This is a genomic window from Micromonospora sp. NPDC057141 (assembly GCF_042670805.1).
Taxonomy (GTDB): Bacteria; Actinomycetota; Actinomycetes; order Mycobacteriales; family Micromonosporaceae; genus Micromonospora.
Map to the genome: position 1 here is coordinate 1 of NZ_JBHUVA010000026.1, position 57,671 is coordinate 57,671.

43 protein-coding genes (1 of these 43 running past the window's edge) are annotated in these 57,671 nt (G+C 72.9%); 20 read left to right on the top strand and 23 right to left on the bottom strand.

Going from position 1 to position 57,671, the window contains the following annotated elements:
- Positions 1-1,164, top strand: a 1,164-nt coding sequence (locus tag ACFT41_RS15915; protein WP_377613898.1) for a S8 family peptidase, incomplete at its 5' end; no start/stop codon positions are given.
- 65 nt (positions 1,165-1,229) lie between these two features.
- Positions 1,230-2,444, top strand: a complete 1,215-nt coding sequence (locus tag ACFT41_RS15920; protein ID WP_377587742.1) for a S8 family serine peptidase — start codon at positions 1,230-1,232, stop codon at positions 2,442-2,444.
- Between the two features lie 86 nt (positions 2,445-2,530).
- On the opposite strand, the gene ACFT41_RS15925 is transcribed toward ACFT41_RS15920, so the two are convergent.
- Positions 2,531-3,514: a hypothetical protein gene (locus tag ACFT41_RS15925; protein WP_377587741.1), complete on the bottom strand. Its 984-nt coding sequence runs from the start codon at positions 3,512-3,514 to the stop codon at positions 2,531-2,533.
- Positions 3,515-3,681: 167 nt separating this feature from the next.
- A complete protein-coding gene (locus ACFT41_RS15930; protein ID WP_377587740.1) occupies positions 3,682-4,938 on the bottom strand; it encodes a family 16 glycosylhydrolase in 1,257 nt (418 codons plus the stop codon).
- Positions 4,939-5,325: 387 nt separating this feature from the next.
- On the opposite strand from ACFT41_RS15930, the gene ACFT41_RS15935 reads away from it, so the two are divergent.
- Positions 5,326-6,225: a hypothetical protein gene (locus ACFT41_RS15935; protein WP_377587739.1), complete on the top strand. Its 900-nt coding sequence runs from the start codon at positions 5,326-5,328 to the stop codon at positions 6,223-6,225.
- 52 nt (positions 6,226-6,277) lie between these two features.
- Here ACFT41_RS15935 and ACFT41_RS15940 read toward each other — a convergent pair whose 3' ends face one another.
- Positions 6,278-7,702: a trypsin-like serine protease gene (locus ACFT41_RS15940; protein ID WP_377587738.1), complete on the bottom strand. Its 1,425-nt coding sequence runs from the start codon at positions 7,700-7,702 to the stop codon at positions 6,278-6,280.
- Between the two features lie 89 nt (positions 7,703-7,791).
- Between ACFT41_RS15940 and ACFT41_RS15945 the strand changes: the two genes are divergently transcribed.
- Entirely contained in the window at positions 7,792-7,923 is a 132-nt protein-coding gene (locus ACFT41_RS15945; protein WP_377587737.1) for a hypothetical protein, read from the top strand.
- Positions 7,924-7,953: 30 nt separating this feature from the next.
- On the opposite strand, the gene rpsD is transcribed toward ACFT41_RS15945, so the two are convergent.
- A complete protein-coding gene (gene rpsD / locus ACFT41_RS15950; protein WP_377587743.1) occupies positions 7,954-8,562 on the bottom strand; it encodes a 30S ribosomal protein S4 in 609 nt (202 codons plus the stop codon).
- A 284-nt stretch (positions 8,563-8,846) separates the two neighbouring features.
- On the opposite strand from rpsD, the gene ACFT41_RS15955 reads away from it, so the two are divergent.
- Together ACFT41_RS15955 and ACFT41_RS15960 are read left to right on the top strand one after the other, a co-directional pair.
- A complete protein-coding gene (locus tag ACFT41_RS15955; protein ID WP_377587736.1) occupies positions 8,847-9,344 on the top strand; it encodes a DUF2470 domain-containing protein in 498 nt (165 codons plus the stop codon).
- Positions 9,345-9,400: 56 nt separating this feature from the next.
- On the top strand, positions 9,401-9,781 hold the full coding sequence (locus tag ACFT41_RS15960) for a YccF domain-containing protein (RefSeq protein ID WP_377587735.1): 381 nt from the start codon (positions 9,401-9,403) through the stop codon (positions 9,779-9,781).
- Positions 9,782-9,805: 24 nt separating this feature from the next.
- Here ACFT41_RS15960 and ACFT41_RS15965 read toward each other — a convergent pair whose 3' ends face one another.
- The 6 genes from ACFT41_RS15965 to kdpF all read right to left on the bottom strand — a co-directional run bounded on the left by ACFT41_RS15965 (position 9,806) and on the right by kdpF (position 18,046).
- The gene (locus tag ACFT41_RS15965) at positions 9,806-10,492 is read right to left on the bottom strand and encodes a response regulator (protein WP_377587734.1); all 687 of its coding nucleotides are present in this window, start codon (positions 10,490-10,492) and stop codon (positions 9,806-9,808) included.
- Positions 10,489-13,095: a DUF4118 domain-containing protein gene (locus tag ACFT41_RS15970; RefSeq protein WP_377587733.1), complete on the bottom strand. Its 2,607-nt coding sequence runs from the start codon at positions 13,093-13,095 to the stop codon at positions 10,489-10,491. Before ACFT41_RS15970 ends, ACFT41_RS15965 begins: the two co-directional genes overlap by 4 nt.
- Positions 13,096-13,201: 106 nt before the next feature.
- Entirely contained in the window at positions 13,202-14,083 is an 882-nt protein-coding gene (locus ACFT41_RS15975) for a potassium-transporting ATPase subunit C (protein WP_377587732.1), read from the bottom strand.
- Positions 14,083-16,281, bottom strand: a complete 2,199-nt coding sequence (gene kdpB / locus ACFT41_RS15980) for a potassium-transporting ATPase subunit KdpB (protein ID WP_377613899.1) — start codon at positions 16,279-16,281, stop codon at positions 14,083-14,085. Before kdpB ends, ACFT41_RS15975 begins: the two co-directional genes overlap by 1 nt.
- A 20-nt stretch (positions 16,282-16,301) precedes the next feature.
- A complete protein-coding gene (gene kdpA / locus ACFT41_RS15985; RefSeq protein ID WP_377587730.1) occupies positions 16,302-17,957 on the bottom strand; it encodes a potassium-transporting ATPase subunit KdpA in 1,656 nt (551 codons plus the stop codon).
- Positions 17,957-18,046, bottom strand: a complete 90-nt coding sequence (gene kdpF, locus ACFT41_RS15990) for a K(+)-transporting ATPase subunit F (RefSeq protein ID WP_377587729.1) — start codon at positions 18,044-18,046, stop codon at positions 17,957-17,959. The genes kdpA and kdpF overlap by 1 nt, the downstream gene beginning before the upstream one ends.
- Before the next feature lie 449 nt (positions 18,047-18,495).
- Between kdpF and ACFT41_RS15995 the strand changes: the two genes are divergently transcribed.
- Positions 18,496-21,033 (top strand): alpha-L-arabinofuranosidase C-terminal domain-containing protein, encoded by a 2,538-nt coding sequence (locus ACFT41_RS15995; RefSeq protein WP_377587728.1) that lies wholly within the window; start codon positions 18,496-18,498, stop codon positions 21,031-21,033.
- A gap of 22 nt (positions 21,034-21,055) precedes the next feature.
- On the top strand, positions 21,056-22,510 hold the full coding sequence (locus ACFT41_RS16000) for a family 43 glycosylhydrolase (RefSeq protein WP_377587727.1): 1,455 nt from the start codon (positions 21,056-21,058) through the stop codon (positions 22,508-22,510).
- Between the two features lie 74 nt (positions 22,511-22,584).
- Here the strand turns inward: ACFT41_RS16000 and ACFT41_RS16005 are convergent, their stop codons facing one another.
- From ACFT41_RS16005 to ACFT41_RS16020, 4 genes are read right to left on the bottom strand one after another with little or no spacing between them, the layout of a single operon-like run.
- A complete protein-coding gene (locus ACFT41_RS16005; protein ID WP_377587726.1) occupies positions 22,585-22,947 on the bottom strand; it encodes a hypothetical protein in 363 nt (120 codons plus the stop codon).
- Positions 22,944-23,807, bottom strand: coding sequence for an extradiol ring-cleavage dioxygenase (locus ACFT41_RS16010; protein WP_377587725.1), 864 nt, complete (start codon positions 23,805-23,807; stop codon positions 22,944-22,946). Before ACFT41_RS16010 ends, ACFT41_RS16005 begins: the two co-directional genes overlap by 4 nt.
- Positions 23,808-23,823: 16 nt before the next feature.
- Entirely contained in the window at positions 23,824-24,624 is an 801-nt protein-coding gene (locus tag ACFT41_RS16015; protein ID WP_377587724.1) for a citryl-CoA lyase, read from the bottom strand.
- Positions 24,609-25,745 (bottom strand): CaiB/BaiF CoA transferase family protein, encoded by a 1,137-nt coding sequence (locus ACFT41_RS16020; protein WP_377587723.1) that lies wholly within the window; start codon positions 25,743-25,745, stop codon positions 24,609-24,611. The genes ACFT41_RS16015 and ACFT41_RS16020 overlap by 16 nt, the downstream gene beginning before the upstream one ends.
- Positions 25,746-26,025: 280 nt before the next feature.
- Here ACFT41_RS16020 and ACFT41_RS16025 point away from each other — a divergent pair, with 280 nt between their 5' ends.
- Complete coding sequence (locus tag ACFT41_RS16025) at positions 26,026-27,474, top strand: amidohydrolase family protein (protein WP_377587722.1); 1,449 nt, start codon at positions 26,026-26,028, stop codon at positions 27,472-27,474.
- Between the two features lie 55 nt (positions 27,475-27,529).
- On the top strand, positions 27,530-28,333 hold the full coding sequence (locus ACFT41_RS16030; RefSeq protein ID WP_377587721.1) for an IclR family transcriptional regulator C-terminal domain-containing protein: 804 nt from the start codon (positions 27,530-27,532) through the stop codon (positions 28,331-28,333).
- Between the two features lie 364 nt (positions 28,334-28,697).
- On the opposite strand, the gene ACFT41_RS16035 is transcribed toward ACFT41_RS16030, so the two are convergent.
- Together ACFT41_RS16035 and ACFT41_RS16040 are read right to left on the bottom strand one after the other, a co-directional pair.
- Positions 28,698-31,997, bottom strand: coding sequence for a discoidin domain-containing protein (locus ACFT41_RS16035; protein ID WP_377587720.1), 3,300 nt, complete (start codon positions 31,995-31,997; stop codon positions 28,698-28,700).
- A 36-nt stretch (positions 31,998-32,033) separates the two neighbouring features.
- Positions 32,034-33,485, bottom strand: a complete 1,452-nt coding sequence (locus ACFT41_RS16040) for a glycoside hydrolase family 43 protein (RefSeq protein ID WP_377587719.1) — start codon at positions 33,483-33,485, stop codon at positions 32,034-32,036.
- A gap of 308 nt (positions 33,486-33,793) precedes the next feature.
- Between ACFT41_RS16040 and ACFT41_RS16045 the strand changes: the two genes are divergently transcribed.
- Positions 33,794-34,822, top strand: a complete 1,029-nt coding sequence (locus ACFT41_RS16045; RefSeq protein WP_377587718.1) for a LacI family DNA-binding transcriptional regulator — start codon at positions 33,794-33,796, stop codon at positions 34,820-34,822.
- Positions 34,823-34,850: 28 nt separating this feature from the next.
- On the opposite strand, the gene manD is transcribed toward ACFT41_RS16045, so the two are convergent.
- Both manD and ACFT41_RS16055 read right to left on the bottom strand, forming a co-directional pair.
- Complete coding sequence (gene manD / locus ACFT41_RS16050) at positions 34,851-36,059, bottom strand: D-mannonate dehydratase ManD (RefSeq protein ID WP_377587717.1); 1,209 nt, start codon at positions 36,057-36,059, stop codon at positions 34,851-34,853.
- Positions 36,056-37,108, bottom strand: coding sequence for an acetylxylan esterase (locus tag ACFT41_RS16055; protein WP_377587716.1), 1,053 nt, complete (start codon positions 37,106-37,108; stop codon positions 36,056-36,058). Before ACFT41_RS16055 ends, manD begins: the two co-directional genes overlap by 4 nt.
- A gap of 226 nt (positions 37,109-37,334) precedes the next feature.
- Between ACFT41_RS16055 and ACFT41_RS16060 the strand changes: the two genes are divergently transcribed.
- The 9 genes from ACFT41_RS16060 to ACFT41_RS16100 all read left to right on the top strand — a co-directional run bounded on the left by ACFT41_RS16060 (position 37,335) and on the right by ACFT41_RS16100 (position 51,531).
- Positions 37,335-39,731: a glycoside hydrolase family 3 N-terminal domain-containing protein gene (locus tag ACFT41_RS16060; protein WP_377613900.1), complete on the top strand. Its 2,397-nt coding sequence runs from the start codon at positions 37,335-37,337 to the stop codon at positions 39,729-39,731.
- Between the two features lie 29 nt (positions 39,732-39,760).
- Positions 39,761-40,756, top strand: coding sequence for an ABC transporter permease (locus ACFT41_RS16065; RefSeq protein WP_377588961.1), 996 nt, complete (start codon positions 39,761-39,763; stop codon positions 40,754-40,756).
- Positions 40,753-41,685 (top strand): carbohydrate ABC transporter permease, encoded by a 933-nt coding sequence (locus tag ACFT41_RS16070; protein WP_377588963.1) that lies wholly within the window; start codon positions 40,753-40,755, stop codon positions 41,683-41,685. Before ACFT41_RS16065 ends, ACFT41_RS16070 begins: the two co-directional genes overlap by 4 nt.
- Before the next feature lie 49 nt (positions 41,686-41,734).
- The gene (locus ACFT41_RS16075) at positions 41,735-43,369 is read left to right on the top strand and encodes an extracellular solute-binding protein (protein WP_377588964.1); all 1,635 of its coding nucleotides are present in this window, start codon (positions 41,735-41,737) and stop codon (positions 43,367-43,369) included.
- 61 nt (positions 43,370-43,430) lie between these two features.
- Positions 43,431-45,017, top strand: coding sequence for a xylan 1,4-beta-xylosidase (locus tag ACFT41_RS16080; protein ID WP_377588966.1), 1,587 nt, complete (start codon positions 43,431-43,433; stop codon positions 45,015-45,017).
- The gene (locus tag ACFT41_RS16085; protein WP_377588968.1) at positions 45,014-45,706 is read left to right on the top strand and encodes a hypothetical protein; all 693 of its coding nucleotides are present in this window, start codon (positions 45,014-45,016) and stop codon (positions 45,704-45,706) included. The genes ACFT41_RS16080 and ACFT41_RS16085 overlap by 4 nt, the downstream gene beginning before the upstream one ends.
- Complete coding sequence (locus ACFT41_RS16090; protein WP_377588970.1) at positions 45,703-47,736, top strand: beta-galactosidase; 2,034 nt, start codon at positions 45,703-45,705, stop codon at positions 47,734-47,736. Before ACFT41_RS16085 ends, ACFT41_RS16090 begins: the two co-directional genes overlap by 4 nt.
- Complete coding sequence (locus tag ACFT41_RS16095) at positions 47,733-49,802, top strand: alpha-glucuronidase (RefSeq protein ID WP_377613901.1); 2,070 nt, start codon at positions 47,733-47,735, stop codon at positions 49,800-49,802. The genes ACFT41_RS16090 and ACFT41_RS16095 overlap by 4 nt, the downstream gene beginning before the upstream one ends.
- 154 nt (positions 49,803-49,956) lie before the next feature.
- Positions 49,957-51,531 (top strand): DHA2 family efflux MFS transporter permease subunit, encoded by a 1,575-nt coding sequence (locus ACFT41_RS16100; RefSeq protein WP_377588974.1) that lies wholly within the window; start codon positions 49,957-49,959, stop codon positions 51,529-51,531.
- Positions 51,532-51,574: 43 nt separating this feature from the next.
- Here ACFT41_RS16100 and ACFT41_RS16105 read toward each other — a convergent pair whose 3' ends face one another.
- The 5 genes from ACFT41_RS16105 to ACFT41_RS16125 form a co-directional block, all read right to left on the bottom strand.
- Positions 51,575-52,948: a glycoside hydrolase family 43 protein gene (locus tag ACFT41_RS16105; RefSeq protein WP_377588975.1), complete on the bottom strand. Its 1,374-nt coding sequence runs from the start codon at positions 52,946-52,948 to the stop codon at positions 51,575-51,577.
- Positions 52,949-53,028: 80 nt separating this feature from the next.
- Entirely contained in the window at positions 53,029-54,252 is a 1,224-nt protein-coding gene (locus ACFT41_RS16110) for a multidrug effflux MFS transporter (protein WP_377588980.1), read from the bottom strand.
- Positions 54,253-54,474: 222 nt separating this feature from the next.
- The gene (locus ACFT41_RS16115; protein ID WP_377588977.1) at positions 54,475-55,581 is read right to left on the bottom strand and encodes a cellulose binding domain-containing protein; all 1,107 of its coding nucleotides are present in this window, start codon (positions 55,579-55,581) and stop codon (positions 54,475-54,477) included.
- Positions 55,582-56,026: 445 nt separating this feature from the next.
- Complete coding sequence (locus tag ACFT41_RS16120) at positions 56,027-57,196, bottom strand: hypothetical protein (protein ID WP_377588978.1); 1,170 nt, start codon at positions 57,194-57,196, stop codon at positions 56,027-56,029.
- 50 nt (positions 57,197-57,246) lie between these two features.
- Positions 57,247-57,671 carry the 3' portion of a PQQ-dependent sugar dehydrogenase gene (locus ACFT41_RS16125; protein ID WP_377588979.1) on the bottom strand. Its footprint extends 1,084 nt past the window's final position, so the window shows 425 of its 1,509 coding nt (coding positions 1,085-1,509); the start codon falls outside the window, past its right edge; its stop codon occupies positions 57,247-57,249.

Here is a 57,671-nt window from a genome sequence, read left to right on the forward strand (position 1 = left end):
GCCACGGTCGGTGCGCCGGCCAGCGCGGCGCCCGCCACCGGCGACATCCTGTCCGCCGGCAGCGCCACGGCCGTCAAGGACAGCTACATCGTGGTGCTGAAGGACAGCGCCGTCGGCGGCCGGGCCGGCACCCGGGCCGCCGCCGTCGCGAACTCGGCCGGCACGCTCGCCAGCCGGTACGGCGCCACCGTCGGCCACGTCTACGGCGAGGCGCTCAACGGCTTCGAGGTCCGGCTGTCAGAGCGGGCCGCCAAGCGGCTGGCCGCCGACCCGGCCGTGGCGTACGTCGAGCAGAACCAGACGATGACGACCACCGCGACCCAGACCAACCCGCCGTGGGGCCTGGACCGGATCGACCAGGCCGCCCTCCCGCTGTCGGGCACCTACAGCTACACCAGCACCGGCTCGGGCATCACCGTGTACATCATCGACACGGGCATCCGGACCACCCACAGCCAGTTCGGCGGGCGGGCCGTCGACGGCTACGACGCGGTCGACAACGCCCTGCCGGCCGCCGACTGCAACGGCCACGGCACGCACGTCGCCGGCACCGTCGGCGGTTCGACCTACGGCGTGGCCAAGAACGCCCGGCTGGTGGCCGTGCGGGTGCTCAACTGCGCCGGCAGCGGCACCACCGCGGGCGTCATCGCCGGCATCAACTGGGTGACCTCCAACCACCAGGCCGGCCAGCCGGCGGTGGCGAACATGAGCCTCGGCGGCGGCCTCAACACCTCCCTGAACTCCGCCGTGGCCGCCTCGATCGCCGACGGCGTCACCTACGCGGTGGCCGCCGGCAACTCCAACGCCAACGCCTGCAACTACTCCCCGGCCGCCGTGCCCACGGCGATCACCGTCGGCGCGACCCAGAGCAACGGCGCCCGGGCGTCCTACTCGAACTACGGCACCTGCGTGGACATCTTCGCGCCGGGCTCGAGCGTGCTGTCGGCCTGGTACACCAGCGACACGGCCACCAACACCATCAGCGGCACCTCGATGGCCTCCCCGCACGTGGCCGGCGCCGCCGCCCGCGTGCTGCAGAACAACCCGTCGTGGACCCCGGCCCAGGTCGCGTCGTACCTGGTCTCCACCGCCACCACCGGCACGGTGACCAGCCCCGGCACCGGCTCGCCGAACCGCCTGCTCTACCTCTCCCCCACCAGCTGACCTGACGACCAGCCGCCGGCCCCGGGGTCACCGCCCCGGGGCCGGCGCGTCGGAAAGGACCGCACATGATCGTTCCTGGCACCCGACGCCGGCGGTCGCTGGCGGCCGCCCTCGGCGTCGGCCTCGCCCTGGGCGCGGGCCTGGTCGCCGCGTCGCCGGCCGCCGCGGCCACCGGACAGATCCGGCACGCCGGCGGCGGCACCGCCGTGCCGGACAGCTACCTCGTGCTGCTGGACGACCGGGCCACCGCCGGGTCGGCCGCGTCGGTCGCCGCCACCGCCGACCGCCTCGCCGGCAGGTTCGGCGGCGTACGCGGCCACGTCTACCACGCCGCCGTACGCGGCTTCGAGATCCGCCTGCCCGAGCGGGCCGCCCGCCGGCTGGCCGCCGACCCGGCCGTGGCGTACGTCGAGCAGAACCACGTGACGGCGCTGGCGGCCGGCGTCCAGCTCAACCCGCCGTCGTGGGGGCTGGACCGCATCGACCAGCGCACGCTGCCGCTCGACGGCCGGTACGCCTACCCGAACACCGCGCCGAACGTGCACGCCTACGTCCTCGACACCGGCATCCGCGCCACCCACGCCGACTTCGGCGGCTCCGTCACCGGCGGGTACGACGCCGTCGACGGGGCGCTGCCGGCCGACGACTGCAACGGCCACGGCACCCACCTCGCCGGCACCGTCGGCGGCCAGCTGCACGGGGTGGCCAAGGACGTCCGGCTGGTGCCGGTGCGGGTGCTCAACTGCACCGGCAGCGGCACCTGGTCCCAGGTCATCGCCGGCATCGAGTGGGTCACCCGGTACGCGGTGAAGCCCGCCGTGGCCGTCATGGGCCTCGGCGGCAGCGCCAGCAGTGCCGTGGACGCCGCGCTGACGGCCTCCATCAACTCCGGCGTCACGTACACGGTGCCCTCGGGCAGCTCGGCCAGCAGCGCCTGCAACTACTCGCCCGCGCGGGTGCCCGCGGCGCTCACCGTCTCCGGCACCGTCTCCACCGACGCGAGGATGAGCTCGGCCAACTACGGCACCTGCGTGGACATCTTCGCCCCCGGCGGCGGCATCACCTCGACCTGGCACACCGGCGACACCGCCACCGCCACGGTCAGCGGCAGCCCGATGGCCGCCGCGCACGTCGCCGGCTGCGCCGCCCTCGTGCTCTCCGACCATCCCACCTGGACCCCGGCGCAGGTGGCGGCGCACCTCGCCGCCACCGCCACCGCCGGTGTCGTCGGCAACCCCGGCACCGGCTCGCCGAACCGGCTCCTCTACTGCGGGCCCTGATCCACTACCGCCCCTGACGCCCCGGCGACCGGGACGGACCGCCTGCCGCCCGCCCCGGCGACCGGGACGGGCGGCGGCCACCCGGGTCAGCGCCGCAGCACGGTGACCGCGTCGGCGCCGCCGACCAGGTCCAGGTCCAGCCGGTCGGTGGCGGTCTCCCAGCCCGGGGTGGTGATGACCGCGCCGCCGGCCACGCCGACGCGGCGGTCGGCGTGCACCGTGACCGAGCCGGCGCCCCGGACCGCCCGCACCCGCACCGGCCGCAGGTCCGGCACGGAGACCGTGAGCTGGTTGACCCCGGCGGTCAGCCGCACGGCCAGGCTGCCGTCCCCGGCGGGCAGCCGCAGCTCCGTGCGGTCGGTGCCCCCGGCCAGGTCCACGCCGAGCAGCCGGCCGGCGCGCAGGTCGAGCAGCTGGGTGCTCGCGCCGCCACCCATCACCAGCCGCCAGGCCACCCGCGAACTGAGCCGGATCTGCACCGCCCCGGGCCCCGCCCGGCCGGTCGGCGCCAGGTGCAGCGCGACGCCCTCGGCGGTGCGCACCGGGCGCGGGACGCTGTCGCCGTCCGCCGGGGTGCTGATCCGGTAGAGGTCCGCGCCGAGGTCGGCGATGCGCAGCTCGACGGCGGTGGTGCCGGTGACCAGCTCGAACGCGGCCCGGGCCCGCCCGCCCAGGGGCGCGGTGACGGTGTGGGGGACGCCGCCGCCTGCCGCCGGATCGCCTGCCGCCGGGCCGCCGCCGCCCACCGCCGGCGCCGGCCCGGTCCCGGCCGCGCGCAGGCCGGGGGGACCCGAGGCGAGTGCGAGCGCGCCGGCCGCGAGCAGGGCCAGGATCACCCCGACTCCGACGATGCCGACGACGGGCCGACGACGGGGGGCCACCCGGCGGTCGGGTTCGACGTCGATCACCGGGCCGGCGAAGAAGCCCGGCCCACCGTACGCGTCGGCCCGGTGCGTGTCACCGATGTCGACGCCGACGTGGGGATCGGGCTCCACGACGACGCCGGTGACGACGCGCGGCCGGTGACCGTCGATGTCGGACGGTGCGGGACGCGTCTCGGGTACGGACATGCGCTGACCTCTCTCCCCAGTAAACGGCACGGGGGAGTACGGATCCGAGGCCCGGATCGATCGACGCTCGGCGCCGCGTCCTGATCCTCGCCACCGGACGGCCGCTTCTCGCCACCGGACGGCCGGGCCGCCGCCGGCGTACCGGCGGCGGCCCGGGTCGGGTCGGGTCAGTAGCGCGACCACTTCTGGTTGGCCGCGCCCGTGCAGTCCCAGAGCTGGAGCTTGCCGCCGTTGGCCGGGTTCTGGTCGCGGACGTCGACGCAGCGGCTGGCGCTGAGGTTCACCAGGTCGCCGCCGGCGTTGAGGGTGAACCGCTGGACCGGGTTGCCGTTGCAGGTGACGAGGTTGACCTCGGTGCCGTTCGCGGTGCCGGCCCAGGCCGGGTCCATGCACTTGCCCATCGCCCGCACCGTGCCGTCGGAGGCGAACGTCCAGGCCTGGGCGGCGGTGCTGTTGCAGTCCCAGATCTGCAGCTTGGCCCCGTCGACCGGGTCGGCGCCGGGGATGTCGATGCACCGCCCGCTCTGCGCGCCGCGCAGCCGGGTGGTGCCGGCCGGCGGGTTGCCGCCGGAGGTGTAGCCGGAGACCCGGACGTAGTCGACCAGCATCTGCTGGGGGAACTGGGTGGTGGCGTCGGGGTAGCCCGGCCAGGTGCCGCCCACCGCCACATTGAGGATCATGAAGAACGGGTGGTCGAACACCCAGCGGTTGCCGCCGAGCCGGCTCGGGTCGACGCGGTGGTACTCGACGCCGTCGAGGTACCACACGATCGAGTTGGGCTCCCAGTCCACCCGGTAGGTGTGGAAGGCGTCGGCGAGCGGGGAGCCGATGGTGCGACTGTTGGTGATGCCGCCGCCACCGGAGTAGCCCGGGCCGTGGATGGTGCCGTACACGGTGTTCGGCTCGCGGCCGATGTTCTCCATGATGTCGATCTCGCCCGCGTTCGGCCAGCCGACACTGCCCATGTCGTTGCCGAGCATCCAGAACGCCGGCCAGATGCCCTGGCCCCGGGGGATCTTGATCCGGGCCTCGAACCGGCCGTACGCCTGGGTGAACGTCGCGGCGGTCAGCAGCCGGGCGGAGGTGTACTCGCACCGGCCGTAGTGGCACTGGTAGTTGGCCGGGTTCTCCTTGCGGGCGGTGATCACCAGGTTGCCCTGGCCGTCGTGCACGGCGTTGCTCGTGCTGTTCGTGTAGTACTGCCGCTCGTTGTTGCCCCAGCCGCTGCCGCCGATGTCGAACCGCCACCGGTTCTGGTCGACGGGCGTGCCGGCCGGCGCGTTGAACTCGTCCTGCCAGGTGATCGGGCCGATGGCCGCCGCGGCGGGTTCGGCGTGGCCGGGCAGGACGAGGGCCACGGTGGAGGCGACGAGCGCGGCGGCGGCGAGGGCGAGCGCCCGGGGGACGGATCGGAGTCTGGTCACTGGGTCTCCTCGGTGGACGGTCCGGACGACCACGCCGGGTGCGGCGGGCCGGTCGGCGACGGCATGCAGAGAGCGCCCTCTCTAGCGAAGTCTGTCGATGCGCACCCTTTCCGTCAAGGCTGTTGCCGGTTCCGGAGGGTCACCGGGGAAACCCGAGGCGTCGCCCCGGCGGACCGGCTGCCGGCGGGACCCGTAGAGTCTCGCCGTGATCGAGATCGGCGCGCGGATCGACCTGTCCCACCCCACCGACCGGGTCTGGCGCGCGTTGACGGACCCGGCGCTGCTGGCCCGCTGGTACACCGAGGTCGAGCCCGCCCCGGCCAGCCGGGACGACTGCTGCTCTACACGGCGGGGCTGCCCGGCTTCGACGCCGCTGTCGACGCGGAGGTGGCCGAGCAACGGGAGCCGGAAGCGATCGTCCTGCGCTGCCAGGAGGCCGGCCGGCGCACCCTGCTGAGCTGCGACGTCACCCCCACCGCCGAGGGCTGCCGGCTGGCGGTCCGGGAAAGCCTCGAACACGGCGGCTGGCCCGTCGAGCAACGCGTGCGCCGCGAGCAGTTCTACCAGCAGGCGCTGACCGGGCGGCTGCCCGCCATCCTCGACTGGCTCGCCTTCCAACAGGTCGACCTGCTCCGCGACCAGGGCCCGCCGACGGCCGAGATGCCGATCGTCGGGGCGCTCGGCGGCACGCCGCCGCCGGCCCGCCGCCGACGCACCGCGCTGGTCGTGGCGCTCGGCGGTGGCGTGCTGGTCACCGGGCTGACGGCCTGGGTCCTGCTGCCGTCGAGCCCGGACCACGCCGCCGCCCCCGACCCGGCGACCGTCCCGCCCGTCGCGACCACCGCCGCCACCAGCGGTCCACCCCGGGCCACCCCGTCCGCGCGGCCCACCCGCGGCGCCACCCGCAGCAGCGCCCGCCCGAGCCGCTCCGCCTCGCCCACGCCGTCGCGGACGCTCACCCCGTCCCCGTCACGGGCACCCCTGACCGCCCGGTACGCGACCGTGGCGACCCGGCTCTTCGGCTACACCGGCGAGGTGGTGATCGACAACCCGGCCGGCGCGGCGGCCCGCGACTGGACGGTGGTGCTCACCCTGCCCTCCGGCAGCACGATCGGCGACGTCGACGGCGGCGACTGGCGGCAGGACGGCCGCTCCGTCACGATCACCGGCCCGGCGGTGCCGGCGGGCGGATCGCAGACGGTCCGGTTCGACGTCCGCGACGCCGACCCGTTCGTCAAGGCGCCCGAGGCGTGCGCGGTGGCCGACACCCCGTGCGCCGGCCTGTGAACACGGCGGGGCGCCCGTTCCCCGTGGAGACGGACGCCCGGCTCGTCGCGGGTCAGTACTTGTAGATGATGCCCGGCAGGATCTTCTCCGCCAGGCGGATGTCGGTGAACCACTCCCGGCACGGTGACTCCAGCGAACCGGTGTAGTGGTCGCCACCGCCCCCGCCGCCGCCGCTGTGGATGCCCTTGGCCACGATCTTGCCCGCCGAGTTGATCGTGAAGATCGGGCCGCCGGAGTCACCGGGAGCCGTGCAGTGGCCGTGTTTGGTGCCCTTGGTCATGTTCCGGGCGACCGTACCGTCGTCGTACCGGACGGTGGTCCCGGTCGCGACGACCTTCCAGTTGCAGATGGAGCCCTTGGTGCTGCCACCGGTGCAGTACTTGTCGCCGATCTTCGGCGAACGCGAGGCCGGACCGGCCACGGGGCGGTTGGTGCTGGAGGTCGGCCCGCCGGTCCACATGTGCGCCGCCATCCCGAAGCCACTGTTCATCTTCACCAACGACAGGTCGCCGCTGTAGTAACCCGCACCGTTGATCTTCACGGAGCCGGTGGAGTTGTTCCAGTTGTCGTCGATCACCTTGCCGACGGCCGAGGAGTACCGGTCCATGTAGACGTTCTGGCTGGCGGTGGTGCAGTGGCCCGCGGTGACGAAGTACCGCTCGCCCTGGTGGGTCCAGCCGAACCCGATGGTGCAGCCGTCCGGGCCCATCTTCGCCCCGCCGTAGAACGGGCTCGTGTCGTTGTGCCGGGCCTGCGACGCGCCGGCGGTCTCCCCCGGCGTGAGTCGCAGCGCCACCATGTCGGCGGCGTACCGGGTGGCGAGGGCGGCCCGCATCCCCTCGGTCACGGCGGACGCCTCGACCACGACCCGGTTACGGGGCGCGTCGACGTACGCGGAGTACATCGACGCCTGGCCGACCAGCCCGGCCGTGAGCACCTCGTCGCGGACGGCGGAGAGTCGGCTGAGGCTGTACTTCGCCGCCGGCGTCGCCGGGTAGTAGAGCGTGGGAATGGCCTGCGCGGCGACCGCCCCGCCGCGCGTGGCGGCGGAGGTGGCCGTCGCCTCCTTGTCGGCGGCCTCCCCGGGCACCGTCTCGTCGACGCCCGACTCGTCGGGCAGGTCCGGGATCGGGATGGCCGCGGCAGCGTACGGCACGGCTGTGACGTCGCCGGTGGACACCACCGGCGCGCTCACCCGGGCGGTGCCGGGGTCGTAGAACGGCGGCGCGAGCGCGTCGGGCCTGCCCTCCGCCCGAGCCTCGGCCGTCTCCAGGGCGGCAGCCTCCCGCGCCGGCAACTCGATGGCCGTGTCGGCGGGTTCCCCGGTGAAGACGGCGACCGCCGTCGCCGTCGCCGGGACGTCGCCGGTGACCGCCGTGTCGGCGGACGCCGGCGTCGGCGCGACCACCACCGCGCCGGTGACCAGCAGCCCCAGCGCGACGATCCGGGCCCCACCGGTGGTCAGACGTGACCTCATGCAGTTCCTTCCGCAGACGGGTCCACCGCGGACCCGAAGGCGGTCAGACTGCGGGGCGGCGCCTGCCACCGGCCAGCCATTCTCCTGCCATGCCCGGCTGCCGGCCCGCCGGACGGATCACCGGAAGGGGCGGCCCCGGCCCAGGGCGTCGGCGTACCCAGCTCGAGGTGCCGGCCCAGGTCGACGCGATGATCGACCTGCACCTGGAGCTCACCGGCTGACCACGCACCGGCCGGGCCGGCACGCCCGGGTCAGCGGGAGTAGTGCTCGACGACGAGTTGTTCGTCGCAGATCACCGGCACCTCGACCCGCCGGGGCGGCCGGGTGAGCCGGGCGGCGAGGCCGGCCAGGTCGACGTCGAGATACGGCGCGGGCCGTTGCGGGGCGTGCGCTCCCCCGGCCGCGAGCAGGAACGGCGCCTTGCCCCGGCTGCGTTCGGCCACCGCGATCTCGTCGCCGGGGCGCAGCCGCGCCGACGGGCGGTCCACCCGCCGGCCGTTGACCGTCAGGTGCTGGTGGGTGACGAGCTGCCGAGCCTGGTAGATGGTGCGGGCGAACCCCGCGCGCAGCACGAGCGCGTCGAGCCGGGTCTCCAGGTCGACCACGAGTTCCTCACCGGTCTTGCCCGGCCGGCGCACCGCCCGGTCGAACGCCCGCCGCAGCTGCCCCTCCCGCAGGTCGTACTGCGCCTTGAGGCGCTGCTTCTCCAGTAGACGGACCTTGTAGTCGCTGTCCCTGGTCCGGGCCCGGCCGTGGTCTCCGGGCGGGAACGGGCGGCGCTCCAGGTACCGCACGCACTTGGGGGTCAGGGCGATGCCGAGCCGACGCGACCGCTTGGCCTTGGGGCGGGACTGATTCATCATCTGCCTCTCAGATAAGGTAAGGCTAACCTAATAGGAGGTGCAGATGTCGGGCAACATCCCCCCGGCCGCCGTCGCGGTGGCTGTCGGCACACCGGCAGAGCGGCTGCGTACCCTGCTCGTGGCCGCCGACTCGGTGACACTGCTGACCTCGACGCACCGGGCCGACCTCACCGGCCGGCACCGCGTGGGCCCCGACGGCCGGGTACGCGTCGAGCTGCCGGCCGACTCCGGCGCGGCCCACCACCTGGCCCGGGAGGGGGGACGTCCCCGCCGTCGTCCACGTGGTGGACCTCGCCCCGATCCCGATGCCCGACCGGGTACGCGGCCAGGCGACCCTCACCGGCTGGCTGACCGTCGAGGGCCTGCGGGGCCGGCGGACCGACCTCGTCGCGGCGCTGCACCTCGCCACGGCCGGGATCACCGACACCGGCGGCACCACCCCGATCGACCCGGACGCCTTCGCCACGGCCCGCCCCGATCCGCTCGCCCCGGCCGAGGCGGAGCTGCTGCGCCGCCTCGACGCCGATCCACGCACCATGGAGCAGCTCGCCGGGCTGGTCCCCACGCGGCTGCGGCAGGACGGTACCCGCGTCCGCCTGCTGCGGCTGGACCGCGCCGGCATCGTCCTGCGGGTGCAGGCCCCCGCGATGGCCACCGCGCGCGCTCGCGACGTACGGCTGTCCTTCGCCCGGCCGCTGCGCGACCCGGACCAGCTCGGCGCGCGCCTCGACGCACTGCTCGGCCGGCCCCCGCGAAGCAGGTCCCGCACCGGGCGCTGACCCGACACCGGGCCCAGCCCGGCCGGCCGGTGGCGGGCGTCGGTCATGCTCGAAGGGTGATTCGCTTTCTGCTGAACGTGTTGTGGCTCGTCTTCGGCGGCGGGATCGTGCTGGCTGTCGGGTACGGGATCGCGGCGCTGATCTGCTTCGTGCTGGTCGTCACGATCCCGTTCGGCGTCGCGTCGCTGCGCCTGGCCGGCTATTCGCTGTGGCCCTTCGGCCGGACCGTGGTGCCGAAGCCGGGCGCGGGCGTCGCTTCCGGGCTGGCCAACGTGCTGTGGGTGGTGCTGGCGGGCTGGTGGCTGGCGCTGTCCCACGTCGTCGCCGGCGTCGCCCTCTGCGTCACGATCGTCGGCATCCCGTTCGGGATCGCCAACTTCAAGCTCGTCCCCACCGCGTTCTGGCCCCTGGGGCGGGAGGTCGTCGACGCGCCGTGACCGGGGCCACGGAGCCCGCGATGGTCAGGGGCGGTAGCGGTAGCCCATGCCCGGCTCGGTGATCAGGTGCCGGGGCCGGGCGGGGTCGTCCTCCAGCTTGCGCCGCAGTTGAGCCATGTACTGGCGCAGGTAGTTGGTCTCGTTCTGGTATTCCGGCCCCCACACGTCGTGCAGCAGTTGCCGCTGGCTGACCAGCTTGCCGGGGTGGCGCAGCAGCTTGTCGAGCACGGCCCACTGGGTGGGGGTGAGCCGGACCGGTGCGCCGTCGTCGCGGGTGACGGTGCGGTCGACCAGATCGACGGTGTGCCGCCCCACCCGGGGGGCCGGGGTCGCGCCGTCCGCCGAGGGCGCGGCGAGGCGGCGGGTGACGGCGCGGATGCGGGCGAGCAGCTCGTCGATGCCGAAGGGTTTGGTGACGTAGTCGTCGGCGCCGGCGTCGAGGGCGGCGACCTTGTCCTCGCTGCCGGCCCGGCCCGACAACACGATGATCGGCACGCTCGTCCACCCGCGCAGGCCCCGGATCACCTCGACGCCGTCGAGGTCGGGCAGCCCGAGGTCGAGCACCACCAGGTCCGGCGGGTGGGCGGCGGCGGCCTTCAGCGCGACCGTGCCGGTCTCGGCCACCCGCACGTCGTAGCCGCGGGCGCGCAGGTTGATGCGCAGGGCGCGCAAAATCTGCGGTTCGTCGTCGACGACGAGGATGCGGCTCATTCCTGCGGCCCCTCCTGCTCCCGCTGCGCGTCCGACTCGTGCCGCCCTTCCGCCGCCGGCGGGCCGGCCCGGCCCGGCGGGCCGGCGGCGGGCAGGCGCAGCACCATGGTCAGCCCTCCGCCGGGAGTGGTCTCGGGGGTGATGGTGCCACCCATGGCCTCGACGAGGCCACGGGACAGGGCGAGGCCGAGGCCCACCCCGGTCTGGTTGTCCCGGTCGCCGAGGCGCTGGAACGGGAGGAAGACGTGCTCCCACTGGTCGGCGGGGATGCCGGGACCGGTGTCGACCACCCGCAGCTCCACCTGGCCGGCGTGGGCACTGGCGGCGACGGTGGGCGGCCGGCCGGGCGGGCTGTGCCGCAGGGCGTTGGCGACGACGTTGACCAGCACGCGTTCCAGCAACCCGGGGTCGGCCGACGCGGCGGGCAGGTCCGCGGGAATGTCGGTGGTGACGTCGGCGGCGGCCGGACCGAGTTCGTCCAGGGCGCGGGGCACCACGTCCTCCAGCCCGATCGCCGTGGCGGTGACGCCGAGCGCGCCGGCCTGCAACCGGCTCATGTCCAGCAGGTTCGCCACCAGGCGACCCAACCGGTCGAGGGACTCGTCGGCGGTGGCGAGCAACTCCTCGCGATCGTCGGCGTCGAACTCGACGTCGTGGCTGCGCAGGCTGCTTACCGCCGCCTTCGCCGAGGCCAGCGGCGTACGCAGGTCGTGGCTGACGGCGGCGAGCAGCGCGGTGCGCATCCGGTCGGCCTCCGCGAGAGGCCCGGCTGCGGCGGCCGCAACGGCGAGGCGTTCCTGACGCAGCGCGACGGCGGCCTGGGCGGCGAACGCCTCGACGACGCGCCGGTCGGCGGCCTCCAGCCGCCGGCCGGACAGCACGACGGTGAGCCGGTCGTCGACGGGCACGGCCGTCTCCCCGGCGTCGGGGCTGCCGGCCGGAGCGTCCCCGACGCTGGCCACCACCCGCCAGGCGGCCCGGTCGCGGGCCAGGTCGGGGCGGCCCCGTGCCTCGGAGACCAACTCCAGGACACTGACCGCGCGCAGCGCGAACGTCTCCCGCAGCCGGTCCAGCAGGGCCGGCAGCGGACGCTCGCCGCGCAGCACGCCGCCGGCCACGGTGGCGAGGGTCTGCGCGTCGGCGGAGGCCCGGGCGGCCTCCCGGGTGCGCCGGGCGGCCACGTCGACGACCCAGCTGACCGCGACGGCGACGCCGACGAAGACGCCCAGCGCCAACAGGTTGTCGGCCTCGGCGATGGTCAGCGTGCGAAACGGCGGGGTGAAGAACCAGTTGAGCAGCAGCGATCCGCCGAGGGCGGCGACCAGCGCCGGCCAGAGGCCACCGACCAGGGCCACCCCCACGACCCCGGCGAGGAACAGCAGGATGTCGTTGGTGAGGGTGAGGTCGGGCAGGGTCAGCAGCGCCAGGGTGAGCGCCGGCATACCGAGCACCGCGAGGGCGAAGCCGAGTAGCCGGCGCCGCCGCGACAGGGCGGCCGGCGTGGCGACCGCCCGCCGGCCGCGCCCGGCCTCGGGGTGGGTTACCAGGTGCACGTCGATCGGCCCGGACAGGGCGGTGGTGGTGACGCCGACGCCCCGGGAGAACAGCTGGGCGAGCCGGCCCCGGCGGCTCGCGCCGAGCACGAGCTGGGTGGCGTTGACGCCCCGGGCGAAGTCGAGCAGCGCCGCCGGGACGTCCGCGCCGAGCACCTGATGGTAGGTGCCGCCGAGGCCCTCGACGAGGACCCGCTGGCGGGCCAGCCGGGCGGGATCGGCGCCGGCCAGGCCGTCGCTGCGGGCGACGTGCACGGCCAGCAGGTCGGCGCCCCGGCCCCGGGCGGCGATCCGGGCGGCTCGGCGGATCAGCGTGTCCCCCTCCGGCCCGCCGGTCAGGGCCACGACGACGCGTTCGCGGGCCTCCCAGGTGTCGGAGATGCCCTGCTGGGCGCGGTACGCGCCGAGCTGGTCGTCGACGGTGCCGGCGAGCCAGAGCAGGGCCAGCTCGCGCAGCGCGGTGAGGTTGCCGACGCGGAAGTAGTTGCCGAGGGCGGCGTCGATCCGGTCGGGACCGTAGATGTTGCCGTGGGCCATCCTCCGGCGCAGCGCCTCCGGGGTCATGTCGACGAGTTCGACCTGCTCGGCGGCGCGCACGACGGCGTCGGGGACGGTCTCGCGCTGGGTGGTGCCGGTGATCCGGGCGACGACGTCGTTGAGCGACTCGAGGTGCTGGACGTTGACGGTGGACAGCACGCTGATGCCGGCGTCGAGCAGCTCCCGCACGTCCTGCCAGCGCTTGCCGTGCCGGGAGCCGGGCACATTGGTGTGGGCAAGCTCGTCGACGACGACGACCTCGGGGCGGCGGGCCAGCACCGCGTCGAGGTCCAGCTCGGTGAGCTCCACGCCCCGGTGGGTGAGGGTACACCGGGGCACCAGTTCGAGGTCGCCGATCATGGCGGCGGTGTGCGGGCGGCCGTGGGTCTCGACCAGCCCGATCACCACGTCGGTGCCGCGCGCGGCCCGCCGCTGGGCCTCCTCGAGCATCGCGTACGTCTTGCCGACGCCGGGCGCGGCACCGAGGTAGACGCGCAGCTCCCCTCTGGGCACTGTGGGGGCCTCCTTCCGTGGGTCGGCGTCGTCCGGGGGCGGGTGTCGGCGGGCCGTGCCGCGGCGGGCCGTGGGTGGTCCGTGGGTGGTCCGCCCCGGCCAGGGTTCACCGAGCGGGGAGCCGCTGGTCGAGGGCGAGGTTCAGCTCCAGCACGTTGACGCCGGGCTCCCCCAGGAAGCCCAGCACCCGTCCGGTGGTGTGCTCGGCCACCAGCCGCCGCACCGCAGCCGGGTCCGCGCCACGCTCCCGGGCCACCCGGGCGACCTGGAGTTCGGCGTACGCGGGGCTGATGTGCGGGTCGAGGCCGCTGCCACCGGCGGTGACCGCGTCGGCGGGCACGGCCGGGTCGGCCGGGGCGTCGCCGCGCACGGGGACGATCACCGCCCCGGCGGCGACGTAGTCCTCGCCGGGCCGCGCCAGCTCCACCGCGACGCCCTGCCAGGCCGCCACGAACGGGGTGGCGGGTGCGGTCTGGTTGACGCTGACGACCCTGGTGACCGGGCCGGTGAACCCGTCGCGATGGAACACGCCGAGGACGGCGCCGACCCCGTCGGCGGTGCAGTAGGGTCGCCGCCCGTCCACCCCGTTCAGCGCGCCGACGGCCCGGCTGCGGGCGCAGACCTGGGTGAGCAGGCTCGGGGACGACCCGGCGGGGTCGGCGGACAGGGTGTCGACGACGCTCTCCGGGCCGAGGTTGCTCGCCGCCGTGGAGGTGGGATCGTAGCCGTCTCCGGCCGCCGAGGGGCGGGACTGGAAGTAGCGCGGGACGGGGTCGCCGTCGGCGTCGGTGAACGCCTGGCCGATGAGCGCGCTGCCGACGGTGCGGCCGTCGGCGGTGACGAGCGAGCCGCCGGCGCGGGCGTCGAGGCCGGGCAGCCGGCCGGCGGCGACCAAGGCGAGCGGGTACGCGAGGCCGAGCAGGGCGGTGAAGACGAGCAGGGCGCGCAGGGCGGCCAGGTGTTGGGCGAGCCAGGTGGGTAGACGCATCACGAGATCCCCGGGACGAACTGGACGAGCAGGTCGATGAGCTTGATGCCGACGAACGGCACGACGATGCCGCCGAGGCCGTAGACCAGCAGGTTGCGGCGCAGCAGTGTCGCCGCCGCCGCCGGCCGGTACCGCACGCCGCGCAGGGCCAGTGGGATGAGCGCGACGATGACGATCGCGTTGAAGACGACGGCCGAGAGGATCGCGGACTCCGGGCTGGCCAGCCGCATGACGTTCAGCGTGTCCAGGCCCGGGTAGATGCCGGCGAACATGGCCGGGATGATCGCGAAGTACTTCGCGATGTCGTTGGCGATGGAGAAGGTGGTCAGGGCGCCCCGGGTGATGAGGAGTTGCTTGCCGATCTCGACGATCTCGATGAGCTTGGTCGGGTCGGAGTCGAGGTCGACCATGTTGCCGGCCTCCTTCGCCGCCGACGTGCCGGTGTTCATGGCCACCCCGACGTCGGCCTGGGCGAGGGCGGGTGCGTCGTTGGTGCCGTCGCCCGTCATCGCGACCAGCCGGCCGCCCTCCTGCTCCCGCTTGATCAGGTGGAGCTTGTCCTCCGGCGTGGCCTCGGCGAGGAAGTCGTCGACGCCGGCCTCGTCGGCGATCGCCTTCGCGGTGCGCGGGTTGTCGCCCGTGATCATGACGGTGCGGATGCCCATCCGGCGCATCTCGTCGAAGCGTTCCCGCATGCCCGACTTGACCACGTCCTTGAGGTGGATCACGCCGAGCGCCCGCGCCGGTTCGCCCTGGACGTGCTCGGCCACCACGAGCGGGGTGCCGCCGAGCCCGCTGATCTCGTCGACCACCTGGCCGACCTGCTCGGTGGGGTGGCCGCCGTGCTCACGGACCCACTTCATCACGGCTGCCGCCGCGCCCTTGCGGACCCGCCGGGCGGGGCCGGTGGCGTCGCCGTCCGGGGCCAGGTCGACGCCGCTCATCCGGGTCTGGGCGGTGAACGGCACGAACGTGGCGTGCGGCACGAAGCCCGGTTCCCGCTCCCGCAGCCCGAAGTCGTTCTTGGCGAGGACGACCACGGACCGGCCCTCGGGGGTTTCGTCGGCGAGGCTGGACAGTTGGGCCGCGTCGGCCAGCTCGGCGGCGGTGACCCCCTCGACGGGCAGGAACTCGGCCGCCTGCCGGTTGCCGAGGGTGATGGTGCCGGTCTTGTCCAGCAGCAGGGTGTTCACGTCACCGGCGGCCTCGACGGCCCGGCCGCTCATGGCCAGCACGTTGCGCTGCACCAGGCGGTCCATGCCGGCGATGCCGATCGCCGAGAGCAACGCGCCGATGGTGGTGGGAATGAGGCAGACCAGCAGCGCCACCAGGACCACGCCGCTGACGCCGGCGTCGGTGATCGCGCCGGTGTCCGGTGCCGCGCCCTGGTAGCCCTTCGAGAAGATGGCGAGGGGCTGGAGCGTGACCACGGCCAGCAGGAAGACGACGGTGAGCGCGGCGAGCAGGATGTTGAGCGCGATCTCGTTCGGCGTCTTCTGCCGGTTCGCGCCCTCGACCAGGGCGATCATCCGGTCGATGAAGCTCTCCCCCGGCCGCTGGGTGATCCGCACGACGATCTGGTCGGAGAGCACCCTGGTGCCACCGGTGACGGCGCTGCGGTCGCCACCGGACTCCCGGATGACGGGGGCGGACTCGCCGGTGATGGCCGACTCGTCGACGCTGGCGATGCCCTCGACGACGTCCCCGTCGCCGGGGATGATCCCGCCGGCGGAGACGAGCACGACGTCGCCCTGCCGCAGTTCGGGGGCGGGTACCGCCTCGTCCCGGTAGGCGTTGGCGGGCGCGCCCGGGGTCCAGCCGACCAGCCGGGTGGCGATGGTCTCCTGCTTGGCCCGGCGCAGGGTGGCGGCCTGTGCCTTACCGCGCCCCTCGGCGACCGCCTCGGCGAGGTTGGCGAAGACGACGGTGAGCCAGAGCCAGCCGGTGATGGCCCAGGCGAAGACCGAGGGGTCGGTCGCGGCGAGAACGGTGGTGAAGGCCGCGCCGATCTCCACGATCAGCATCACCGGGTTGCGCCACAGGGTGCGCGGGTCGAGCTTGCGCAGCGCGTCCGGCAGGGCGGCCAGGAGCTGCCCCGGGTCGAGCAGGCCGCCGCCGGCCGGGTTGCCCCGGGTGGCGGGCGTGCCGGCTGTCCCCGCGTCGGCGGTGCCGTGCGGTGCCGGCGTGGACGTGGTCATGTCCTTCTCTCTCATGGTGGTCACAGCCCCTCGGCGAGGGGGCCGAGCGCGAGCGCGGGCAGGAAGGTCAGCGCGACCAGGATCACCGTGACGCCGACGACCATCCCGACGAACAACGGCCGGTGGGTCGGCAGGGTCCCCCCGGTGGCGGGGGTGGGCGGCTGGCGGGCCAGGGAGCCGGCCAGTGCGAGCACGAAGATGATCGGCAGGAACCGGCCCAGCAACATGCACAAGCCCAGGGCGGTGTTCCACCACGGCGTGCCGACCGTGATGCCGGCGAACGCGGAGCCGTTGTTGTTGCTCGCCGAGGTGAACGCGTACAGCACCTCGGACAGGCCGTGCGGGCCGGCGTTCAGGGCCGTGGAGTTGTTACCGGTGGCGGACGCCGCCGCCGTCCCGGCCAGCACCAGCGCCGGGGTGACCAGGAAGTACAGCGACGCGAGCTTGATCTCCCGCGCGCCGATCTTCTTGCCCACGTACTCCGGGGTCCGGCCGACCATCAGGCCGGCCACGAAGACGGTGATCACCGCGAGGACCAGCATGCCGTAGAGGCCGGAGCCGACACCGCCGGGAGCCACCTCGCCGAGCATCATGTTGACCAGCGGCATCATCCCGCCCAGGGCGGTGTACGAGTCGTGGAACGAGTTCACCGCGCCGGTGGAGGTGAGCGTCGTCGCCGCGGCGAAGGTCGCCGAGTCCGACACCCCGAAGCGCACCTCCTTGCCCTCCAGCGCGGCCCCGACCGCCTGGGGCACCGTGCCGTGGCCGGCCAGCTCGAAGACGTTGGTCAGGGCGACGCTCGCCACCGCCAGGATCGCCATGACCGCGGCGATGGCGTATCCCTGCCGGTTCTGGCCGACCATCCGGCCGAACACCCGGGGCAGGCTGAACGGGATCGCCAGGAGCAGGAATATCTCCAGCCAGTTCGTCCAGGCCGTCGGGTTCTCGAACGGGTGGGCGCTGTTGACGTTGTAGAAGCCGCCGCCGTTGGTGCCCAGTTCCTTGATCACCTCCTGGCTGGCCACGGGCCCGCCGGTGATCGTCTGGACTGCGCCGGTGAGCGTGGTGACGTCGGTGCCTGCGGACAGGTTCTGCACCACGCCGCCGAGCATCAGCACGAGCGCCCCGAGCACCGAGACGGGCAGCAGGACCCGCAGCGCGATCCGGGTCAGGTCGACCCAGAAGTTGCCCAGTTCGCCCGTACGACCGCGGGCGAACCCGCGGACCAGGGCGACCGCGACGGCGATGCCGACGGCGGCGGAGACGAAGTTCTGCACCGCCAGCCCGGCCATCTGCACCAGGTGTCCCATGGTCGACTCGCCCGAGTACCACTGCCAGTTCGTGTTGGTCACGAACGACACCGCGGTGTTCCACGCCCCGTGCGGCACCACCGGGGCGAAGCCGAGGGACAGCCACAGGTGGTTCTGCACGCGCTGGAACGCGTACAGGAACAGGATCGACACCGCGGAGAAGGCCAGCACCGCGCGGGCGTACACGCCCCAGCTCTGCCCGGCCGCCGGGTCGACCCCGACCAGACGGTAGACGACCTGCTCGACGCGGGCGTGCCGGGTGCCCGCCACCACGCGGTACAGGTAGTCGCCGAACGGCTTGTGGACGGCGACCAGGGCCGCCACGAGCGAGAGTGCGAACAGCACACCGGCTGTCGTCGTGGTCATCAGAACCGCTCCGGGAACAGCAGGGCGATCACCAGGAACACGCCCAGGCCGATCGCCAGCACCAAGCCGACGGCGTTGACGGCGCTCACAGCTTCTCCACGCCCCTCACCACGAGGGCGAGCGCCGCGAACAGCGCCACCGTCACCAGCACGTACCCCAGGTCGGACACGGTCGTTTCCTCCTACCGGACACGGTTGTCGCGACCGTCTTCCGGTCGCGCCGGACAAACACAACCCCCGTCGGCGGCATCCGGCCAGGGCCATAACGCGACCATGACGGCGGCGGGCCGTTTCTTGACGCCGTTTTGACGCAGCGCACCACTTTCGTGATCGCGGTCACCCGTCGGCGGGGCTGCGCGCCGGTCGCGCGCCGGGAAGGCCCGGGAGGCGGCTTCTCGTAACCCGACTATTGACCGGATTTCATCCGCCGGCAATACTCCCCCGTGTTAGCGCTCACATTCAGGGCCGTCCAACCGGGGCGCGGCGCGTCGGGCCCGGCCCCGGCATGCCGGGGCGGTGCCGATGTCCAGGAGGCACACATGTTCCGACCACACCCACTGCTCGGCCTCGCGGCGGCCGCGCTGGTGGCCGCCACCGTCGCCACCGCCGCGCCCGGCCTGGCCAGGACGCCGGCACCCGAGCCCGAATACACCATCACCGTCGACCCGGCCGCGGCCGGCACCCCGATCAGCGACTCCATGTACGGGGTGTTCTTCGAGGACATCAACTTCGCCGCCGACGGCGGGCTCCACGCCGAGCTGGTCCGCAACCGCTCCTTCGAGTTCCTCCCGGCCGACAACCCGTCCTACACCCCGCTGACCGGGTGGACGCCCACCGCCGACGGCGGCGCCGGCACCGCGTCCGCGGCGGACGACGCCGCCCGGCTGCACGAGCGCAACCGCACCTACCTGCGCCTCGACCTCGCCAACACCGGCGGCGGCCGGTACGGCGTGACGAACGCCGGCTACACCACCGGGATCGCGGTGCGCGCCGGCCGCGCGTACGACTTCTCGGTCTGGGCCCGCACCGACGCCGCCGCCGGTACCCCGCTGACGGTGACCCTGCACGACGCCGCCGGCCAGCCCCTCGCCGCGTCCCTGGCCCGCACCGTGCGCGGCGACGGCTGGACGAAGTACACCGGGACGCTGCGGGCGACCCGCACCACCGACGCGGGCCGGCTGTCGGTGCGCGCGGGCGGCACCGGCGTCCTGCGGCTGGACATGGTCTCGCTGTTCCCCCGCGACACCTTCCGCAACCGGCCGAACGGCCTGCGCCGCGACCTCGCCGAGAAGATCGCGGCGCTGAAGCCGGGCTTCGTCCGGTTCCCCGGTGGCTGCCTGGTCAACACCGGCAGCATGTACGGCTACGACGCCGCCTCGAACTGGCCGCGGGCCCGCTCCTACCAGTGGAAGGACACCGTCGGCCCGGTCGAGACCCGCGCCACCAACGCCAACTTCTGGGGCTACAACCAGTCCTACGGCCTGGGCTACTACGAGTACTTCCAGTTCTCGGAGGACATCGGGGCGATGCCGCTGCCCGTCGTCCCCGCCCTGGTCACCGGCTGCGGGCAGAACCGCGCCACCGCCGACGAGGCGCTGCTGCAACGGCACATCTCCGACACCCTGGACCTGATCGAGTTCGCCAACGGACCGACCAGCTCCACCTGGGGCGGCCTGCGTGCGTCGATGGGGCACCCTCGGCCGTTCGGCCTGACCCACCTGGCCGTCGGTAACGAGGAGAACCTTCCGGACGCGTACTTCGCCAACTTCGAGAAGTTCCGCGCCGCTATCGAGACGAAGCATCCCGAGATCACCGTGATCGGCAACTCCGGCCCCGACGACCAGGGCACCACCTTCGACCGGCTCTGGCAGCTCAACCGGGCCGCCGGCGTCGACATGGTCGACGAGCACTACTACAACAGCCCGGCGTGGTTCCTGCAGAACAACACCCGCTACGACTCCTACGACCGCGCCGGCCCGAAGGTCTTCCTCGGCGAGTACGCCTCGCAGGGCAACAAGCTGTCCAACTCGCTGGCCGAGGCGGCGTACATGACCGGTCTGGAGCGCAACGCCGACGTGGTGCGGATGGCCTCGTACGCGCCGCTGCTGGCCAACGTGGACAACGTCCAGTGGCGGCCCGACCTGATCTGGTTCGACAACGACGAGTCGTGGGGGTCCACGAGTTACCAGGTGCAGAAGCTGTTCATGAACAACGTCGGCGACCGGACCGTGCCAAGCCGGGTCACCGGCCCGTCCACCGCGCCGACGCCGATCAACGGCGCGATCGGCCTGTCGACCTGGGCCACCTCCGCCACGTACGACGACGTACGGGTCACCGCTCCCGACGGCACGGTGCTATTCGCCGACGACTTCTCCGCCGGGGCGAACGCCTGGACGCCGCTGGCCAACCGCGGCACCTGGTCGGTGGTCGACGGCGCGTACACGCAGTCGGACACCGGCGCGCAGGACACCCTGGTCAAGGCCACCGACGTCACGGCGAGCGACTACGACCTGACGCTGACCGCCCGCAAGAACGCCGGCGCGGAGGGCTTCCTCATCGCGTTCGGGGTCAAGGACTCCGGCAACTTCTACTGGTGGAACCTCGGCGGCTGGAACAACACCCAGGGCGCGGTGGAGAAGGCCACCAACGGTGCCAAGGAGACCCTGCTCGCCAAGCCCAACCGGATCACCACCGGCACCACGTACGACGTCAAGGTGCAGGTGCGCGGCACCAAGGTCACCCTGTTCCTCGACGGCCAGGAGTGGGCCAGCTTCACCGACGACCGGGTCACCCGCCCGTTCGCCCAGGTCGTCACCCGCGACGACGCCACCGGCGAGCTGATCGTCAAGGTGGTCAACGCCCAGGACAAGGCCGCCGTGACCCGGGTGGACCTGGGCGGGCTGCGGGTGCGCGACCGGGCCCGGATGACCGTGATCACCGGCGACCCGGGCGAGCAGAACACCCGCTCGGCCGAGCCGATCCAGCCGGCCACCCGGACCGTCGGCGGCATCGCCAGCGCCTTCACCCGCACCTTCGCGCCGAACTCCGTCACCTTCCTGCGCATCCGGACCAAGTGAGGTAGCCACGATGACGTACCCGATGAGTCGACGTGTCCTGCTGCGCGGCGGGCTGGGGGTGGCGGCGACCGGCATGGTCGCCGGGCTGTCCTCCGCGGCCACCGCCGGCCCCCGGCCGGGCGTGGCCCGCACCGACGCCGAGGTATACGGCGTCACCACCGTCGACCCGCTGATCACCCAGCGCGCCGACCCGTTCATCACCCGCCCGGTGGCCGGGATGTACTACTTCACCGGCTCGGTGCCGGAGTACGACCGGATCGTCGTACGGGGGGCGTCCACCATCGCCGGCCTGGCCGCCGCGACCGAGTCCGTGGTCTGGCGGCGGCCCGCCAGCGGGAGGATGGCCGGGCACATCTGGGCCCCGGAGCTGCACCGCATCGACGGGCGGTGGTACATCTACTTCGCCGCCGGCGACTCCGACAACGTGTTCCGCATCCGGATGTACGTGCTGGAGTCGGCGCTGGCCGACCCGCGCGACCCCGCCGGGTGGACGCTGCGCGGACAGATCGTCACGGAGTGGGACGACTTCTCTCTCGACGCGACCACGTTCGCCCACGCCGGACGCCGCTACCTGGTGTGGGCGCAGGCCGAGCCGGAGATCGCGGTGAACACGAGCCTGTACATCGCCGAGATGAACACGCCGTGGTCCATCCGCACCAAGCCGGTGCGCATCGCCACCCCGACCCGGGCCTGGGAGACGCAGGGCTTCGCGGTCAACGAGGGCCCGGCGGTTCTCGTGCGCAACGGGCGGGTCTTCCTGACCTTCTCCGCCAGTGCCACGGACGCCCGGTACTGCATGGGCCTGCTGACCGCCGACGCGGGCGCGAACCTGCTGGACAACCGGTCGTGGGTGAAGACCCCCGACCCGGTCTTCGCCACCTTCGAGCAGACGAAACGGTACGGCCCGGGGCACAACTCGTTCACCGTCGCCGAGGACGGCGTGACCGACGTGCTCGTCTACCACGCCCGCGACTACCGCGACATCACCGGCGACCCGCTCTACGACCCCAACCGGCACACCCGGGTGCAACGGCTGTACTGGCACGGCGACGGCTCCCCGCTGTTCGGGGTGCCCGTGGGCGAGGGCGGCCCGATCGTGCGCCTCTCCCCCGCCGACGCCCGCACCGCCTTCGTGCGGCACTGGGAGTACGTGCTACGGGTCGACAAGGGCGTGCGCGAGCTGGCCGACACCCAGTTCCGGTTCGTGCCGGGGCTCGCCGGCACCGGCACCGAGTCGCTGCGGTCGGTCAACTTCCCCGACCGGTACGTCCGGGTCGTCGACGGGACCGTCCAGATCGTCCCGGTGACGGCCGGCGGCCCCGAGGCGACCTCGGCGAGCTTCCGCCGGGTCCCCCGCACCGGTGGCGGCGTCTCCCTCCAGCTCGCCGGCGACGCCAGCGCGTACCTGCGGCACGACAGGGGCCGGCTGATCGTCGGGCCGGCGGCCGGGGACCGGACCACGTTCCTGCTGAGCTGAGCCGGTGCGTGCCGGTGGCCCGGCCGACGTTTCGGCCGGGCCACCGCGTCCACCCCCGGTCCGCCGTCACGCGTTCAGGTCGCGATGTCCGGGTACGGCAGGTCGAAGTGGGCCAGCCGGAGGGCGTACGCCTTCTGGTACTCCAGCGGCTCGGTGTTGTCCCGTTCGAACATGGCGATGAACAGCGTCAGGGTGAGGAACGGGTGGGCGCCCAGCTGGAACAGCGCGACGTGGTCGTGGGCGGTCAGCGCGGCCCGCTCGGCCGGGGTGAACCGCAGCCAGGTGCTGGCCTCGCCGGTGTGGCAGTTGAGCACGGCGTTGGCCCGCTCGGCCTCCCACCACCGCACCAGCCCCTCCGGGTCCTCCCGGTAGCGTTCCACCAGCTCCGGGTCCCGGTCGACGGTGTAGAGGAACTTGTTCAGCAGGTACCTGCTCATGCCGGCGCTCCGTTCGGGTACCAGGTGAAGTACGCCTCCATGGTGTGGAACAGGTCGAGGGTGTCGACGTGGTCGGCCCTGGCGCCCGCGCCCGCCACGCCCATCATCAGCATGAAGTCCATGAAGCCGTGGGTGGCGTTGCCGGGGGCGTGCAGGCTGTCGAGGGTCACCTCGGACAGGCAGCCGTCGAGGTCACCGTTGGCGATCCACTCCACGGCCCGTTGGTCGAACTCGGGGTCGGGGCCGTGCGGGCCGAACTGGCGGGGCCCGCCGAGCTCCAGCGACAGGTGGCCGGTGCCGATGATCGCCACCCGCAGGTGCGACGGCCACGACTCGACGATCTCGCGGATGGCCTGGCCGAGCTGGACGAAGCGCTTCGGCTGCGGCAGCGGCGGGGCGAAGATGTTGGTGTAGATCGGCACGATCGGCAGGTCGGCCTCGGGGCGCAGCGTGACGATCGGGCAGGTGATGCTGTGGTCGATGCGCAGCTCGTTGCTGAACGCCAGGTCGAAGCCGGCGTCCAGGCCGGCGCGCAGGATGTGCCCGGACAGGTCCTCCTGGCCGGCGAGCAACATCCGGGGCAGCCCGAACTCGCGCTCCTCGTTGTACCAGTTCGCGTCGTAGAACGGCGCCTTGCCGACGAGAAACTGCGGCATGTTGTCGAGCCAGAGCTGGTGGAAGTGGTCGGAGCCGACCATCACCAGCACGTCCGGCTTCGCCCTGGTCAGGGTCTGCCGGAAGGCGAGGATCTTGCTGACCCACTCGTCGGCGAAGGGGGGACGGTCCGCGCCGGTGGCGGTGCTGGCCCGGTAGTAGAACGGGTGGTGGGTGGAGGCGATCACCGCGACGACGGTGGCCATGGCGGCTCCTTGACGGTCACATGCTCTCGGGCGGTTGGTAGACGGCGTTGCGGTCGACGGCGAGGTAGACGTCCATGCCGATCGGGTTGCGGCGTTCCTCGGCCAGGTGGCCGAGCAGCCCGGCGGCGCGGGCGAGCAGGGCGAAGCCGCGCAGCAGCTCGACGGGCAGGCCCAGGTCGGCCAGCGCGGCGCCGCACACGCCGGCCCCGTTGAGCGGCAGGGTGCGCCCCAGCACCTGCGGGTGGACCCGGCCGATGGCCTCGAACAGGCGCAGGTGCGGCCCGCGCAGGCCCTCCTCCTCGGCGATGCGGATCAGCACCGGCGTACGCGGGTCCTGCTCCTTGTGCACCGGGTGGCCGAGCCCGGGGACGAAGCGCTTCTCGGCGCGGGCGCGGTGCACCGCGTCGAGGGCGATCGCGTCCCAGTCGCCGGTCTCGGCGGCGGTGGCGGCGTCTCCGGCGGCGGCGATGGTGGTGGCGAGGAAGCGCCCGCAGTCCTCGGTGACGCCGAGGAAGCGGGAGCCGCCGCCGAGCAGGCCGGCGGCGAGGGCGCCCTGGAGGGACTCGGGCGCGCTCAGGTACGTCAGCCGGGCGGCGATCGCGGTCGGGGTGAAGCCGTGGTCGGCGAGCGCCACGAGCACGGCCTCGAAGACACGCACCTCGCCGGAGCTGGGGCGGCGGCCGGCGACCAGCCAGTAGGCCAGCTCGCCGAAGCCGACCGAGCCCATCAGGTCGGCGGCGAGGTCGTGGCCGAGCAGCCGGATGGTGGTCGGGTCGGAGGTGCCGAGGGAGGTGGGGAAGGTCAGCTCGTCAGCCATGCGCGGATCTCCTCGCCATGCTCGTCGAGACCCGGCGGCGGCAGTTCGTAGCGGGCCGGGGTGTCGGAGAAGGTGATCGGGTTGCGGACGCCGGGCATGTCGCCGACGGTGACCACGGGGTCGAGGCCGAGCTCCTCGGCCAGAGCGACCCCGCCGTCGATGGTGTTGATCGGGGCGCAGGGCACCCCGGCGGCGAGCAGGTCGCGGAACCACTCGTCCTTGGTGCGGCGGGCCAGCCGCTCGACAAGGATCGGGCGCAGGGCCTCGCGGTGGGCGGTGCGGTCCTGGTTGCGGCCGAAGCGGGGGTCGTCGGGCAGGTCGAGCAGGTCGAGCACCTGGCACAGCTTGCGGAACTGCCCGTCGTTGCCGGCGATGACGATGAGGTCGCCGTCGGCGGTGGGCAGCGGCTCGTAGGGGAACAGGCTGGGGTGGGCGTTGCCCATCCGGAACGGCACGGTGCCGCCGGCGACGTACCCGCTGCTGTGGTTGACCAGGCCGGACAGCGCCGAGGAGAGCAGGTTGACCTCGACGTGCTGGCCGGTGCCGGTGCGCTCGCGGTGGTGCAGGGCGGCGAGGATGCCGATGCTGGCGTGCAGGCCGGCCATCACGTCGAACACGGAGATGCCGGCCCGGTAGGGCGGGCCGTCGGGGTCGCCGGTGAGGCTCATCAGGCCTGATATCGCCTGGACCATGAGGTCGTAGCCGGGGTAGTTCGCGCCCGCACCGGTGCCGAAGCCGCTGATGGAGGCGTAGACGACGCGGGAGTTGCCGGCGGCGACGGTGTCGTAGTCGAGGCCGAAGCGCTTCAGGCCGCCCGGCCGGAAGTTCTCGATCATGACGTCGGCGCGGGCGGCGAGCCGCCGGGCGACGTCGAGGTCGGCGGGATCCTTCAGATCCAGGGCGATCGAACGCTTGTTGCGGTTGATGCCGAGGTAGTAGGTGGAGACCTCGTCGCGCACCGGTGGCATCCAGGTGCGGGTGTCGTCGCCGGCCGGGCCCTCGACCTTGATCACCTGCGCGCCGAGGTCGGCCAGGAGCATCGTCGCGTACGGCCCGGCGAGGATGCGTGAGAAGTCCGCGACGAGGAGCCCGTCCAGCGGGCCCGACCGTTGCTCCCCCATGACCCGATCACCTCTCGTCGACCGCCATGCGGACAACTGTCCGCCATGTCGCCAGTCTTGCCGCCCACCGGTCCGCTGTCAACGGCCCCATGTTGGCAACATTCCGGACACGCCGCCCGGCAGCAATGCACCGCTTGAGCTATTATGACCGGTACCGAAACATGTTCTTGACATGCCCCGCGGCCCGGAACACACTTGCGCCAATCGGCCCACTGACCGCTGCACGGACACTCGTCCGCAGGATCGGCGGGCCTCGACCCGGGAAGGGGTGGTGGCGGCGATGAGCGCAGTCGACCGGATGGCGGCCGGCCGGCCGGTGGTGTTCCGCAACGGGCTGGTGCTGACCATGGACGACCGGCACACGGTGCTGCCGGACGCCGACGTCCTCGTCGTCGGCGACCGCATCGCGGCCGTCGGCGTCGACCTCGAAGCGCCCGACGACGCGGTCGAGATCGACGCCGCCGGCGGGATCCTCATGCCCGGCATGATCGACACCCACCGGCACATGTGGCAGACGGCCATGCGTGGCTACGGCGCCGACTGGACCCTCACCCAGTACTTCGTCTGGTACTACCTGGACCACGGCCGACTGTTCCGCCCCGAGGACGTCCACGCCGGCAACGTGCTCGCCGCCCTGGAGGCGATCGACGCCGGGGTGACCACCACCGTCGACTGGTCACACGGCCTGCGGACCGTCGACCACGCCGACGCGGCGGCCGACGCCCTCGAATCCGTGCCCGGCCGCTTCGTCCTCGCCTACGGCAACATCCAGCAGGGCCCGTGGGAGTGGGCCACCAGCCCCGAGTTCCGCGACTTCCACCGCCGCCGCATCGACGGGGGCCGGCTCGGCTTCCAGCTCGCCTTCGACGTCACCGGTGACCCGTCGTTCCCCGAGAAGGCCGCCTTCGAGGTCGCTCGGGAACTGGGCGTGCCGGTGACCACCCACGCCGGGGTCTGGGGCGCCACCAACGACGACGGCATCCGGCTCATGCACGAGCACGGCTTCATGACCCCGTCCACCGTCTACGTGCACGCCGCCACGCTCAACCCCGACTCGTACCACCGGATCGCCGCCACCGGCGGCTCCGTGTCGGTGTCCACGGAGAGCGAGCAGAGCGCCGGCCAGGGCTACCCGCCCACCTGGGCGCTGCGCCGGCACGACATCGGCGTGTCCCTGTCGATGGACACCAGCGTCTGGTGGAGCGGCGACCTCTTCTCGGCCATGCGCGCCACCCTCGGCGCGGACCGCGCCCGGGAGCACCTCGACGCGCACGCCCGCCAGGAGACCGTCACCCACGCCCACCTGCGCGCCGAGCACGTCGTCGACTGGGCCACCCGGGGCGGCAGCCGCGCGCTCGGCATGGATTCGCAGGTGGGCAGCCTCCAGGTCGGCAGGAAGGCCGACGTGGTGCTGCTCAAGAACGACGCCTCGCCGGTGATGTTCCCGCTGCTCAACCCGTACGGGCACGTGGCCTTCCAGGCGCAGCGCGGCGACGTGCACACCGTCGTCGTCGACGGCCGGGTGGTCAAGCACGAGCACCGGCTCGTCGGGGTGGACCTGGCCGCCGCGCGGCGCGGGGTCGAGGCGACGGTGTCGTACCTGATGGACGCCATGGGCGAGGAGGCGTGGCACCGGGGCATGAACCCCGACATCCCGGCCACGGCGGTGCTCGACAACCCGTACACGTACACCGAGTGGGACGCCGGCTCGGCCCAGTGGAAGCATTAGCCTGCCGCGCGGGCGCCCGCCCGGGCGGCAGGTCGAGCACGGCGAAGGGAGCCCGATGGCACGCGAGGCGGGACCGGACTTCATCGAGGCCCTGGCCCGCGGGCTCGACGTGCTGCGCTGCTTCCGGCCGGGCCAGGCGGTGATGACGCTCAGCGAGGTCGCGGGTGTCACCGGCCTGGCCCGGCCCACCGTCCGCCGCATCCTGCTCACCCTGGAGGAGCTCGGCTACGTCCGGGTCGCCGACCGGGGGTACGCGCTCACCCCCCGGGTGCTGGAGCTCGGCATGACCTACATCAACTCGCTGACCATGTGGGACGTCGCCCGGCCGCACATGCAGCGGCTCGTCGGGCAGACCGGCGAGTCCACCTCGATGGCCCAGCTCGACGGCGGCGACATCGTCTACGTCGCGCGGGTCGCCGTGCCGAAGATCGTCACCCTGGCGGTGACGATCGGCACCCGCTTCCCCGCCCCCGCCACGTCGATGGGCAAGGTCCTGCTCGCCGCGCTCGATCCCGCCGATCTGGACCGGGTCCTTGCCGAACCGACCCGCTCCGGGGTCGTCTCCCGGTGGCAGCCGGACCGGGCCGAGCTGGGCCGGGCGCTGCGCGACGTGCGGGCCAAGGGATGGGCGCTCGCCGACCAGGATCTCGCCCCCGGCATCCGCTCCGTGGCCACCGGCGTGCGCAACGGCGACGGACGCATCGTCGCCGCACTGAACGTGACCGTGCACGCGGCCGACACCAGCGTGGAGACCCTGGTCGACGAGCACCTGCCGCGCCTGCTGCGCACCGCCGCCGACATCAGCCGCGACTGGGCGATGCGCGACAGCGTCCCGCTGGCCGCGCCCGCCCCCGGCTGAGCGCCCCGGGGCCGGGCCGCCGGTCAGCCGGCGGTGAGCGCCCGGTGCAGGCGGCGCGCCTCGGTCGCCACCCGGCTCGTCCCGCAGCGGCTCGACGGCGCGGGTCAGCTTCACCAGGTTGCCGGCGACCAGGTCCCCCAGCCGCGCGCCCATGCCGACGGCATCGAGCCGGCCGGCGGCGGCCCACGGCGTGGTGCGGAAGCCGCTGAAGAACCAGGGTTCGTCGCGGGCCCGCCGCTGGTGGTCAGCGCGAGGCCAGCCCGGCTCAGGGCGGAGGATCCGAGATACCTGTACGTCTGTTGGGCGCTCACGGGCCCGGACGGTACAAGCTCCCTGCGACACTCCGCCCCTCGCCGGGGTCGGCTCAGCCGAAGGCCTTCACCTCCAGCAGCCCGACGGAGTCCGACCCACTCTGCAGCAGCACGCGCAGCCGGGTGGTGGCGACCGCCGGGAAGGTGACCTGGTTGTACTGGTTGATCGCGACCGGGTAGCCACTCGCGCCGGGCACGTCGGCGTACGCGGTGCCGGTCCAGTACTGGAGCTTCCACGAGGCGGGCAGCCGCACCCCGCCGTTGTCGTCGAAGAAGTAGACCTGCGCCGACCGGAGGGTCTGCGCCGACCCCCAGGTCAGCTCGCCCCACTGCTCACCGGCGTTGGGCCAGGTGCCCCAGCGCGGGTTGACGGTGTCGTTGGACGACGGCGGGTCGACGCTGTCGTTGAGCGCGGCGACGCTCTCCCAGGGCGAGGTGTAGGACGCCGACGGGGTCGCCGTGGCGGCCAGGTTGGTCGCCGGGCCGGGCCCCGGGTCGGTGCCGCCGCGCTGGAACACCTTCAGCTCGGTCAGCCCGGTGCGGGCCCCGGCGGCGTGGGTGACCTCCACCCGCAGCCGCTGGGTGGCGACGGGGGTGAACCGTACCCGGTTGTAGTTCGCCCGGGGGGTGCCGGGCGTGCGGGCCTGGGCCGCCGCCGTGACCCAGGCGGTGCCGTCGTAGTACCGCACCGTGTACGACGCGGGCGCGCGGTAGCGGTTGCCGGCCCGGTCGTCGCGGAAGTAGAGCCACACGTCGTCGACGGTGCGGGTCTGCCCGAGGTTGACCTCGTACCAGTCGGTGGCGTTGGGCGAGCCGGAGCTGCCCCAGATCGGCTCGTTGATCGGGAACCCGTCGACCGCCGCAGCCGTCGAGGTGCCCGACGCGGTGTACGACGCGCTCGTGCTCGCGCCCTGGGCAAGGTTTGGCCGGGTGTCGGTCAGGTCGGCGCCGGCCTTGGCGAACATGTCCACCATCCGGGCCCCGGACTGGGTGACGGCCTGCGGGGTGCGCAGCCCGGCCACCGTCGTGCTGTGGGTGGCGGTGCCGCCCGCCGGCAGGTCGACCGTGCCGGTGGCCGGATCGTAGACCGCCTTGGTCAGCCGGTCGACGGTGAACGCCCGGGTGCCGTCGAGGTAGACGGAGTAGCCCTGCGGGACGCCGGGGTAGCGGGTCACGCCGTCGGCCGGGTCGTCCCAGACGATGCTGAGGTCCATGTTGCGGTAGCGCAGGTTGTTGACCGCGAAGTGGGACCAGCCGATGCCGATCGGCGACAGTTCGATCCTCGCGTCGGTGCGGGGGCGCAGGCCGGCGACGTCCTCGATGACGGTCCAGTTGCTGCTGCCGAGGATGTTGTGGTGGATCCAGGACCGGTAGTCGATGTTCCTGGTCCCGGCGTTCCAGTCGGCCCAGAACTCGTTGGCGTCGGGCCACTGGGTGTTGCCGCCGATGTACTGCGCCCAGGCGTTCCAGTACAGCAGCTTCTTGTAGTCCTCCGCCGTCATCCACTGGTTGGGGTAGTTGCGCAGCACCGAGGAGTAGAGCCGGAACTGCACGGTGGAGTTGATGGTGGAGAAGTTGTTGCTGCCTGGCTCGCCGGCCGCGGCGGCGGCGGCCTTGTCCTTCTGGTTGGCGGTGAAGAACGGGAAGACCGGGTACTCGGCGGGGTCGGCGAACAGCCGCAGGGCCTGCCGGTACTGCTCGGTGTTGGGCATCAGCCCCACCGTGTACGGGTAGTAGTTGTTGATCTCCTTCCACGGCACGTGGGTGTTGGTGGTCACGTGCTTGTGCTCCAGCAGCTGCCGCGACGGGTTCCACAAGGTGTTGACCACCCCGGTGCGGATCCGCTCGGCGAGGGCCTGCATCTCGTTGGCCTTGGCGGTGTTGCCGACCAGGGTGTACGCCTGCTGCGCGGCGACCGCGCCGCTGTAGACGTATGCGGTCTCGGCCCGGTCGAGGTTGCCGGCGCGCCAGTGGAACGACACGGCGTCGGCGTCGTTGCCGGTCATCGCGCCCCAGTCGTACTCGATGACGCCGTTGTTGTTGGTGTCGTAGGTGGCGAGCTGCCCCTTGACGTCGCCCTCGGCGTAGCGGGCGAGGTTGCCGGCGATGACGGGCTGGCCGCCGTGGATCTGGTAGCTGCGCCAGGCCGCCTCGGCGATGTACTGGGTGTAGGAGTTGGACCAGTTCTCCGGGTCGCCGGGGTTGTCCATGAACCGGCCGCCCTTGGAGCTCTGCCCGACCGACAGCCACGGCCCGTACGAGTAGACGGGGTCGCGCAGGTACTTCAGGTCGTCGATGTGCATCGGCTGGGTCAGCGCGATCGCGTTGTTGTAGCCGGTGACGCCCTCGATGGAGACGGGGAACTGGAAGTCCTGCCCGGGGATGTCGACGTCGAGGTAGTTGTACCGCATCAGCCACCAGCGGTAGTACACGCTCTTCTTGATCGCCGGGTCGGGCACGTCGATGTACGGGATGTTCTCGGCCCACCAGCGGTTGTAGTCGCGCACGTGGGTGGTGAACGCCGTCGCCGCCGAGTAGGTGCGGTAGGTGTCGTACTCGGTGCGGGACTCGGGGATCTCGTCGGTGACGAAGCCCAGCACCACCTTGGTGGTGACGCTCTGGCCGGCGGCGAGGGTGACCGACCGGTCGAGCCCGGCGCCGTTGACGGTGAAGCCCTCGCCGGCCAGCCGGGGCCGGATGGTGGTCAGGTTGTTCTTGACCTGCCGGCTGCCGGTCACCTCGCTGCCGCTGGCGGTGGTCGCGTACGGCGAGGTGGCCCGCAGGTTGAGGGTGGTGGCCGCGGAACCGGTGTTGGTGAGGGTGAGGTTGGTGACGGCGACGTTGTGGTGGGTGACGAACTTGGTCTGCTCGACCCGCACGGCGCCGCTGGTGAACACACCCTTGTAGTGGCTGGGGGCCTGCCAGCGGCTGGCCACCTGCTCGGTGAAGGTGCCGGGGCCGATGGTGACGGAGTAGGCGTTCTGGTTGCCGAGGGTGTCCCAGTATGCCGCGTCGCCGCCGAAGCCGATCACGCCCGGATTGTGGGTGCGCATGAAGAAGCCGCGGCCACGGGTCATCAGCCAGGTGCCGGCCGGGTCGTTGCCGGGTCGGGCGAGCAGCCGGTCCATCCAGAAGTCGGTGCCGCCGCTCTCGGCGTCGTAGATGGCCCGCATGGTGCTGCCGGTGGAGTAGCCGACCGGCGGGGCGGGCACCGCCGGGCCGGTGAACGTGGGGTAGCCGATGGTCTGTGCCGCCTGGGCGGCGGTGGCCGGGACGGTCAGCGCGCCGACGGCGAGCACGGCGGCCAGCACGCGCGCTGTCGGGGCCCGACCACGGCTGAGGGCACGGAACACGATGTCAACCTCCGGGGGGACGGGTCGGTGGTGGGGTCAGGGCTGGTAGGCCAGCCACTCCAGCAGGCCGGTGGAGTAGCCGGTACGGGAGGTGAAGACCAGCCGCAGCCGGGTGGTGCTCACCGTGGAGAAGGTGGTGACGTTGTACGTGTCGGCGGCGACTCCGCACGCGGACTGCCCGGGCACGGGGACGAAGGCGCTGCCGTCGAAGTACTGCACCTGGCAGGAGGCGGGCAGGTCGATGCCCTGGTTGTCGTCGAACCAGTACGCGGCGGTCCGGTTCACCGAGCGGGCCGACGGCCAGGCGTACTCGACCCACTGGGTGCCCTGCTCGGGCCAGTTGCCGTACGCGAGATTGGCGCGGTCGCCGGAGTTGGCCGGGACGCCGCCGTTGTTGATCGCCGCGAGGGTCTCCCAGGACGAGACGTACGAGGTCGACGCGGTGGCCGACGGGCCGAGGTTGGTGCCGGCCGGCGGGCCGCCGGGGGTGCCGGGGTCGCCGCCGCTGGGGTTGGGCGGCGGGCCGGTGGTGGTCTGCACGACCTTCTGCATGGTGCCGTCGGCGTTGAAGGAGAGCCGGTCGACGGCCACCGAGCGGCGGAAGTTGCCGCCGCCGGGCGCGTTCGCGTTGTGGTACACCATGTACCACTGGCCGTTGAACTCGACGACCCCGGCGTGGTTGGTGGTGGAGGAGACCCGGTCGAGCACGACGCCCCGGTGGGTCCACGGCCCGAGCGGGCTGGTGGCGGTGGCGTAGCGCTGGCAGGCGTAGTTGGTGTCGGTCACGCAGCCGTTGGTGTCGTTGGCGGCGTACATCATGTAGTAGAGGCCGTTGCGCTTGAACATCCAGGGCGCTTCCCAGTAGTTGGTCAGGCCCTGCGGGGTGACGACCGCGCCGTCGAGTTCGATCATGTTGGGCTTGAGCTTCGCGGCGCGCACGCCCCAGTAGCCGCCCCAGTAGATGTACGCCTGGCCGTCGTCGTCGACGAAGACCGTCGGGTCGATGTTGAGGCCGGAGGAGTTCGGGGTGCTGTCGCTGATCAGCGGGCCGCCCTTGGCGTCGGTGAACGGGCCGAGTGGGGTGTCGCCGACGGCGACGCCGATGTCCATCCAGCCGGCCCCGTTGCCGTTGACGGAGGTGTACCAGTAGTACCTGCCGTTGCGGGGCTCGACCTCGCCGGCCCAGGCGTCGGCGCCGGCCCAGCGGAACGTGCCGACGTTGGCGCGGGGGCCGTTGTCGGTCCAGGTGGCCGCGTCGGTGGAGGAGAGCACCCGCCACTCGCGCATGACGAAGTTGTTGGTGCCGGTGGGTGCCTCGTCGCGGCCGGCGTAGATGTACATGGTGTTGCCGACGACGAGCGGTGCCGGGTCGGCGGTGTAGACGCTGGTGATGATGGGGTTGGCGGCGTGCGCTGGCGCGGCGGCGACGGCCGCGCCGAGGACGGTGAGCGCGGTGGCGGCGGCGAGGAGCCGCCATCTGACGGACATGGAACCCTCCTTCAATCGATGATCATCTATATTTTGACGCCCAGGTCGGCCCGCTCCCCCGGGCAGGGGCCGCCCGGACGACAGCGGGCCCGGAGCCCGGGGTCGGAGGTGCCGGCCAGCGACCCCGGGCGGTCCGTGGCGGCACCACGGCGGTGGACATCCGCGTAGAGGCCACGATGGACCACGAAAACCTTTTCGGCAAGATAACGACGTGGATAAATTTGTATGTCATCGAAGGGCTACCCGGGGCCCTGGACACGCTCTAGAGTCCGATAGGGTTTTTCGAAACTCTTTCGGGAAGGACAGCGGTGGGCAGACAACGGTCCCGATCGGTGACCCTCAGCGACGTGGCGCGCCTGGCGGGGGTTTCGGTCGCCACCGCATCCAAGGCGATCAACGCACGCAGCGAGGTCGCCCCGGCCACCCGGGAGCGCGTGCTCCGGGCCGCCGCCGAGCTGTCGTTCCAACCCAACGTGCTGGCCCGCGGCCTGATCTCGGGGCGCACCAAGACGATCGGCCTGCTCACCGACGAGCTGGGCGGCCGGTTGTCCATCCCGATCCTGCTCGGCGCGGAGAACGCCCTCGCCAACGAGCAGATGTCCGTGCTGCTCTGCGACGCCAGAGGCGACGCCATCCGGCGGCGGCACCACATCCACGCCCTGCTCGCCCGCCAGGTCGACGGGTTCATCGTGCTGGGCGACAGCAACGACCTGCGCCCGTCGCTCACCCGGGACATCCCGGTCCCGGTGGTCTACGTGTACGGCGAGTCGGACGCCCCGGGCGACCTGTCGGTCCTGGCCGACGACGAGGGCGGCGCGCGGCTCGCCATGGAGCACCTAGTCGGCCAGCGCCGCCGGCGGATCGGGCACATCACCGGCCCGCAGGGCTACCGGGCCGCCCGGGACCGGGTCACCGGGCTGCGGGCGGTGCTCGACGGCCACGGCCTGCCCCTGGCCGGCGGCGAGCCGCTGCACGGCGAGTGGAGCCAGCGGTGGGGCCGGCACGCCGCCCGCGTGCTGCTCGCCGCCGACCCCGAGGTCGACGCGATCTTCTGCGGCAACGACCAGATCGCCAGCGGCGCCGCCGAGTCCGTCCGGGACCTCGGCCGACACGTCCCCGACGACATCGCGATCGTCGGCTACGACAACTGGGAGGTCTTCGCCGCCGACTGCCGCCCGCCCCTGACCACCGTCGACCTCAACCTCGAACAGCTCGGCGCGACGGCGGTGACGCACCTGTTCGCCGCGCTCGACGGCCGGCTGACCCCGGGCGTGATCCGGCAGCCGGGCCGGCTCGTCGTGCGCGAGTCCACCGGCCCGCCACCCGCCCGCCGGTGACCCGCCCCCGTCGGGCCGGCACGCCGCGTCACCAGGGGTGCAGCGTGCCGTCCTCCAGCCGGTTGACCGGCAGGTACGCCGGGGAGTACGGATAGCGGGCCGCAGCCTCCTCGTCGATGTCCACCCCGAGCCCCGGCGTCTCGGCCGGGTGCAGGTAGCCGTCGGCGAAGTGGTAGCCGCGCGGGAAGACCGCGTCGGTCTCCTCGGTGTGCCGCATGTACTCCTGAAGGCCGAAGTTCGGGATCGCGATGTCCAGGTGCAGCGCGGCGGCCAGGCAGACCGGCGACAGGTCGGTGGCCCCGTGCGAGCCGCTGCGCACGTGGTGCAGCGCGGCGTAGTCGAAGATGCGCCGCAGGTGGGTGATGCCACCGGCGCGGACCACCGTCGTGCGGACGTAGTCGATGAGCTGCTCGCGGATCAGCGTGGTGGCGTCCCAGACGGAGTTGAACACCTCTCCGGTGGCGATCGGCGTGGTGGTGTGCTGCCGGATGAGCCGGAAACCCTCCTGGAACTCGGCGGGGACCGGGTCCTCCAGCCAGGTCAGCGCGTACGGCTCCAGGCTGCGGCCGAGCCGGGCCGCCTCGATGGGGGTGAGCCGGTGGTGCACGTCGTGCAGCAGCCGCAGGGTCGGGCCGAACTCCTCGCGGACCCGGGCGAACACGCCGGGGGTGTGGGCCAGGTAGCGGGCCGTCGACCAGACCGTCTCGGTGGGCAGCGCCGCGTCGGCCGGCTCGTAGAACATCTTGTCGGCGCTGACCCCGTACGTCCTGGCCAGCCCCGGCACGCCGCACTGCACCCGCACCGCCCGGTAGCCGAGGTCCACGAAGCGGGCGACCTCGGCCAGCACCTCGTCCACCGTCTCGCCGTTGGCGTGGCCGTACACGGTGACGCCCTCGCGGGACCGGCCGCCGAGCAGCTGGTAGACCGGCAGGCCGGCGACCTTGCCCTTGATGTCCCACAGGGCGGTGTCCACCGCCGCGACCGCGCTCATGGTGACCGGGCCGCGCCGCCAGTACGCCCCCTGGTAGAGGTACTGCCAGGTGTCCTCGATCCGGGCCGGGTCGCGCCCGATCAGCAGCGGCACGACGTGCTCGCGCAGGTACGCCTCGACGGCCAGCTCACGGCCGTTGAGGGTGGCGTCGCCGACCCCGGTGACCCCCTCGTCGGTGACGATCTTCAGGGTGACGAAGTTGCGTCCCGGGCAGGTGACGATGACCCGGGCGTCGACGATCCTCACGCGGTCTCCTCCGTCGTCTCGGTGGCGGCCCCCTCGGCGGGTCCGGTGGCGTCGCCCGACGCGGCGAACACCGGGGCGAGCCACGCCAGCTGGCGGCGGACCTGCACCGCCTCCCCTCCCTCGTGGCCGTTGAACGGGTAGGCGTGCATCACCCGCGCCGGCGGTTCCGGGCGGCCGTTGGCGGCACCGTACTGGTTGTAGGCGGCGAACGCGGTGCTCGGCGGGCACACGGTGTCGCGCAGGCCGACGCCGAAGTGCGCCGGCGCGACGGCCCGGCGGGCGAAGGTGACGCCGTCGACGTAGGACAGGGTGCGCCGCACCGCGTCCTCGGCCGTCCGGTCGGCGGCGAGGTAGCGGGCGATCTCGCCGTACGGCTCGGCGTCGGTGATCTCGATGGCCCGCTGGACGTGGCACAGGAACGGCGCGGTGGTGATCAGGGCCGCCAGGTCGCCGACAAGGCCCGCCACCGCGAGGGCGATCCCCCCGCCCTGGCTGTTGCCGGCGGCGACGACCCGGCCGGGGTCGACGCCCGGCAGCGCGCGGGCTGCCTGCACGGCCCGCACGGCGTCGGTGATCAGCCTCCGGTAGTAGTAGTCCTCGGGCGCGAGGATGCCCCAGGTCACCGGCCAGGGGCCCCCGGGTGCGCCGGCGCGGGGATCGGGGGTGTCGCCGGGCCCGTGCTGGCCGGACTGGCCCCGGGCGTCCATCAGCAGGTGCGCGTAGCCGGCCACCGGCCAGGTGAGGCGCTCGTGCGGCAGGCCCCGGCCACGACCGTAGCCGACGTACTCCACGACGACGGGCAGCGGCCCGTCCGTCCCGGCGGGACGGGTGTACCAGGCCCGCACCGGGTCCCCGGCGTAGCCGGCGAACGTGACGTCCCAGCTGTCGACCAGCCGCAGGTGGTTCGGCTCGGGTCGGACGTCGACGAGCACGGGGTGCTCGGCCGCCGCCGCGAGGGTGGCGCGCCAGAACGCGTCGAAGTCGGTGGGCTCGGCCACGGTGGGGGCGTACCGCCGCAGCTGGTCGAGGGGCAGGTCGAACTGGGGCATGGATCCTCTCCGAAATTTTCGAGGACTGTAACACGCAGGACGCCCGGGTACGATGACCTCCGTCGATCCGTCTCGGGCGGGGGGAGCCTTGACACGCCCATTTAAGGCCCTTAAGTTGCCCGAAATAGGGCACGCGATAGTTTCCGAAATTTTCGGATCGCGCTCGTCGTAGCAGGTCGTCGCGGGCGGCCGGGGAGAACCCGGGGTCCGACTGAAGGGGTGTGGCATGAACAGTCAGCTGCCCGTCCACGACGCGGAGACGTCCCCGGACGTCGCGCGGTGGCGCAACCCGCGGCTGGGCCCGACCGAGCGCGCCGACGCCCTGCTGCCGCTGATGTCGCTGGAGGAGAAGATCGCCCAGCTGGCCGGGGTGTGGGTCGGCGCCGACGCCTCCGGCGAGGGGGTCGCGCCGCACCAGTCGGAGATGGTCGGTGGCGAGCTGCGATGGAGCGACGTCATCCGGCACGGGCTGGGCCAGCTGACCCGGCCGTTCGGCACCGCGCCGGTCGACCCCGTGGCCGGCGCGCGCTCGCTGGCCGCGGCCCAGGCCGAGATCGTGGCGACGAGCCGGTTCGGCATCCCGGCGCAGGTGCACGAGGAGTGCCTCACTGGCTTCGCCGCCTGGCGCGCGACCGTCTATCCGGCACCGCTGTGCTGGGGCGCGGCCTTCGACCCGGAGCTGGTCGAGCAGATGGCCGGCCACATCGGCCGGTCGCTTCGGGCGGCCGGGGTCCACCAGGGCCTGGCGCCGGTGCTCGACGTGACCCGCGACTACCGGTGGGGCCGCACCGAGGAGACCATCGGCGAGGACCCGTACCTGGTCGGGACGACCGGCGCGGCGTACGTGCGGGGCCTGGAGAGCGTCGGCGTCGTGGCCACCCTCAAGCACTTCGCGGGATACTCGGCCTCGCGCGGCGGCCGCAACCTGGCCCCGGTGTCGATGGGCCGCCGGGAGCTGGCCGACGTCGTCCTGCCGCCGTTCGAGATGGCGCTGCGCCTCGGTGGCGCCCGTTCGGTGTTGCACTCCTACACCGAGATCGACGGCCTGCCCGTGGCCGCCGACGAGGGCCTGCTGACCCGGCTGCTGCGCGACGAGTGGGCCTTCACCGGCACCGTGGTCGCCGACTACTTCGCGGTGCGCTTCCTCCAGGCGCTGCACGGGGTCGCCGCCGACGCCGCCGACGCGGCCCGGCTCGCCCTTCGCGCCGGCATCGACGTCGAGCTGCCTTCCGTGGACGCGTTCGGTCCCCCGCTGGTCGAGGCGGTCCGCGCCGGCGAGGTCGACGAGGCGCTGATCGACCGGGCGCTGCGCCGGGTGCTGACGCAGAAGATCGAGCTGGGCCTGCTCGACCAGGGCTGGCAGCCGCTGCCCGACGGCGCCGACGAGCTGCGCCTCGACGACCCCGCCGGCCGGGAGGTGGCCCTGCGCCTGGCCCGGGAGTCCGTGGTCCTGCTGCGCAACGACGGCGGGCTGCTGCCGCTGGACGCCCACCGCCGCGTCGCGCTCGTCGGCCCGGTCGCTGACGACCCGATGGCGATGCTCGGCTGCTACTCGTTCCCCGTCCACGTGGGGGTGCGCCACCCCGAGCACGGCCTCGGCGTGGAGCTGCCCTCCCTGCGCGAGGCCCTCGGCGGCCGGCTCCCGGGCCTCACCTACTCCCCCGGGTGCGCCGTCACCGGCGACGACACGTCCGGCTTCGCCGCGGCCGTCGCGGCGGCCACCGCGGCCGACGTGTGCGTGCTCGCCGTCGGCGACCGCTCCGGGCTGTTCGGCCGCGGCACGTCCGGCGAGGGCTGCGACGCCACCGACCTGCGGCTGCCCGGGGTGCAGCCCGACCTGGTCCGGGCCGTGCTCGCCACCGGCACGCCCGTGGTGCTGGTGCTGCTGGCCGGGCGGCCGTACGCGCTCGGGCCCGAGGTCGACGCCGCCGCGGCCGTCGTGCAGGCGTTCTTCCCCGGCCAGCGCGGCGGGCAGGCCCTCGCCGAGGTGCTCACCGGCGCGGTGAACCCGTCCGGGCGGCTGCCCGTCAGCGTGCCCCGGGACGCCGGTGGCCTGCCGTCGACCTACCTCACCCCCACGCTGGGACGCCGGTCGGAGGTGTCGTCGGTCGACCCCACCCCGGCGTTCCCGTTCGGCCACGGGCTGAGCTACACGACGTTCGAGTGGAGCGACGCGGGCGTACGCGGGGTCGACGACGCCCCCGCCGCCGACGCCGGGCGCCTCGACTGGGCGGTCGACGGCGAGGTCGAGGTCGACGTCACGGTCCGCAACACCGGCACCCGGGCCGGCGCCGAGGTCGTCCAGCTCTACCTGCACGACCCGGTCGCGCAGACCACCCGGCCGGTGGTCCGCCTGGTCGGCTACGCCCGGGTTCCGCTCGCACCGGGCGAGAGCGCACGGGTGACGTTCCTGGTGCCCGCCGACGTCACGTCGTTCACCGGGGCGCACGGCCAGCGCGTCGTCGAGCCCGGCGACGTGGAGCTGCGGCTCGGCCGGTCCAGCGGCGCGGTCGCCGCCGCCCTCCCGTTGCGCCTCGTGGGCCCCGAACGCGCGGTCGGCCACCAGCGTCGGCTGGTGTCGACCGCGCGCGTCACCCCCGCCGCCGTCCCGCAGTCCGCCTAGGCACCTCCGTCCCGTCCTGGAGGCCGTCGATGACCACCCCCGACATCCTGAACCCGCCATCGCCACCACCGACGCCGACGGCCATCGCGTCGGCGGGCCACCCCGCCCGCCGCCGGGGGCGGCGCCGCACCTGGCGACAGGCCCTGCGCAAGGACTGGCAGCTCTACTCCCTCGCCATCCTGCCGCTGCTGTTCTTCCTGGTCTTCCGATACCTGCCGATGGCCGGCAACGTGATCGCCTTCCGGCGGTTCTCCCCCGGCGGCAGTGTGTTCGGCGAGACCTGGGTGGGCCTGCGCTACGTACGCCTGTTCCTGGCCGACCCGACGTTCTGGGAGGTGTTCACCAACACCCTCGTGCTGGGGACGCTGACCCTGCTGTTCTGCTTCCCCCTGCCCATCGTGCTGGCGCTGCTGCTCAACGAGGTCCGCGCCCGCCGGCTCAAGCGGTTCGTGCAGTCGGTGTCCTACCTGCCGCACTTCCTGTCGATCGTGATCGTGGCCGCCATGGTCATGCAGCTGACCTCGATGGACGGGACGGTCAACCAGATCGTCCGCGGCCTCGGCGGCGACGCCGTGCCGTTCCTGCAACAGCCGGAGTGGTTCCGCACGATCTACGTCTCCTCCGAGGTCTGGCAGACCGTCGGCTGGGGCACCATCCTCTATCTCGCCGCGCTCACCACGATCGACGAGAACCTCTACGAGGCGGCCCGCATCGACGGGGCGAACCGGTGGCGGCAGACCTGGCACGTGACGCTGCCCGGCATCCGGCCCACGATGGTGACGCTGCTGATCCTCAACATCGGCACGTTCATGGCGGTCGGGTTCGAGAAGATCCTGCTGCTGTACAACCCGCTGACCTACTCGACCGCCGACGTGATCTCCACATACCTCTACCGGATGGGCTTCGAGTCCAGCAACTTCAGCTACGCCGCCGCGATCGGGCTGTTCGAGGCCGTGATCGGGCTGACCCTGGTGCTGTCGGCGAACGTCATCTCCAAGCGCACGGTGGGGACGAGCCTGTGGTGACCGTGGAAACCGGCGAAACCGGCGAGACCCGGCGGGCGCCCCGCCGGCCGAAGGGCCCCCGCCCGACCCGGGGATACCGGGTCTTCCAGGCGGTCAACGCCGTCATCCTCACCGGCGTCGTGATCTTGACGCTGTACCCGTTCGTCAACATCGTGGCCCGCTCGCTCAGCGACGAGGCGTACATCATCGCCGGGAGGGTCAACCTCGTCCCGCGCGGGTTCGACCTGACGACGTACCAGCTGGTGATGTCCGACGCGCTGTTCTGGACGAACTACCGCAACACGGTGGTCTACACGGTCGTCGCCACGGCCATCTCCATCGTGCTGACCACCTGCTACGCGTACGTGCTGTCGAAGCCTCGGCTCAAGGGACGCGGCGCGCTCGTCGGCATCGCCGTGTTCACCATGTTCTTCTCCGGCGGGCTGATCCCCAACTACGTGCTGATCACCAGCCTGGGTATGAAGAACACCATCTGGGCCGTCGTCGTGCCCAACGCCATCAACGTGTTCAACCTGCTGGTGATGAAGGCGTTCTTCGAGAGCCTCCCGGAGGAACTGGAGGAGGCCGCCGCCGTCGACGGCCTGAACACGTACGGGACGCTGCTGCGGATCGTGCTACCGCTGTCCAAGGCCATCATCGCCACGATGGTGCTGTTCTACGCGGTGTCCTTCTGGAACTCGTGGTTCACCGCGTTCCTCTACCTGGACCAACAGGAGATGTTCCCGGTGACCGTCTACCTGCGCAACCTCATCGCGGGGGCCACCGGCGCCCAGTCGGCCGGCGGCGTCGCCGAAGCCGACGCCGTCCAGGCCGCCGCGACGTTGCAGGCGGTGACCATCGTGCTGACCACCCTGCCCATCCTGGCGGTCTATCCCTTCATCCAGCGCTACTTCGTGTCGGGCGTGATGCTCGGCGCGGTCAAGGGGTAGCCCGACGAGGCTCCCCCACCACCCCACCACCGTTTGGAAAGGACGAGCCGTGCTCCACAGAACGTGGCGGCGCGCGGCGATAGCCGCGGCCAGCCTGCTCACCCTCACCGTCGTCGCCTGTTCCGAGGACGCCGGCGACGCCAAGGACCTGTCCGGCAACCGGGCCGGCGCCATGGCCGAGTACGGCGTCGGGACCCAGTTCACGGCCACCGAGCCGGTCTCGTTCTCCATCCTGTACAACAACCATCCGAACTATCCGCTGAAGGACGACTGGCTGTTCTGGTCGGAGCTGACGAAGCGGACCAGGGTCAAGCTCGAACCGGTCGCCGTGCCGCTGAGCGACTACGAGCAGAAGCGCAGCCTGCTCATCGGCGCCGGCGACGCCCCTCTGATCATCCCGAAGACCTACCACCCGGCGGAGAACCAGTTCGTCTCCTCCGGCGCGATCCTGCCGGTCAGCGACTACCTGGACCTGATGCCGAACTTCAAAGACAAGATCGACAAGTGGGGGCTCGGGCCGGAGATCGACACGCTGCGCCAGTCCGACGGCCGGTTCTACCTGCTCCCGGGCCTGCACGAGAAGCCCTGGCACGACTACTCGCTGCTGATGCGCACCGACATCCTCGACGAGCTCGGCCTGGCGGTGCCCAAGACCTGGGACGAGGTCTACACCGTGCTGAAGGCGATGAAGGCGAAGTACCCGGACACGTACCCGTTCTCCGACCGGTGGGGCAAGCCCATCCCGGGCGGGGCCCTGCTCAACATCCTCGCCACCTCCTACGGCGTCAGCGGCGGCTGGAACTACCAGCACGCCACCTGGGACCCGGCCGCGAACAAGTTCGTCTACACCGGCGCGAGCGAGCAGTACAAGCAGATGCTGCAGTACCTCAACAAGCTCGTCGCCGAGAAGCTGATGGACCCGGAGAGCTTCACCCAGGCCGACGACGCCGCCCGCCAGAAGCTCGCCAACGGCAAGTCCTTCGTGATCAGCGGCAACGCGCAGACCCTGGTCAACGAGAACCGGCCCGACCTGGCGAAGACCCAACCGAACGCCAAGTTGGTCAAGATCCCGCTGCCGGTCGGCCCGACCGGGGAGATCAACCCCGCGAGCCGCCTGGAGAACGGCGTCATGATCTCCAGGAAGGCCCGGGACAGCAAGAACTTCGTCGCCATGATGCAGTTCATCGACTGGCTCTACTACTCGGACGCCGGCCAGGAGTTCGCCAAGTGGGGCATCGAGGGCACCACGTTCGTCAAGGACGCCGCCGGCAAGCGGACGCCCGCCCCCGACGTCGACATGATCGGGCTCAACCCCAAGGGCACCAAGCACCTGCAGAAGGACTTCGGCTTCGCCAACGGGGTCTTCGCCTACGGCGGCAAGCTCGACCTGATGCAGTCCTTCTTCTCGCCGGAGGAGCTGGAGTTCCAGAAGGTGATGAACGCGCGCACGCCGATCGCGGTGCCGCCGCCGGCCCCGCTCACCGACGCCGAGCGCGAGCAGGTGTCGCTGTGGGAGACGCCGCTGAAGGACCACGTCACCCAGAACACGCTGAAGTTCATCCTCGGCCAGCGGCCGCTGACCGAGTGGGACGCCTACGTCGGTGAGCTGAAGGCCAAGAACGCCGACCAGTACATCGAGGTGGTCAACAAGGCGTACGAGCGGTTCAAGAAGGACAACGGCTGACCGGCCGGTCCCGGCCGGCACGACGAACAGGACGAACAGGACGAGGACGACGAGGACGACGATGCGGATCCACGTACCCGAGCGGCCCACGGGCCGGCTGACCGACGCCTGGCGGGCCTGCGTCGGCACCGGCCGGTTCGAGTTGGCGCTGCGGCGCGACTACCAGGACTCGCTGGCGCTCATCCAACGGGACATCGGCTTCCGGCACATCCGGGGGCACGGCCTGCTCAGCGACGGCGTCGGCGTGCACCGCCCCTACGAGCACGCGGGGTCGCGGCGCGTGCGGCGCTCCTTCACGTACGTCGACCAGGTCGTCGACGCGTACCTGGAGCTGGGGATCCGGCCCTTCGTGGAGCTGGGCTTCATGCCGTCGGGCCTGGCCTCCGGCGACCAGACGGTGTTCTGGTGGCAGGGCAACGTCACCCCGCCGGCCTCCTGGACGGAGTGGGCGGACCTGGTCCGGACCACGGTCGCGCACCTGGTCGACCGGTACGGTCTCGACGAGGTGCGCGGCTGGCCCATCGAGGTGTGGAACGAGCCGAACCTGACGGCCTTCTGGCCCGACGCGGACCGCGACGCCTACCACCGGCTGTACGAGGTGTCGGCGCACGCCGTGAAGGAGGTCGACGCGTCCCTGCAGGTCGGCGGCCCCGCCATCTCCCCCGGCTCCGACGAGTGGCTGGTCCCCTTCGCCGAGTTCGTTGCCGCGCGGGACGTGCCGTGCGACTTCGTCAGCCGGCACGCCTACACCTCCGGGCCGGCGCAGCACGTGCCGTTCGGCACCCACCAGAGGCTCGCCCCGGCGGAACACCTGCTGGAGCAGTTCGCCGCGCCGCGCCGGCTGCTGGCCGGCACCGCCCTGGCGGAGCTGCCCGTGCACATCACCGAGTTCAACTCCTCCTACCGGCCCGACAACCCGATCCACGACACCGCGTTCCACGCCGCGTACCTCGCCCCCGTGGTGGCCGCCGGCGGCGACCTGGTCGACTCCTTCTCGTACTGGACGTTCAGCGACGTGTTCGAGGAGGTGGGGATTCCGACGGCGCTGTTGCATGGCGGGTTCGGCCTGCTCACCCACCGCCAGGTCAAGAAGCCCACCTACCACCTGTACGCGTTCCTGGCCCGGATGGGCGATCAGGTCCTCGCCCGGGGCGCGGACCACCTGGTCACCCGGGACGCCGACGGCCGGGTCACCGTCCTGGCGTGGGCGCCGGTGGACGTCACCGGCCGGGTACCCGCGCCCGAGCGGCACACCCTGGCGCTGTCGGTGCCGCTGGACGCGCCCGGGGCGACGTCGGCGTACCTGGCGCGCTCGTCGGTGAGCGAGGAGGCGGGCAACGTCTACGCGGCCTGGGGCGAGATGGGTCGTCCCCACTCCCCGCTGCCCCGCCAGCTCGACGCGCTGCGGGAGGCCGCCGAGCCGGCCCGCACCCACCGCAGCCTGCCGGTGGTGGCCGGCCGGGCCGAGGTCGACCTCACCCTCGCCCGGCACGAGGTGACGCTGGTCGAGCTGACGGCCGTACGCGACGAGACCCCGCCGTGGTGGGACGACGCCCGGCTGCTCGGCGGGCCCGGCCGCGACGGGACCGACAACGGCGACGACGGACCAGGCGACGGCGGCCGGGCCGACGGGGAAGATCGGCCGTGAGCGGCGGGGACGCGCCGGCCGCGCGGCAGTTCGGTGTCGGGCCGTTGTCGCGGGCGGCCGCGCGGGTCCACACCCTGCTCGTCGTCGAGCTGCTCCTGCTGCTGGCCTGCCTGCCCGGCCTGGTCCCGCTGGTCCTGCTCGACCCGGACGCCAGCAACATCCCGCTCTACGCGGCCTGCGCGCTGCCGCTGGGCCCGGCGCTTTCGGCCGCGCTGTACGCGCTGCACCACCAGCGCCCCGACCTGACCGACCTGCGGCCCGCCGCCGCGTTCCGGCGGGGCTACCGGGCCAACCTGGCGGGGGTGCTGCGGATCTGGGTGCCGCTGCTGGTGTGGCTCACCGTCGTCGCGGTGAACCTCACCCACCTCGACGCGGCGGCCGTGCCCCGGTGGTGGGCGGTGCCGCTGGTCGGCGTCGCCGCCGTGGCGACCCTCGTCGGGGTGAACGCGCTGGTGATCACCTCCCTGTTCGCGTTCCGGGCCCGCGACGTCGCCCGCCTCGCCCTGCACTTCACGGTCCGCGCCCCCGGGGTGAGCATCGGCGCGGCCCTGGTGCTCGTGGCGGGAGCCGCCGGCACGGCGGTCACCTCGGAGGCGGTGCTCGCGCTGGCGGGCTCGGTGTGGGCCCTCGCGCTGCTGCGCGTCGCCGCCCCGATGGTCGAGACGATCCGGAAGGAGTTCGTTGCATGAGCCTGCCCCGCACCGCGAAGGTGGCCTTCGGAGGGGACTACAACCCGCAGCAGTGGCCCGAGGACGTGTGGAAGCAGGACTACCGGCTCTTCGACTCGGCCCGGATCGACACCGTCACCCTCGGCGTGTTCGACTGGGCGCTGACCCAGCCCGCCCCCGACAGGTACGACTTCTCGCTGCTGGACCGGGTCGTCGAGCGGGCCGCCGCCGAGGGTCGGTCGATCTGCCTGGCCACCGGCACCGGCGCGCACCCGGCGTGGCTGGCCCGTGCCCATCCCGAGGTGACCCGCGTCGACTTCGAGGGCCGCCGGCACCGGTTCGGGCAGCGCCACAACTCCTGCCCCAGCTCCCCGGTGTTCCGCCGGCTCTCGGCCGAGCTGGCCCGCCGGGTCGCCCGCCGGTACGCCGGGAACCCGGCGGTGGTGGCGTGGCACGCCGGCAACGAGTACGGCGGGGCCTGCTACTGCGAGCGGTGCGCGGCGGCTTTCCGCGACTGGCTGCGCGAGCGGCACGGCACCCTCGACGCGCTCAACGCCGCCTGGTACACGACCTTCTGGTCGCACACCTTCACCGACTGGGACGAGATCGAGCCGCCGTCTGCGCTGACCGAACACTGGCGCGGGCCCGACCACACCGCGTTCCAGGGCATCACCCTGGACTACCTGCGGTTCACCTCCGACGCGATGCTGGCCAACTTCCTCGACGAGAAGGCGGCCATCCGCGAGTCCAGCCCCGACGTGCCGGTCACCACGAACTTCATGGGCATGTACCGGCCGATCGACTACCACCGGTGGGCCCCGCACCTGGACTTCGCGTCCTGGGACAACTACCCGCCCGACGACGACTCGGCGGCGCGGATGGCACTGACCCACGACCTGATGCGCGGCCTCAAGGACGGCCAGCCGTTCTGGCTGATGGAGCAGACGCCCAGCTTCACGGCCTGCCGGGACGTCAACCCGCTCAAGCGGCCGGGGCTGATGCGGCTGTGGAGCTGGCAGGCGGTGGCGCACGGCGCGGACGCGGTGCTGTTCTTCCAGCTGCGGGCGTCGCGGGGGGCCTGCGAGAAGTACCACGGCGCGGTCATCGGCCACGCCGGGCGCTCCGACACCCGGGTGTTCCGGGAGGTCGCCGAGCTGGGCGCGGAGCTGGAGCGCCTCGGCGGGGCGACGCTGGGGGCGCGGACCCCGGCGCGGGTGGCGCTGCTGTTCGACTGGGACAGCTGGTGGGCGCTGGAGATATCCGACGGCCCGTCCCGGTTGGTCCGCTACCAGCAGGTGGTGCTGGCGTACCACCGGGCGCTGTGGGACGCGGGTGCCGACGTCGACGTCGTCGCGGTGACGGCCGACCTGTCGGGCTACGACGTGGTGCTCGCCCCGGCGCTGCACATGATCAAGGGCGACCTGGCGCGGCGGCTGGAGCGGGTGGCCGAGCGGGGCGGGTCGGTGGTGACGACGTTCCTGTCCGGGCGGGTGGACGAGAACGACCAGGCGTTCCTGACCGACGTGCCCGGTCCGCTCGGGCGGCTGACGGGGGCGCGCGTCGACGAGTGGGACGCCCGCGAGGCCGACGTGGTCAACCCGGTCGCGCTCGGCACCGGGCCCGACCGGGTCGAGGTCGCCTCCCGGCTGCTGTTCGAGCTGGTGATCCCGCAGGGGGCCGAGGTCGTCGGGACGTACCGGGCGGACTTCTACGCCGGCACCCCGGCGGTCACCCGCAACTCCTTCGGCGCCGGCCACGGCTGGTACGTCGCCGCCGGGCTGGACCAGCAGGGGGTGTCCTGGGTCGTGCGGCGGGTGCTGGACCGGCACGGCCTCGTCGGCCCGTACGCGGACGTGCCGGACCTGGAGACGGCCGTGCGGGTCGCCCCGGACGGCACCCGGCTGCGGTTCCTGCTCAACCACCGCGCCGAGGCCGTCGAGACGACCGCCCAGGCCGGCGGCGTGGACCTGCTCACCGGCGACCGCACGGCCACGGGCGGCCCGCTTCGGCTGCCGGCGCGGGGCGTCGTGGTGCTGCGGGAGGACCGGTGACCGACGCCGCCCAGCCCGTGCACGCTGCCTGGCTGCCGCCGGAGGCGTTCGCCCCGCTCGGCTCGCGCCGCGTCCTCGTGCGCGGCGACGGAGGGCTCGTCGACACCGCCTTCGACGAGGTCGAGCGGGCCTGCGCCCGGCACGGCGGGCGGGCGGACCGGACCTCCGGGGACCGGGAGGTGGACCTGGTGCTCGCGCTGCGCGACGCCGGCCCCCTGCCCGCAGCCGCTGCGGCGCTGGCTCGGGCGGCCGGGGCGGGCGGGCCACTCGGCACCGAGGGGTTCGCGCTGGCCCGCGCCGGGGGCGTCACGGTGGTGCTGGCCGACGCGCCGGCCGGCCTGCTGTACGGGCTGTTCCACGTGGTGCGCCTCGGCGCGGCGGCGTTCGACGGCGACCGCCCGGCCCGGCGGCACACACCGGCGATGGCGCTGCGCATGCTCGACCACTGGGACAACGTCGACGTGGACCCGGTGATGGGGCAGGTGGAGCGGGGCTACGCGGGCGGGTCGATCTTCTGGCGGGCCGGGGCGGCGCGCCGCGACCTGGACCGGGTCCGCGCGTACGGGCGGCTGCTGGCCGCGTGCGGCGTCAACGCGATCTCGGTGAACAACGTCAACGTCCATGCCACCGAGGCGCGGCTGCTCAGCGACCGCCTCGGCGACGTCGCCGAGCTGGCCGACGCGCTGCGCCCGTACGGCGTACGGGTACACCTGTCGGTCACCTTCGCCGCGCCCGTCGTCCTCGGCGGCCTGCCGACCGCCGACCCGCTCGACCCGGCGGTGCGCGCGTGGTGGGCCGCCGCCACCCGCCGCGTGTACGAGCTCATCCCGGACTTCGGCGGCTACGTGGTGAAGGCCGACTCCGAGGGCCAGCCGGGCCCGTTCACGTACGGGCGCGACCACGCCGACGGCGCGAACCTGCTCGCGGCGGCCCTGGCGCCGTTCGGGGGCGTGGTGCACTGGCGGGCGTTCGTCTACGACCACCGGCAGGACTGGCGGGACCGCTCGACCGACCGGGCGCGGGCCGCATACGACCACTTCGCCCCGCTCGACGGCCGGTTCCGCGACAACGTGGTGGTCCAGGTGAAGTTCGGCCCGGTCGACTTCCAGCCGCGGGAGCCGGTGTCGCCGGTGCTGGCCGCGATGCCGGCGACCCGGCTGGCGGTGGAGTTCCAGGTCACCCAGGAATACACGGGCCAGCAGCAGCACGTGTGCTACCTCGCGCCCTGCTGGAGCGAGGTGCTGGCGTTCGCGCCGTGGGTGCCGGGCGGGCCGACGGTCGCCGACGTGGCCGCCGGCTCGGGGCCGGGCCCGGCGGCCGGCGGCGGCCTGGCCGCCGTGGCCAACGTGGGCGACGACCCGTTCTGGACGGGGCACCCCCTCGCCCAGGCCAACCTGTACGCCTACGGCCGGCTCGCCTGGGACCCCCGGTTGGACTCGGTCGCCGTCCTCGACGAGTGGATCGACCTCACCTTCCCAGCGTCGACGGTCGGCGACCCGGCGCTGGTACGCGAGACGCTGCATGCCGTCATGGACGACTCCTGGCGCGTCTACGAGCGGTACACCGCCCCGCTGGGCGTCGGCTTCATGGTCAGCCCGGCCCACCACCACTACGGCCCCGACGTCGACGGCTACGAGTACTCGCGGTGGGGCACCTACCACTTCGCCGACCGCGACGGGGTGGGCGTGGACCGCACCCGCGCCACGGGCACCGGATTCACGGGCCAGTATCCGCAGCCGTGGTCGCAGGTGTACGAGTCGCTGCCCGACTGCCCAGACGAGCTGCTGCTGTTCTTCCATCACGTCCCGTACGGGCACGTGCTGCGCAGCGGCTCGACCGTCATCCAGCACATCTACGACACCCACTTCGCCGGGGTGCAGCAGGTGGCGCAGATGCGGCAGCGGTGGCGGCGCCTCGCCGGGGTGATCGACCCGGCGGTGCACGCCCGGGTGACCGAGCGCCTGGACGAGCAGTTGCGCTGCGCCATCGAGTGGCGGGACCAGATCAACACCTACTTTCTCCGCAAGTCCGGGGTGCCGGACGTGCGGGGGCGGCGGATCCACTGAGCGGGGTGGCGGCGCCGGCCGGCGCGGACAGTGACCGTGACCACAGCCCACGGAGGCGATAAAGGCCGGTGAAGTGTCGGTGAGCCTTGTTAACGTCACCGGCTGGTGCACGGCCGCTCGGCGTCACCCCGCAAGCTTCACCAGGAGATTTGCTGTGAGCAGTCAACCCGCGGCGCCGGCCAAGCTCGACGCCGCCGTACTGAAGATCGCCGGGGTCGTCGTCCTCGGCGCGATCATGTCGATCCTCGACGTAACCGTGGTCAGCGTGGCGCTGCCCACGTTCCAGACCGAATTCGACGCCTCCTACGCCCGGGTCGCCTGGACGATGACCGGCTACACGCTGGCGCTGGCCACGGTCATCCCGCTGACCGGCTGGGCCGCCGACCGGTTCGGCACGAAGCGGCTCTACATGGCGGCGCTCGTGCTGTTCACGCTCGGCTCGGGCCTGTGCGCCACTGCCGACTCCATCGGCCAGCTCATCGGCTACCGAGTGTTGCAGGGCCTCGGCGGCGGCATGCTGATGCCGCTCGGCATGACCATCATGACGCGGGCGGCCGGGCCGGAGCGGATCGGCCGGCTGATGGCGGTGCTGGGCATCCCGATGCTGCTCGGCCCGATCGGCGGCCCGATCCTGGGCGGCTGGCTGATCGACGTGGCGAGCTGGCACTGGATCTTCCTGATCAACTTGCCGATCGGCGTCGTCGCGCTGGCCTACGCGCAGTGGGCGCTGCCGAAGGACGCCCCGGAGCCGTCGGAATCGTTCGACTTCGTCGGCATGCTGATGCTCTCGCCGGGCCTGGCCCTCTTCCTGTACGGGGTGTCGTCGCTGCCCGAGACCGGCACGTTCGGCGACCGCAAGGTGTGGCTGCCGATGCTCGTCGGCGGGGTGCTGGTCGTCGCGTTCGTCGTCTACTCGTTCAAGCCGAAGCACCCGCTGCTCGACCTGCGGCTGCTGCGCGACCGCAACCTCACCGTGGCGTCCGTCACGATGGCCGTCTTCATGGTCGCGTTCATGGGCGCCGGCCTGCTGTTCCCGAGCTACTTCCTCCAGGTGCGCGGCGAGTCGACGCTCGACGCCGGCCTGCTGATGGCGCCGCAGGGCATCGGCGCGATGGTCACCATGCCGATCGCCGGCATGCTGGCCGACAAGATCCCGGTCGGCCGGACGGTGCCGTTCGCGCTGGTGCTGATCGCGGCCGGCTTCTTCGCCTTCACCCAGGTCGACACCGGCACGTCCTACCTGCTGCTGTGCGGCTCGCTGTTCGTGATGGGCCTCGGCATGGGCGGCACGATGATGCCGATCATGACGTCGGCGCTGAAGACGCTGACGAACCACGAGGTGGCCCGGGGTTCCACGCTGCTGAACATCCTCCAGCAGATCGCCGGGTCGGTCGGTTCGGCGCTCATGTCGGTGATCCTGACCAGCAAGCTGAACGACTCGCCGGCCATCCCGGGTGCGGTCGACCCGAACACGGGTGCGCCGGTCACCGAGGCCGGTCTCGCCATCGCCGTCAAGCAGAACCCGGAGCTGGCCCAGCAGTTCCCGGTCGACCCGGGGCTGCTCCAGCGGGGCCTGGAGTTCGTCGCCGGCTCGTTCGCCACGACCTTCTGGGTGGGCTTCGCCCTGGTACTGGCGACGTTCGTGCCGGCGTTCTTCCTGCCGCGCCGGCGTCAGAAGTCCCACCTGCTCGACGACGAGCAGACGCCCGCCCCGGTGCTGATCCACTGATCGCGCGTCGCGGCGTGGGGCCCCGGCTCCACGCCGCGACGGGTCAGACCAGCGGGGCCACCGGGCGGAAGGAGCTGTCCGCCCGGAAGACGGCGGTGTCCTGGTACAGGTCGATGCGCAGCGCGTAGTCGTAGTGGCGCAGGTACCGGCCGGGATAGTTGTAGGACTCCAGCGAGATCGCGCCGGTGACCGAGCCGGGCCGGGCACAGAACGTCGCGTCGCGCCCGAAGATCGCGCTGCCGTCGTTGACGTCGGCCCTGATCCGGTAGTCGTAGTGTCGCAGGTACCGGCCATCGGCGGCGCGCAGCGAGTAGCAGTTGGCGTCGGCGAGCCCGGCGACAACGGTGAAGGTGGCGTCCTGCCGGGCCTGCGCCGGGCTGGACGCCGAGGCCGGGTCGAGGTAGCCCAGGTTGTCGGCGCGGCGGGCCACGTACCGGTCCGGGAAGTTGACCGACTGCAACGACCGCGCACCGGTGGGCAGGGTGACGCCGCCGGGCACCGTCTCGCGGAGCACGGTGAAGTGGCGGGCGAAGCCGGACAGCCCGGGCAGCTCGGCCGGCGCGGTCCAGGTGCGCAACCCGTCGTAGCTGTCGCTGAAGTAGTACCTGCCGACCGTGTACCCGTCGAAGTAGATCCGCCAGCCGCCGTTGTCGAGTTGCACCAGCGCCTGGCCCTCGCGCGGGCCGCCCCAGCCGGCCCAGTCGCCGGTCCCGACGAAGGTGTAGGGGCCGTTCAGGCTGCTCGCCGTGGCGTGCTCGACGTACTTGGTGGTCTCCTGCTTGGCGAACGCGTGATAGGTCGCGCCGACCTTCACCACGAACGTGTCGATGTGGTTGGGGCCGATCCCGGCCAGGAGCGTGGGCGTCCCGAACGCGGTGAGCGAGGTGTTCGTCGCGCGCAGCCGGTACGGCTTGAAGTCGGCGCCGTTGGTGGAGAGCGAGACGATCACGTTGACGCTGCCGTCGCTGTCGACGAACCACTCGGGCGCCCAGGTGTTCTGCACCGTCATCGGGATGGTGTGGTTGCGCAGGAACGTCCAGTTGACCCGGTCGGTGCTGGTCGCGAAGCCGATCGTGTTGCCCGTCCAGTTGGTGGTGTAGACGACGTAGTATCGCCCGTCGGTGTGCCGGATGATGCTCGGGTCGCGGATCAGCCCGGTCGGCGGTGTGTAGGCGGGCCCGCGCAGCAGTCGGTAGCCGGTGGCGTCGGGCGACTCGTAGACGTACATGTTGGATTCGCTGCTGTTGGTGAACGCAGTCATCGTGTAGCGGGAGGCCTGGCCCGGCGGGGGCGCGGCGGCCGGGGCGGCCGACGCCACGGCGACCCCGGCGGCCGGCAGCGCGGTGGCGAGCGACGCGAGGACGGTCACGGCCGTCAGCGCCGCCCGGCGCCACGACCGGCGGACGGTTCGATACATCTGCCACCCCCACGCGAACAATCGAAGTTACTCGATGTTAACGCTCGCCTCACCGGGTGACAATGAGGGCGTGCTGCCGGTCAGTGCGCCGCCACGACCACCGCGTCGGCCGACGGGCCGGCGAGCCGGGCCGGCCGCACGACCACGAGCAGGACCGCCATGGCCGCCACCATGCCGCCCGCCACCACCAGCGCCATCGCCACCGCGCCGGTGCCGAGCACGCCCACCAGGGGCGCGGCCACCGCGCCGACGCCGAACTGCACCGCGCCGAGCAGGGCGGAGGCCGTGCCCGCCGCCTCGCCGTGCCGGGACAGGGCCAGGGCCGGCGCGTTCGGCATCGCCAGCCCCGCCGCCGCGAGCACCACCCACAGCGACGCCAGCAGGCTCGGCAGCCCGCCCAAACCGGTCACGGCGAAGACGAGCAGCGCCAGCCCGGCCAGGGTCCCCACGCCCAGGGACGCGACGAGGATCCGCTGCGGGGAGTGGCGTCGCAGCAGCCGCACGTTGAACTGGGTCGCCCCGATCAGCCCGACCGCGCCCGCCCCGAAGGCCAGCCCGAACTGCTGCTCGTCGAGGCCATACTGCTGTTGCAGGACGAACGACGACCCGGCCACGTAGGCGAACAGCGCCGCCATGGCCAGGCCGGCGACCAGCACCAGGCCGACGAACGTGCGGTCGCGCAGCAGCGAGCCGTACACGGCCAGGGTGGCCAGCACCCCGCCGCGCCGACGTCGGTCGGCCGGCAGCGTCTCGCGCAGGCCGAACACGGCGACCATGACGAGCACCGCCCCGAAGGCAGCCAGGGCCACGAACACGCCCCGCCAGTCCGTCCAACGCAGCAGCCCGCCACCGAGGGTCGGCGCGAGGATCGGCGCGGCCCCCATGACCAGCAGCAGCCGGGACAGCAGGGTGGCGAAGGCCGCGCCGCTGAACAGGTCGCGGACCACGGCCATCGCGACCACCGAGGCCGCCGCGACGCCCAGGCCCTGCACCACCCGCAGCGCGCCGAGAACGGTGACGCTCGGCGCGACCACGCAGAGCATCGACGCCACGACGTGCAGCGCGATGCCGGCGATCAGCGGCTTGCGCCGGCCGACGGCGTCCGACAGCGGGCCGATCAGCAGCTGGCCGATGGCGAGGCCGGCGAGCGTGCCGGTGAGGGTCAGCTGCACCGCCGCCGACGTGGTCCGGAAGTCGGCGACGAGCGCCGGGAAGGTGGGCAGGTACATGTCGATGGTCAGCGGGCCCACCGCGATCAGCGAGCCGAGCACGAGGACGAGCCGCAGGCGCTGCCGGCGGCTCATCGCGTCGCCCGGCGTCGGCGGGGCTGCCGGCGCCACGGTGGCGGCGGTCATCGGGACACACCGGCGCGGTCGACGCGCGGCCGGGCGGGAAATGATGCAACGGTCACAACAGGCTCCAAATCCGGGGCCCGGCAGCTGATTCCCCGTCCGGCGACAGGTAATGCAGGTCACAGGCCGGCGGGCCCCCCACGAACGGTACGGGTGCGGGGGGCCCGCCAGGCGTCAGACGGTCGAGCAGGTGGCGCCGTTGAGGGTGAAAGAGGACGGTTTGCCGGCGTTGCCGGTGTGGTTCGCCTGGAACCCGATGTCCACCGACCCGTTCGGGGCGACGCTGCCGTTGTAGGAGACGTTGCGGGCGGTCACCGCGCCGCTGGCGGGGGTGTAGGTGGCGTTCCAGCCGCTGGTGATGCTCTGCCCGCTCGGCAGGGTGAACGCCAGGGTCCAGCCATTGACGGTCACGGCGCTGGTGTTGGTGATCGTGACGGCGGCGGTCAGGCCGGTGCCCCAGGCGTTGACCGTGTACGACACCCGGCACGCCCCGGACGCCGGGGGCGTGGTGGGCGGGGGCGTCGTGGGCGGAGGAGTGGTGGCCGGCGGCGTCGTGGGCGGGGGCGTCGTCGTCGGGGGCGTGCCACCGATGCTGCCCGGCACCGCACGCAGCGCGTTGTACCAGGCGGTGGCCATCTTGCCGTAGCCCGTCGCGTTGGGGTGGATGCCGTCGGCGAGGTCGGCGTAGGTCAGCGCGTTGCCGATGTCCACGAGGTGTACGTGGCGGCCAGCGTTGACCTTGCTCTGCACGATGCCCGGGATGGCCGCGTTGTACGTCCGCACGGCGTTCTCGGTGCCCGACCGCGGGATGATCGTCGCGACGAAGACGTCCGCCGTCGGCGCGGTCGTGGTGATGCGGTCGATCAGCGTGGAGAGGCGGGACGCGGCGGCGGTCGGGTCGCCGTACATGTCGTTGGTGCCGATGTGCAGCAGCACCGTGCGGGGGGTCGTCGCCCGCAGCCAGTTGACGACGTTGGCATCGACCTGGGAGATGGTCCACCCCGAGTGACCCTCGTGGTCGTGGTCGCCGAGGCTGGCCGGCCCGTTGAACATCGAGCCGACGAAGTCGATCCGGTAGCCGCCGGCGGCGAACTTCTGCCACAGGTCGATGCGGTAGCCGCCGGGTACGTTGAAGCCGTCCGTGATCGAGTCGCCGAGCGGCATCACCCGGACGCCGCCGTTGGACTCGGCGTTGGCGGGGGCGATCGCGAGCGTGACGGCGGTGGCGACGACCGCCATGACGGCCGCCGCGGCGCCGAACAGGCGAGTTCTTCGTGTCATGCGTATCCTCCCGATGGTGGTTGCCCGGGCGAGGGACGCGCCGGGGCGCGGTGCTGGATCCGGGCGCGGCGGTGATCCCCGTCGAGGTCCGCCCGCGGGCGGCGGACGAGGATGAACGGAGGCGCGGCGGGTCGGCGCACCACCGCAACTGCCGGGTACGGCGCGGGAAGGCCAACCGTCGGCAGTGCCCGTGCGGCTGCGCCGCCGGCCCCGGTGTCCGAGCGGACAACCGGCGGCCCGTGGCTGGAGCGTGCCCTTCACCCTGGCCGCCGACACCATAACGTGTGACCGCTAACACCCACAATGGATCGTCACCGGGCGATACTTTCAGGTGCGGGCGGGCCGAATCGGGGTGCGCCCCGACCGGCGCGGCGCAGAACTGCCCGCGACACCGCCACCACCGCGACGACCGTCGCTGCCGCACACGCCACGACCGCGTCACGGGCTACCGTCCGCCGCGTCGGGCGCCCCTCGCCACGACCGTTGCCAGCGCGACCAGCGCCAACGCCACCGCGACGCCGCCCACCAGGAGAGATGCGGTGCCGCCGCGCTCGGCACGGTCGCGGACGCCGCGTCCGGTGGCTGTGCGGTCGTCGACCCCGCCACCACGGTCGTCGGCGCGGCCGGTCGGCCCCGGGTCGGTTCGGCGCCCGGACGGGGTCGGCCCGGGGGCCAGGGCGTAGCGCAGGATCCTCGGTCGCGTGCCGGGTGGCTGGTTCGCCGTCTCGGAGACCGTGAGCAGGGACCGGCCGTCGCGGCTGTAGCTGACCGACTCGCCCTGCGGTTCGTCCGGCAGCGCGATGCTCCTCGGCCGGCCGGTGGTGAGCGCCGCGACGAGATCACCGTCGGCGACGTCGAACTCGAAGGCGTCGGCGTAGGTGCGCAGGACGACCCGCCGCCCGTCGGGCGCGCTCGCCCCGCCGGTGACCACGCCCCGGCCCACGAAGGAGTACGGGTTACGGGTCGTGGTGGACGGCAGCCGCACCTGCCCCACCCTGGCCAGCGGCACGGTCCCGCCCGCCCGCAGCGGCACGGCCGGGCGGTACAGGCCAGCGCTGCCGCCCTGCTTCGTCACGATCACCGGCCGCCCGGCACCGTCGACCAGGAGGGCCTCCGCGTCGTGCGCCCCGTCCGGGTAGGTCAGGCGGTGCAGCACCGGCCGTGCCGCCCCGGGCGACAGTTTCCACAGTGCGACGGTCCGGCGGGCCCGGTCGTTGTCGCCGATGTCGGCGACCCAGATCGTGCCGTCCGCGCCGACGGCCAGGTCCTCGGTGTCCCGTGGCCGCGACGGATAGCGCACCGTCCGCGCCACCGCGCAGCGGGCGTCGAGGAAGAAGATCCGGCGGCGGGACTCCTCGTCGGCGCCGTCGTTGACGACGACGAACCCGTCGTCGGTGGCGACCAGGCCGGAAATCTCGGTCAACCGGTCGTCGCGGATGTCGCACACCGGCCGGCCCGACGGCGGCGCGAGCCCCGCGACGGGCCCCGCCACCGCCGGGCCCGGGGCGACGGCGACGGCGACGGCGGTGGCACCCGCGACGGCGACGGCGGTGGCACCCGCGGCGGCAGCCGCCGACCACCACCGCGGGTGCCGTGCTGATCCGGGGTTGGTCACCCCAGAATCATCCGGCTCCACCGCCCGTCGGGGAATCCCGGTGCCGCCGCCTACTGACCGACCTGGCAGGCAGCACCGTTGAGCGCGAAGTCGTCGGGGCGCGAGTTGCTCGCGCCGTAGCTCGCCTGGAAGCCGAAGCTCGCCGTGCCGCCCTGCGGCAGGCTGCCGTTCCAGTCGACGTTACTTGCGGTGACGCCGGCCCCGGACTGGGTGACCTGCGCGTTCCAGGCGTTGGTGATCCGCTGGTCGGCGGCGAACGACCAGGTCAACGACCACCCGTTCAGCGCCGGCCCACGGTTGCTGATCCGCACGTCCGCCGTGAACCCGCCGGTCCACTGGTGGGGCGTCCAGGTGACCAGGCAGGTGGCCGGCGGAGCCGTCGTGGGCTGGGTGGTCGGCGGGGCGGTCGTCGACGGGGGAGTCGTGGTGGGCTGGGTGGTCGGCGGGGGCGTGGTGTCGCGCGGCGGGAAGCGCA

Bases quoted from the DNA above. Each gene is read 5' to 3' on its own strand.
- ACFT41_RS16000 (WP_377587727.1), top strand. From the start codon at position 21,056: ATGAGTCGACGTGTCCTGCTGCGCGGCGGGCTGGGGGTGGCGGCGACC.
- ACFT41_RS16080 (WP_377588966.1), top strand. From the start codon at position 43,431: ATGCGGATCCACGTACCCGAGCGGCCCACGGGCCGGCTGACCGACGCC.
- ACFT41_RS16090 (WP_377588970.1), top strand. From the start codon at position 45,703: ATGAGCCTGCCCCGCACCGCGAAGGTGGCCTTCGGAGGGGACTACAAC.
- ACFT41_RS16110 (WP_377588980.1), bottom strand. From the start codon at position 54,252: ATGAGCCGCCGGCAGCGCCTGCGGCTCGTCCTCGTGCTCGGCTCGCTG.
- ACFT41_RS15925 (WP_377587741.1), bottom strand. From the start codon at position 3,514: ATGTCCGTACCCGAGACGCGTCCCGCACCGTCCGACATCGACGGTCAC.
- ACFT41_RS15945 (WP_377587737.1), top strand. From the start codon at position 7,792: ATGCCCGGCTGCCGGCCCGCCGGACGGATCACCGGAAGGGGCGGCCCC.
- ACFT41_RS15995 (WP_377587728.1), top strand. From the start codon at position 18,496: ATGTTCCGACCACACCCACTGCTCGGCCTCGCGGCGGCCGCGCTGGTG.
- ACFT41_RS15965 (WP_377587734.1), bottom strand. From the start codon at position 10,492: ATGAGCCGCATCCTCGTCGTCGACGACGAACCGCAGATTTTGCGCGCC.
- ACFT41_RS16005 (WP_377587726.1), bottom strand. From the start codon at position 22,947: ATGAGCAGGTACCTGCTGAACAAGTTCCTCTACACCGTCGACCGGGAC.
- ACFT41_RS16015 (WP_377587724.1), bottom strand. From the start codon at position 24,624: ATGGCTGACGAGCTGACCTTCCCCACCTCCCTCGGCACCTCCGACCCG.
- ACFT41_RS16020 (WP_377587723.1), bottom strand. From the start codon at position 25,745: ATGGGGGAGCAACGGTCGGGCCCGCTGGACGGGCTCCTCGTCGCGGAC.
- ACFT41_RS15975 (WP_377587732.1), bottom strand. From the start codon at position 14,083: ATGCGTCTACCCACCTGGCTCGCCCAACACCTGGCCGCCCTGCGCGCC.
- kdpB (WP_377613899.1), bottom strand. From the start codon at position 16,281: ATGACCACGTCCACGCCGGCACCGCACGGCACCGCCGACGCGGGGACA.
- kdpA (WP_377587730.1), bottom strand. From the start codon at position 17,957: ATGACCACGACGACAGCCGGTGTGCTGTTCGCACTCTCGCTCGTGGCG.
- ACFT41_RS16025 (WP_377587722.1), top strand. From the start codon at position 26,026: ATGAGCGCAGTCGACCGGATGGCGGCCGGCCGGCCGGTGGTGTTCCGC.
- ACFT41_RS16115 (WP_377588977.1), bottom strand. From the start codon at position 55,581: ATGACACGAAGAACTCGCCTGTTCGGCGCCGCGGCGGCCGTCATGGCG.
- ACFT41_RS16105 (WP_377588975.1), bottom strand. From the start codon at position 52,948: ATGTATCGAACCGTCCGCCGGTCGTGGCGCCGGGCGGCGCTGACGGCC.
- rpsD (WP_377587743.1), bottom strand. From the start codon at position 8,562: ATGAATCAGTCCCGCCCCAAGGCCAAGCGGTCGCGTCGGCTCGGCATC.
- ACFT41_RS16055 (WP_377587716.1), bottom strand. From the start codon at position 37,108: ATGCCCCAGTTCGACCTGCCCCTCGACCAGCTGCGGCGGTACGCCCCC.
- ACFT41_RS16030 (WP_377587721.1), top strand. From the start codon at position 27,530: ATGGCACGCGAGGCGGGACCGGACTTCATCGAGGCCCTGGCCCGCGGG.
- ACFT41_RS15940 (WP_377587738.1), bottom strand. From the start codon at position 7,702: ATGAGGTCACGTCTGACCACCGGTGGGGCCCGGATCGTCGCGCTGGGG.
- ACFT41_RS16040 (WP_377587719.1), bottom strand. From the start codon at position 33,485: ATGTCCGTCAGATGGCGGCTCCTCGCCGCCGCCACCGCGCTCACCGTC.
- ACFT41_RS15920 (WP_377587742.1), top strand. From the start codon at position 1,230: ATGATCGTTCCTGGCACCCGACGCCGGCGGTCGCTGGCGGCCGCCCTC.
- ACFT41_RS16010 (WP_377587725.1), bottom strand. From the start codon at position 23,807: ATGGCCACCGTCGTCGCGGTGATCGCCTCCACCCACCACCCGTTCTAC.
- ACFT41_RS16060 (WP_377613900.1), top strand. From the start codon at position 37,335: ATGAACAGTCAGCTGCCCGTCCACGACGCGGAGACGTCCCCGGACGTC.
- ACFT41_RS16065 (WP_377588961.1), top strand. From the start codon at position 39,761: ATGACCACCCCCGACATCCTGAACCCGCCATCGCCACCACCGACGCCG.